At 70.0% G+C, this 54062-nt stretch carries 56 protein-coding genes and 2 pseudogenes (1 of these 58 running past the window's edge); 31 read left to right on the top strand and 27 right to left on the bottom strand.

The window, feature by feature from the left end:
- Window positions 1–764 carry the start of a helix-turn-helix transcriptional regulator gene (locus QTI17_RS22690; RefSeq protein WP_286535784.1) on the bottom strand. Its footprint begins 2776 nt before the window's first position, so the window shows 764 of its 3540 coding nt (coding positions 1–764); the start codon lies at window positions 762–764; its stop codon lies off the left edge, out of view.
- 201 nt (window positions 765–965) lie between these two features.
- On the opposite strand from QTI17_RS22690, the gene QTI17_RS22685 reads away from it, so the two are divergent.
- Window positions 966–1406 carry a hypothetical protein gene (locus QTI17_RS22685; protein WP_286535782.1) on the top strand — a complete coding sequence of 147 codons (441 nt, stop codon included), beginning with the start codon at window positions 966–968 and terminating at the stop codon, window positions 1404–1406.
- Between the two features lies 1 nt (window position 1407).
- Here QTI17_RS22685 and QTI17_RS22680 read toward each other — a convergent pair whose 3' ends face one another.
- Window positions 1408–1857, bottom strand: coding sequence for a PaaI family thioesterase (locus tag QTI17_RS22680; protein WP_286535781.1), 450 nt, complete (start codon window positions 1855–1857; stop codon window positions 1408–1410).
- A gap of 87 nt (window positions 1858–1944) precedes the next feature.
- Between QTI17_RS22680 and QTI17_RS22675 the strand changes: the two genes are divergently transcribed.
- Window positions 1945–2535 (top strand): TetR/AcrR family transcriptional regulator, encoded by a 591-nt coding sequence (locus QTI17_RS22675; RefSeq protein WP_286535780.1) that lies wholly within the window; start codon window positions 1945–1947, stop codon window positions 2533–2535.
- Here QTI17_RS22675 and QTI17_RS22670 read toward each other — a convergent pair.
- Window positions 2516–3364, bottom strand: a complete 849-nt coding sequence (locus tag QTI17_RS22670) for a class I SAM-dependent methyltransferase (protein WP_286535779.1) — start codon at window positions 3362–3364, stop codon at window positions 2516–2518. The genes QTI17_RS22675 and QTI17_RS22670 overlap by 20 nt on opposite strands.
- A gap of 87 nt (window positions 3365–3451) precedes the next feature.
- On the opposite strand from QTI17_RS22670, the gene QTI17_RS22665 reads away from it, so the two are divergent.
- The gene (locus tag QTI17_RS22665; protein WP_286535778.1) at window positions 3452–4822 is read left to right on the top strand and encodes a HipA domain-containing protein; all 1371 of its coding nucleotides are present in this window, start codon (window positions 3452–3454) and stop codon (window positions 4820–4822) included.
- Window positions 4823–4959: 137 nt separating this feature from the next.
- A complete protein-coding gene (locus QTI17_RS22660) occupies window positions 4960–5805 on the top strand; it encodes a hypothetical protein (RefSeq protein ID WP_286535777.1) in 846 nt (281 codons plus the stop codon).
- 42 nt (window positions 5806–5847) lie between these two features.
- Here QTI17_RS22660 and QTI17_RS22655 read toward each other — a convergent pair.
- The 4 genes and pseudogenes from QTI17_RS22655 to QTI17_RS22640 all read right to left on the bottom strand — a co-directional run.
- A pseudogene (locus QTI17_RS22655) lies at window positions 5848–6321 on the bottom strand (thioredoxin family protein); the annotation flags it as partial.
- Window positions 6322–6480: 159 nt separating this feature from the next.
- Complete coding sequence (locus tag QTI17_RS22650) at window positions 6481–6702, bottom strand: pentapeptide MXKDX repeat protein (protein ID WP_286535776.1); 222 nt, start codon at window positions 6700–6702, stop codon at window positions 6481–6483.
- A gap of 97 nt (window positions 6703–6799) precedes the next feature.
- Window positions 6800–7591 (bottom strand): molybdopterin-dependent oxidoreductase, encoded by a 792-nt coding sequence (locus tag QTI17_RS22645; RefSeq protein ID WP_286535774.1) that lies wholly within the window; start codon window positions 7589–7591, stop codon window positions 6800–6802.
- The gene (locus QTI17_RS22640; RefSeq protein WP_286535773.1) at window positions 7588–8196 is read right to left on the bottom strand and encodes a cytochrome b/b6 domain-containing protein; all 609 of its coding nucleotides are present in this window, start codon (window positions 8194–8196) and stop codon (window positions 7588–7590) included. The genes QTI17_RS22645 and QTI17_RS22640 overlap by 4 nt, the downstream gene beginning before the upstream one ends.
- A gap of 96 nt (window positions 8197–8292) precedes the next feature.
- Between QTI17_RS22640 and QTI17_RS22635 the strand changes: the two genes are divergently transcribed.
- The 9 genes from QTI17_RS22635 to QTI17_RS22595 all read left to right on the top strand — a co-directional run bounded on the left by QTI17_RS22635 (window position 8293) and on the right by QTI17_RS22595 (window position 15702).
- On the top strand, window positions 8293–9018 hold the full coding sequence (locus tag QTI17_RS22635) for a response regulator transcription factor (protein ID WP_286535772.1): 726 nt from the start codon (window positions 8293–8295) through the stop codon (window positions 9016–9018).
- Entirely contained in the window at window positions 9015–10484 is a 1470-nt protein-coding gene (locus QTI17_RS22630) for a sensor histidine kinase (protein ID WP_286535771.1), read from the top strand. The genes QTI17_RS22635 and QTI17_RS22630 overlap by 4 nt, the downstream gene beginning before the upstream one ends.
- A 25-nt stretch (window positions 10485–10509) precedes the next feature.
- Window positions 10510–10953: a DUF1810 domain-containing protein gene (locus QTI17_RS22625; protein ID WP_286535770.1), complete on the top strand. Its 444-nt coding sequence runs from the start codon at window positions 10510–10512 to the stop codon at window positions 10951–10953.
- Between the two features lie 25 nt (window positions 10954–10978).
- The gene (locus QTI17_RS22620) at window positions 10979–11380 is read left to right on the top strand and encodes a hypothetical protein (RefSeq protein WP_286535769.1); all 402 of its coding nucleotides are present in this window, start codon (window positions 10979–10981) and stop codon (window positions 11378–11380) included.
- A 118-nt stretch (window positions 11381–11498) separates the two neighbouring features.
- Window positions 11499–11759: a hypothetical protein gene (locus QTI17_RS22615; protein WP_286535768.1), complete on the top strand. Its 261-nt coding sequence runs from the start codon at window positions 11499–11501 to the stop codon at window positions 11757–11759.
- Window positions 11756–13135, top strand: a complete 1380-nt coding sequence (locus tag QTI17_RS22610; protein ID WP_286535767.1) for a TolC family protein — start codon at window positions 11756–11758, stop codon at window positions 13133–13135. The genes QTI17_RS22615 and QTI17_RS22610 overlap by 4 nt, the downstream gene beginning before the upstream one ends.
- A 5-nt stretch (window positions 13136–13140) precedes the next feature.
- Window positions 13141–14556: a multicopper oxidase family protein gene (locus tag QTI17_RS22605; protein ID WP_286535766.1), complete on the top strand. Its 1416-nt coding sequence runs from the start codon at window positions 13141–13143 to the stop codon at window positions 14554–14556.
- Between the two features lie 30 nt (window positions 14557–14586).
- Window positions 14587–14901, top strand: coding sequence for a copper-binding protein (locus QTI17_RS22600; protein WP_286535765.1), 315 nt, complete (start codon window positions 14587–14589; stop codon window positions 14899–14901).
- 21 nt (window positions 14902–14922) lie between these two features.
- Window positions 14923–15702, top strand: a complete 780-nt coding sequence (locus QTI17_RS22595; RefSeq protein ID WP_286535763.1) for an exodeoxyribonuclease III — start codon at window positions 14923–14925, stop codon at window positions 15700–15702.
- A gap of 66 nt (window positions 15703–15768) precedes the next feature.
- On the opposite strand, the gene QTI17_RS22590 is transcribed toward QTI17_RS22595, so the two are convergent.
- Window positions 15769–16707 (bottom strand): hypothetical protein, encoded by a 939-nt coding sequence (locus QTI17_RS22590; protein WP_286535762.1) that lies wholly within the window; start codon window positions 16705–16707, stop codon window positions 15769–15771.
- Between the two features lie 104 nt (window positions 16708–16811).
- Between QTI17_RS22590 and trxC the strand changes: the two genes are divergently transcribed.
- Both trxC and QTI17_RS22580 read left to right on the top strand, forming a co-directional pair.
- Window positions 16812–17249, top strand: a complete 438-nt coding sequence (trxC, locus tag QTI17_RS22585; protein ID WP_286535761.1) for a thioredoxin TrxC — start codon at window positions 16812–16814, stop codon at window positions 17247–17249.
- 111 nt (window positions 17250–17360) lie between these two features.
- Window positions 17361–17918, top strand: a complete 558-nt coding sequence (locus QTI17_RS22580; RefSeq protein WP_286535760.1) for a hypothetical protein — start codon at window positions 17361–17363, stop codon at window positions 17916–17918.
- On the opposite strand, the gene QTI17_RS22575 is transcribed toward QTI17_RS22580, so the two are convergent.
- The 5 genes from QTI17_RS22575 to QTI17_RS22555 form a co-directional block, all read right to left on the bottom strand.
- Window positions 17840–18268 carry a hypothetical protein gene (locus QTI17_RS22575; protein ID WP_286535758.1) on the bottom strand — a complete coding sequence of 143 codons (429 nt, stop codon included), beginning with the start codon at window positions 18266–18268 and terminating at the stop codon, window positions 17840–17842. The genes QTI17_RS22580 and QTI17_RS22575 overlap by 79 nt on opposite strands.
- A 61-nt stretch (window positions 18269–18329) precedes the next feature.
- Window positions 18330–19439 carry a potassium channel family protein gene (locus QTI17_RS22570; protein ID WP_286535757.1) on the bottom strand — a complete coding sequence of 370 codons (1110 nt, stop codon included), beginning with the start codon at window positions 19437–19439 and terminating at the stop codon, window positions 18330–18332.
- Complete coding sequence (locus QTI17_RS22565) at window positions 19430–21163, bottom strand: SulP family inorganic anion transporter (protein WP_286535756.1); 1734 nt, start codon at window positions 21161–21163, stop codon at window positions 19430–19432. The genes QTI17_RS22570 and QTI17_RS22565 overlap by 10 nt, the downstream gene beginning before the upstream one ends.
- 69 nt (window positions 21164–21232) lie before the next feature.
- Window positions 21233–21604: a glutaredoxin domain-containing protein gene (locus QTI17_RS22560; protein WP_286535755.1), complete on the bottom strand. Its 372-nt coding sequence runs from the start codon at window positions 21602–21604 to the stop codon at window positions 21233–21235.
- A gap of 44 nt (window positions 21605–21648) precedes the next feature.
- On the bottom strand, window positions 21649–22497 hold the full coding sequence (locus QTI17_RS22555; protein ID WP_286535754.1) for an IclR family transcriptional regulator: 849 nt from the start codon (window positions 22495–22497) through the stop codon (window positions 21649–21651).
- Window positions 22498–22596: 99 nt separating this feature from the next.
- Between QTI17_RS22555 and QTI17_RS22550 the strand changes: the two genes are divergently transcribed.
- Together QTI17_RS22550 and QTI17_RS22545 are read left to right on the top strand one after the other, a co-directional pair.
- Window positions 22597–23565 carry a Bug family tripartite tricarboxylate transporter substrate binding protein gene (locus QTI17_RS22550; protein ID WP_286535752.1) on the top strand — a complete coding sequence of 323 codons (969 nt, stop codon included), beginning with the start codon at window positions 22597–22599 and terminating at the stop codon, window positions 23563–23565.
- Window positions 23566–23576: 11 nt separating this feature from the next.
- Window positions 23577–25925 carry a cytochrome P450/oxidoreductase gene (locus tag QTI17_RS22545; protein WP_286535751.1) on the top strand — a complete coding sequence of 783 codons (2349 nt, stop codon included), beginning with the start codon at window positions 23577–23579 and terminating at the stop codon, window positions 25923–25925.
- A gap of 14 nt (window positions 25926–25939) precedes the next feature.
- Here QTI17_RS22545 and QTI17_RS22540 read toward each other — a convergent pair whose 3' ends face one another.
- On the bottom strand, window positions 25940–26467 hold the full coding sequence (locus QTI17_RS22540; RefSeq protein WP_286535750.1) for a cupredoxin domain-containing protein: 528 nt from the start codon (window positions 26465–26467) through the stop codon (window positions 25940–25942).
- Window positions 26468–26624: 157 nt separating this feature from the next.
- Window positions 26625–27017 (bottom strand): COG4315 family predicted lipoprotein, encoded by a 393-nt coding sequence (locus QTI17_RS22535; protein ID WP_286535749.1) that lies wholly within the window; start codon window positions 27015–27017, stop codon window positions 26625–26627.
- Window positions 27018–27315: 298 nt separating this feature from the next.
- Between QTI17_RS22535 and QTI17_RS22530 the strand changes: the two genes are divergently transcribed.
- Window positions 27316–29025, top strand: a complete 1710-nt coding sequence (locus QTI17_RS22530; protein ID WP_286535748.1) for a uracil-xanthine permease family protein — start codon at window positions 27316–27318, stop codon at window positions 29023–29025.
- Window positions 29026–29070: 45 nt separating this feature from the next.
- Here QTI17_RS22530 and QTI17_RS22525 read toward each other — a convergent pair whose 3' ends face one another.
- Both QTI17_RS22525 and QTI17_RS22520 read right to left on the bottom strand, forming a co-directional pair.
- A complete protein-coding gene (locus QTI17_RS22525) occupies window positions 29071–30219 on the bottom strand; it encodes a Kelch repeat-containing protein (protein ID WP_286535746.1) in 1149 nt (382 codons plus the stop codon).
- A 26-nt stretch (window positions 30220–30245) separates the two neighbouring features.
- The gene (locus QTI17_RS22520) at window positions 30246–31220 is read right to left on the bottom strand and encodes a Bug family tripartite tricarboxylate transporter substrate binding protein (protein WP_286535744.1); all 975 of its coding nucleotides are present in this window, start codon (window positions 31218–31220) and stop codon (window positions 30246–30248) included.
- Window positions 31221–31424: 204 nt separating this feature from the next.
- On the opposite strand from QTI17_RS22520, the gene QTI17_RS22515 reads away from it, so the two are divergent.
- From QTI17_RS22515 to QTI17_RS22485, 7 genes are all read left to right on the top strand, one after another.
- Entirely contained in the window at window positions 31425–32177 is a 753-nt protein-coding gene (locus tag QTI17_RS22515) for an IclR family transcriptional regulator (protein WP_286535743.1), read from the top strand.
- A gap of 81 nt (window positions 32178–32258) precedes the next feature.
- The gene (locus tag QTI17_RS22510; protein WP_286535742.1) at window positions 32259–33029 is read left to right on the top strand and encodes a GNAT family N-acetyltransferase; all 771 of its coding nucleotides are present in this window, start codon (window positions 32259–32261) and stop codon (window positions 33027–33029) included.
- Between the two features lie 132 nt (window positions 33030–33161).
- On the top strand, window positions 33162–33815 hold the full coding sequence (locus QTI17_RS22505; RefSeq protein WP_286535740.1) for a hydrolase: 654 nt from the start codon (window positions 33162–33164) through the stop codon (window positions 33813–33815).
- A 16-nt stretch (window positions 33816–33831) separates the two neighbouring features.
- Complete coding sequence (locus QTI17_RS22500) at window positions 33832–34125, top strand: XapX domain-containing protein (RefSeq protein WP_286535738.1); 294 nt, start codon at window positions 33832–33834, stop codon at window positions 34123–34125.
- 104 nt (window positions 34126–34229) lie between these two features.
- Window positions 34230–36119, top strand: coding sequence for an amidohydrolase (locus QTI17_RS22495; RefSeq protein ID WP_286536111.1), 1890 nt, complete (start codon window positions 34230–34232; stop codon window positions 36117–36119).
- On the top strand, window positions 36119–36517 hold the full coding sequence (locus QTI17_RS22490) for a DoxX family protein (RefSeq protein ID WP_286535737.1): 399 nt from the start codon (window positions 36119–36121) through the stop codon (window positions 36515–36517). The genes QTI17_RS22495 and QTI17_RS22490 overlap by 1 nt, the downstream gene beginning before the upstream one ends.
- The gene (locus QTI17_RS22485) at window positions 36507–38162 is read left to right on the top strand and encodes an MFS transporter (protein ID WP_286535736.1); all 1656 of its coding nucleotides are present in this window, start codon (window positions 36507–36509) and stop codon (window positions 38160–38162) included. The genes QTI17_RS22490 and QTI17_RS22485 overlap by 11 nt, the downstream gene beginning before the upstream one ends.
- A 13-nt stretch (window positions 38163–38175) precedes the next feature.
- Here QTI17_RS22485 and QTI17_RS22480 read toward each other — a convergent pair whose 3' ends face one another.
- Entirely contained in the window at window positions 38176–38439 is a 264-nt protein-coding gene (locus QTI17_RS22480) for a hypothetical protein (RefSeq protein ID WP_286535735.1), read from the bottom strand.
- A 107-nt stretch (window positions 38440–38546) separates the two neighbouring features.
- Window positions 38547–39500 (bottom strand): GlxA family transcriptional regulator, encoded by a 954-nt coding sequence (locus QTI17_RS22475; RefSeq protein WP_286535734.1) that lies wholly within the window; start codon window positions 39498–39500, stop codon window positions 38547–38549.
- A 107-nt stretch (window positions 39501–39607) separates the two neighbouring features.
- Here QTI17_RS22475 and QTI17_RS22470 point away from each other — a divergent pair, with 107 nt between their 5' ends.
- Window positions 39608–40603, top strand: coding sequence for an SLAC1 anion channel family protein (locus QTI17_RS22470; RefSeq protein ID WP_286535733.1), 996 nt, complete (start codon window positions 39608–39610; stop codon window positions 40601–40603).
- A gap of 138 nt (window positions 40604–40741) precedes the next feature.
- Window positions 40742–41470: an oxygen-binding di-iron domain-containing protein gene (locus QTI17_RS22465; protein ID WP_286535732.1), complete on the top strand. Its 729-nt coding sequence runs from the start codon at window positions 40742–40744 to the stop codon at window positions 41468–41470.
- Window positions 41471–41483: 13 nt separating this feature from the next.
- On the opposite strand, the gene QTI17_RS22460 is transcribed toward QTI17_RS22465, so the two are convergent.
- Window positions 41484–42515 carry an RNA methyltransferase gene (locus QTI17_RS22460; RefSeq protein ID WP_286535731.1) on the bottom strand — a complete coding sequence of 344 codons (1032 nt, stop codon included), beginning with the start codon at window positions 42513–42515 and terminating at the stop codon, window positions 41484–41486.
- A gap of 86 nt (window positions 42516–42601) precedes the next feature.
- Between QTI17_RS22460 and QTI17_RS22455 the strand changes: the two genes are divergently transcribed.
- Window positions 42602–42970 (top strand): hypothetical protein, encoded by a 369-nt coding sequence (locus QTI17_RS22455; RefSeq protein WP_286527306.1) that lies wholly within the window; start codon window positions 42602–42604, stop codon window positions 42968–42970.
- A gap of 23 nt (window positions 42971–42993) precedes the next feature.
- On the opposite strand, the gene QTI17_RS22450 is transcribed toward QTI17_RS22455, so the two are convergent.
- The gene (locus QTI17_RS22450; protein ID WP_286535730.1) at window positions 42994–43281 is read right to left on the bottom strand and encodes an acylphosphatase; all 288 of its coding nucleotides are present in this window, start codon (window positions 43279–43281) and stop codon (window positions 42994–42996) included.
- A 25-nt stretch (window positions 43282–43306) separates the two neighbouring features.
- On the bottom strand, window positions 43307–44026 hold the full coding sequence (locus tag QTI17_RS22445) for a pirin family protein (RefSeq protein ID WP_286535729.1): 720 nt from the start codon (window positions 44024–44026) through the stop codon (window positions 43307–43309).
- 139 nt (window positions 44027–44165) lie between these two features.
- Between QTI17_RS22445 and QTI17_RS22440 the strand changes: the two genes are divergently transcribed.
- Entirely contained in the window at window positions 44166–45074 is a 909-nt protein-coding gene (locus QTI17_RS22440) for a LysR family transcriptional regulator (protein WP_286535727.1), read from the top strand.
- A 12-nt stretch (window positions 45075–45086) separates the two neighbouring features.
- On the opposite strand, the gene QTI17_RS22435 is transcribed toward QTI17_RS22440, so the two are convergent.
- Genes QTI17_RS22435 through QTI17_RS22425 form a run of 3 tightly spaced genes read right to left on the bottom strand, consistent with a single transcriptional unit; the run spans window position 45087 to window position 48063 of the window.
- Window positions 45087–45992, bottom strand: coding sequence for an AraC family transcriptional regulator (locus QTI17_RS22435; RefSeq protein WP_286535726.1), 906 nt, complete (start codon window positions 45990–45992; stop codon window positions 45087–45089).
- A complete protein-coding gene (locus QTI17_RS22430; protein WP_286535724.1) occupies window positions 45992–47080 on the bottom strand; it encodes a maleylacetate reductase in 1089 nt (362 codons plus the stop codon). Before QTI17_RS22430 ends, QTI17_RS22435 begins: the two co-directional genes overlap by 1 nt.
- Entirely contained in the window at window positions 47077–48063 is a 987-nt protein-coding gene (locus QTI17_RS22425) for a tripartite tricarboxylate transporter substrate binding protein (protein ID WP_286535723.1), read from the bottom strand. Before QTI17_RS22425 ends, QTI17_RS22430 begins: the two co-directional genes overlap by 4 nt.
- A gap of 110 nt (window positions 48064–48173) precedes the next feature.
- Here QTI17_RS22425 and QTI17_RS22420 point away from each other — a divergent pair, with 110 nt between their 5' ends.
- Window positions 48174–49106, top strand: coding sequence for a LysR family transcriptional regulator (locus QTI17_RS22420; protein ID WP_286535720.1), 933 nt, complete (start codon window positions 48174–48176; stop codon window positions 49104–49106).
- A gap of 19 nt (window positions 49107–49125) precedes the next feature.
- On the opposite strand, the gene QTI17_RS22415 is transcribed toward QTI17_RS22420, so the two are convergent.
- Complete coding sequence (locus QTI17_RS22415) at window positions 49126–51261, bottom strand: putative bifunctional diguanylate cyclase/phosphodiesterase (protein ID WP_286535719.1); 2136 nt, start codon at window positions 51259–51261, stop codon at window positions 49126–49128.
- Between the two features lie 141 nt (window positions 51262–51402).
- On the opposite strand from QTI17_RS22415, the gene QTI17_RS35070 reads away from it, so the two are divergent.
- On the top strand, window positions 51403–52593 hold the full coding sequence (locus tag QTI17_RS35070; RefSeq protein ID WP_353506723.1) for a lipocalin-like domain-containing protein: 1191 nt from the start codon (window positions 51403–51405) through the stop codon (window positions 52591–52593).
- A gap of 18 nt (window positions 52594–52611) precedes the next feature.
- Here QTI17_RS35070 and QTI17_RS22410 read toward each other — a convergent pair.
- Window positions 52612–53925: pseudogene (locus QTI17_RS22410) on the bottom strand (aspartate aminotransferase family protein); the annotation flags it as partial.
- Window positions 53926–54062 lie beyond the last annotated feature (137 nt).

Below are 54062 nucleotides of genomic sequence, written 5' to 3'. Positions count from 1 at the left end.
CGGCCCCAGAGCACCAGCGTGCCGCTGTCCTGGGCGTGCAGGGCCAGTTGCTGGGTCAGGCTGGTCTTGCCCATGCCGCTGGAGCCGGCCAGCAGGACGATCCGGCCGAAACCCTTGCGAGCGCCCTGGAGCGCGCTCTTGAGCTGCGCCAGCTCGGCTCTTCGGCCCACGAACACCCCGGACGGCCGCGGGCTGGCGCGGGGCGGGGGAGCGGCCGCCGGCGCCTCCGTGTCGCGGCCCGGACGGACCACGAAGGCATGGATCGGGCGCGCGATGTTCTTGAGCGGCTGCTCGCCCTTGTCGGCGAAGCTCGCATCGACCCGGCTGCCGACGGCACCGCGCACCGCATCCGAGACGACGATGCCGCCGGGTTCGGCCAGCGCCTGGAGCCGGGCGGCGACGTTGACGCCGTCACCGTAGACCGTGCCGTCCTGCTTCTCGATGACGTCGCCCAGGTGGACGCCGATGCGAAACGGCATCCGTGGCTGGGAAGCGGTGTCGGTGGCGGCCTGCGCGAGGTCCTGCTGGATCGCGATCGCCGCGCCGACCGCGCCGGTGGCGGTTTCGAAGACGGCCAGGATGGAGTCGCCCGCCATGTCGATGACGCGGCCGTGGTTCGATTCGATCCGGGCCCTGAACAACTCGCGCGCGGCGTCGAGCGCCGCCAGCGTGGCGTGCTCGTCGCCGGCCATCAGTCGCGAAAACCCGGCGGCATCGGCGCAGAGGATGGCGATGAGTCGCTGCCTGACCGAGGAATCGTCCATGGCTGTGCGGCCTTCGTCGTTGCAAACGGAACTGCGGTATTGAAGCACGTCGACCGGCCTTGCGGCGGGGATTCCCCGGCCCGGTCCTTGTGAGAAGATTTCCTGCCTCGCCATTGCCCTACACGGCCCGCATCCCCAGGCTCACAGTCCGGGCCGCCGCGGGCATCGACAGTACAGGGAACGCAACAAAGGAGCGACGCCATGGAAACAGACAACGTCAAGACACCCGCCCAACTCGCGGACGAAGCGCGCCAGGTCGGCCGCGATGCGGTCGAGGCGGCGCAGGGCTACGCCGCCGAGGCCCGGCGGGTCGGTGCCGACGCGATGCAGTCGATCCGGCCGAGCATCGAGGACGCGAAGGCCACAGGCCGCGAGGGCCTCGACACCATGCGGGGCATCGCGGGCGATGCGCGGGACATCGCGGGCGATGCGGCCGCCACCGGCCGTGCCTATGCCAAGGATGCGGTCAACGCCGCCGGCAAGAAGCTCCACGACGCCCAAGGGCGCATGCAGCGCGCCCGGGATGCGTGCACGCAGTTCATTGCCGACGAGCCCGTGAAGGCGTCGCTGATCGCGGCCGCGTCCGGGGCGGTGCTGACCACGTTGCTGATGTCGGCGCTGCGCGGCCGGCGCCGCTACTAGGCTATTGCGCCGCCACCGGCACCAGGATCGCGTCGCCGGTCGCCACCAGCTTGCGCGCGGCACCGGGTGCCTCTTCGGCGAACAGCTCGGCAGAGGTGAACATCTGCGTGCGCCCGGCCTTGACGACCCGCGCCCGGGCCACGAATCGCTGGCCGACCGCGGGCCGCAGGCAGTTCACCGAGAAGTGTGAGGCCAGCACGCGGCCGGCCAGGGTGCTGGCGGCGAAGCCGCAGGCGGTGTCGATCAACGCGCCGATCAGCCCCGCATGCAGAAAGCCGCTGTATTGGCCGGCCTCCTCGCGCCAGGGCATCTGCAATTCGACGTCGCCGGGGCTGGCGCTGAGCACCTCGAAGCCGGCCCAGCGGTTGAATTTCGCGCTGGCGTTCACGGCCTGGATGGCGGCGAGCAGCGCCGGCCCGGCGGCCGGTGGGGGGATCGTGGCATCGGTCATCTGCGTACCTCTTCAATGCAGTGATTTGATGTAGACCAGTCTATATAATTCTGCATTCGAATCCAGACACCTCAGGGACACACGCGCATGGCTCAGGCGCCCAGACACCGGCAAGCGATCGTCGAGACGGCGGCCCGCCTGTTTCGCCAGCAGGGCTTCGCGGCGACCGGCTTGAACCAGATCGTCGAGGAGAGCGCGGCACCCAAGGGGTCGATCTACCACTACTTTCCCGAAGGCAAGGAGGCCATCGGCGCTGCCGCGGTGGCCTGGGCCGGTGAACGCGTGGTGCACACGCTGGCCGGCCTGGCCAGCGAGAGCGACGGGCCCGGCGAACTGCTGCGCCGCTATGCGGCCCTGCTCGGTGGCTGGATGGCCGAATCGAACTTCAGCGACGGTTGCCCGATCGCGACGACCCTGCTGGAGACCGCGCCGCGCTCGGCTGCGATCCGCGACGCGGGTGCGGTGGCGCTGGCGGCCTGGGCGCGGGTGTTCAGCGATGCGCTGCAAGCCCGGGGCGCCGAGCCGCTGCGCGCGGCCCGACTGGCGGCGCTGGCGGTCGCCTCGATCGAGGGGGCGCTGCTGCAGGCCCGCGTGGCCGAGAGCCGGCAACCGCTGGTCGACGCGGCCGAGGAACTGGCGCTGGCCTTCGAGGCCGCGATCAGGGCTTCACGAACTTGAGCACGAAGTCGTCCTTCGGCTGCGGCGGCTCCGGCGTGTTGCGATCGCGCGGGTCGTTCGGATTGCGCAGGAAGAAGCCTTCATCGGCGAACCTGAAGCCGGCCTGTTCGACCTCGGCACGCAGGAACGATTCCTCGATCCGGTGCAGCGTGCCGGATTCGGAAATGCCGGTGCCGGGTCGGCCGGCATGGTCGGCCAGCACGTAGAGACCGCCGGGCTTCAGCGCCGCGAAGACGGCGCGATTCAGCTGAGCGCGGTCGGCACCCAGGTGGCCGAGGTCGTGGTAGTTGAACATCAGCGTGACGAGGTCGAGGCTGCCCGGCGCGACCTCGGGCGGCACCGGCTGCTCGAACGGCTGGACCACCGCCACGATGTGTCCGCTGCGCAGCCGTTCGGCGCGGCCCGCCAGGCCCGTCGATGGCGGTCGCGGCGCGGCGGCGGCAGCCATCGGCGGCGCGCCGCCTTCGGGCTGGGCCGGCGCCGGGCCGGTCCGGCGCGGCGGGGTCTGCCCATAGACACGCCCCGACGGGCCGGCCGCGCGGGCCAGCAGTTCGGTCGTGTAGCCGCCGGCGGCGCTGATGTCCAGCGCTTGCATGCCCGGCTTGACGCCGATGAACATCAGCATCTCCTGGGGCTTGCGGCGCTGGTCGTTGGTGCGATCGGCTTCGCTGCGCTCCGGGTCGGCCACCAGGGCGGCGACCTGGTCGCGGGTCAAGGTCGGGGCGCGGGTTGCGCAGCCAGCCAGGGTCACGGCGAGCGCGATGGCAGCCGCGGCAGCCAGTGGCCGAACAATGCCCGGAGGGCGGGGCAGGGGCAGGTGGAACGCCATGTCAATGACTCCTCGCAACGCGCGAAACATGCAGTCTGCCACTGCTTCGCCGCGCTAGAATCCCGGTGAAATTCATTGAACTATTCATTGAACAATTCATCGGCATCCAAAGTGCAGGGCGAAGCCGAGCGGGTTGCCCTGCTGCGCAGCGCACTTTCCCAGGGACCGCGGTCATCGGTGGAGCTGCTGGCGATGCTTCAGGCCAGTCAACCGACCTTCTCTCGAACTATTCAGAAGCTGGGGCCCGAGGTCATCCGTTTCCGCGAGCCGGGGGTGCGGACGCCGCGCTACGGCCTGCTTCGCGCGGAGCCGGTCGCCTCGCCGCAACCGATGTTCCGGGTCGATGCGGAGGGCCGGGTCGCCGAGATCGGCTCGGTCAGCTTCTTGCGCGGGGGCGGCACGTGGGTGGACGCGCCTGGCGGGACGAGTTCATTCCATGAGGGTCTTGCCCCGGCGATGGCGTTCGCCGCGCCGTCGGGCTATCCGGGTGCCCGCCTGGCAAAAGCCGTGGCGGCTGCGTTGGGGGTGCCACCCTCGCTGCGGGACTGGTCGGACGATCATCGCGCCAGCTTCCTGTGCCGGCTCGGTGCGGACGTCGGCGGGGCGCTGATCTGGGGCGCCGATTCCTTTGCCTTGCACATGGCGTCGCGCCGGGCCGCGGCCGTGCCGGCGCCGGACATTCAGCGTGTGTATCGCGACCTGGCGACCGGGACCGCACAGACCGGTGCAGGCAGCAGTGCCGGAGGGGAGCAGCCGAAGTTCACCTGCGAGACGGAGGCGCGCGGCCACCTGATCGTGAAGTTCGCGCGCCGTGCGAGCCGCTCGGCCGAGCTGCTCGTTCTGGAGGAACTGGCGCTGCGGTCCTTGTCGAAGGCGGGGATCGCGGCGGCCCGCGCCCACTACCTGGAACTGGATGACTACGGCTACCTGGAAGTCGAGCGTTTCGACCGAGTGGGCCGTTTCGGCCGGCGCGGGTTGATCTCCGCAGGGGCGGTCGACGACGAACTGTTCGGGATGAGGGACAACTGGCCGGCCTTCGCACAGCGATGCGAAGAGGCCCGGATCCTCGATGCCGACGCCGTGCGTTGCGTCCTCGTCCTCGCCGCCTTCTCGGAACTCATCGGCAACGGCGACCGTCACTTCGAAAACTTGTCGCTGCTGACCGATGACCACGATCGGCCGAACGCGCTCGCGCCGGCCTACGACATGCTGCCGATGGTCTATGCGCCGGTGGGCGGCGGCATCGAGCCGGAGCTCCGCCGCGTCGCCCCTTCGTTCCTCGGCTTGGGCGCGAGGACCGACGTCTGGCAGCCGGCGTTCGAGGCCGCCCGCAGCTTCTGGGCCGCGGCGGCCGCCGATCCCAGGCTGTCCGCGCCGATGCGCGCCATCAGCGGCGCCAACGGCATGCATGTGGCCGAGGTGGTCGCCCCGTTGCTGCCCGCCGCGCCGACGCGCTGAACGTCTTTGCGCAGGGTCTTGCGCAATGCCGCCTGGCCTCTATGATCTAGTGGCGCGAAATAGATACTTTTAGATACATCTAAAGTTCGCTTTCCGACCGACTCCCTCCGACAGGCTTCCAGAGGAATGCAAGTCCGATGAGATCCCGCCTGCGATCCTGCACAGCGTCGGCCCTGCTCGGGGCCTGCGCCGCCCAAGCGCTGCCGGGCTGCGCGCTGGTCGTGCGCGGCACGCAGCAGGACATCCAGGTCGACGCGGTGTCCGCCGATGGCAAGGCGCTCGACGGCGTCGAGTGCCGCGCCGGCGACGCCGTGGCGGCGGCACCGGCGGGCATCTCCGCGCCGCGGCTCACGGTCAGGCGCTCGGGTGACGACCTCTCGGTTCGCTGCCTGTCGCAAGGCCGCGTGGTGGCGTCCGCCAAGGTGATCTCGCGTTCCGACATGGGGCTCATCAGCCTGGCCGTGGGTGGCGTGCTCAGCGCGACCATCGACCATCTGTCCGGCGCGGCCTTCGCGTACCCGGGCTGGATCACGCTGGTGGCCGGCGAGGAGCGCAGCTACGACCGCCGGGACAGTGCCGATGGGCCTTCGGGCGGCATCTTCGTCAGCCGGCTCGGTGCTGGTGCGCCTGGTGCGTCCGGTGCCGTGGCCCTGACGGTCGCTCCCGTCATGCAGGGCCCCAACTACTACCGCGCCAACTACAGCGTCACGGCCAGCCAGTTGCTGCGCCCCGGTGCCCGCCGCACCGGCCGCGATACCTACAACGCCGAGAAGCTCGCGCTGGCGATGCAATGCAGCGCGACGCCGCGCGCGGTGCTGATCGAGCGTGGGGCGGGCTTCGAGGTCCATCGGGTGCCGTGCACGGCCAGGGTCGAACTGTCGGTGCGCTGCGAGTTCGGCAACTGCCGGGTGCAGCCCGCCGACTTGCCGCCGGCCGGCGCGATCGCCGGCCTGTCGCCGGATCAACACCTGCCAGGTCCCTGACGCCAGGCGGTCGAAGACCTGCCGGGTGGCGTCCGTCGGATGTCAGCCCGGCTTGCGGTCCCTGGCCGCCTCGTCGAGCAGTTGCCTGATCACCTGTTCCGACTTCGCGTACTCGCCTTCGCCGAAGTGGTGGAAGCGCACGCGCCCCTGCGCGTCGACGAAGTACAGCGCCGGCCAGTAGGTGTTGCCGAACGCCCGCCAGATCGCGAAGTCGTTGTCGATCGCCACCGGGAACTCGATGTCCAGGTCGGCGACGGCCTTCTTCACGTTCGCGATGTTCTTCTCGTAGGCGAACTCGGGCGCATGCACGCTGAGCACCACCAGGCCCTGGTCCTTGTATTTGCGATGCCATTCGCGCACGTGCGGCAATGCGTTGCGGCAGTTGATGCAGCCGAAGGTCCAGAAGTCGACCAGCACCACCTTGCCGCGCAGCCCTTCGGCGCTCAGCGGCGGCGAGTTGAGCCAGTCGACGGCGCCGGCGAGCCGCGGCAGCGTCCCCTCGACCGGCAGTTCGAGCCGCGCCGCGCTGCCGCGCTCCTGCGTCGGCGCGTCGGCAGCGGCGAGCGTCGGTGCGACGCCGGCGAGCAGCGACAAGCCGCCGATGGCGAGAACGCGGCCGACGCGCGAAAAGAGAAAGAGCAGCATGGCAAGGCCTCTGCGACGGCGCGGTGGCGGCTACTTCTTCATCTCGTCCTTGCCCATCGCGTCCTTGGCCATCGAATCCTTGGCCATCGTGTCCTTCTTCATGCCGCCCTTGGCCATGGCGTCCTTGGACATGCTGTCCTTGGCCATCGAATCCTTGGCCATGTCGTCCTTCTTCATCTCGTCGGCGGCGAAGGCCGAGACCGAGCCGATGGCCAGGCAGGTGGCGAGCAGTGTGGCGGAAAGCGTGTTCATGTCAGTGGTCCTTCAAGAGAGTCGTTTGCGAAAAAAAGGCCAGGTTCGGAATGAACACGGCCGCGCGTTCCAGCAGCGCCGGGTCGCCTGAGGCGACTCAGCTGCCGCCGAACCAGTTGTAGCCCTGGTCTTCCCAGTAGCCGCCAGGGTAGGTGTTGGTGACGAAGATGGCCTGGATGTGCTTCGGGTTCTTGTAGCCCAGCTTGGTCGGCATCCGCAGCTTCATCGGGAAGCCGTACTTCGGCGGCAGCGGCTGGCCGTCGTAGCTCAGCGTCAGCAGCGTCTGCGGATGCAGGGCGGTCGGCATGTCGATGCTGGTGTAGTAGTCGTCGGCGCACTTGAAGCCGACGTACCTGGCGCCGGTGTCGGCGCCGACCCGGTGCAGGAAGTCCGCGAAGCGCACGCCGCCCCACTTGCCGATCGCGCTCCAGCCCTCGACGCAGATGTGGCGCGTGACCTGGTCCTCCTGCGGCATCGCGCGCAGCTCGGCCAGCGTCCAGCGCCGCCGATCGGCCACCAGGCCCGTCACCTCGAGCGTGAAGCCTTCTTCCGCGACCGTGCGGACTTCGTCCTCGCCGTAGTAGGCGTTGAAGGGGAAGGGCCGCGTGATCATCGACTCGGGGTAGGTCGGTGCCAGCCGCGACGGATCGAAGATCAGCCCCTGCACCCTGTCGTTGAAGCGCGAGACCGCGCCGAGCGCGGCTTCGACGCTGTCGTTGTCGCTGATGCTGCAGCCGGTCAGAAGCGACAGGCCGCCGAGCGTGAGCGAGCGCTGCAGGAAGGCGCGGCGCGCCGGCTGCGCGACGCGGCGGCCGATCAGCACGCGCGCCTCGGCCAGGGCCGCCTCGGCGTCGATGGTGTCCAGGGCAGGGCGCTTGAAGAGCTTCATGATTCGACTCCGGAACGGCTGCCGAGCATGGCGAGCAGAGAGCGGGGCACCAGCGCGACCATCACCAGGTGCACGGCGACGAAGGCCACCAGCGCCGCCATCGCGAAGAAGTGGATGCGGCGGGCAAATTCGTAGCCGCCGAGCAGATCGCGCAGCAGGCCGAACTGCACCGACTTCCACAGCACCAGCCCGGACAGCACCAGCAGCACGATGTCGAAGATCACGAACAGGTAGGCGAAGCGCTGCACGCTGTTGTAGTGGCGCGGGTCGGCGTGCGAGAGCCGGCCGCGCAGCGCCGCCAGCGCGTCGTGCCAGATGCCGGAGATCGACAGCGGGAAGAACTTGCGCCACAGGCGGCCGCTCGCCAGGTTCAGCGCCAGGTAGACCAGGCCGTTGGCGGCCAGCAGCCACATGGCGGCGAAGTGCCATTGCAGCGCACCGCCGAGCCAGCCGCCGAGCGTCAGCGCGGCGGGGAACTCGAACGGGAACAACGGCGAGGCATCGTAGATCCGCCAGCCGCTGGCCACCATCACCAGCACCGCCAGGGCGTTGAGCCAGTGCGTGATGCGCAGCCACAGCGGATGGATCGGGGTGTCGCGGTTCATGAGGCCGGATTGTTGGGCGCACCCGGTGGCCGTTTCATCACGAAAAGTTCAATTAATCGTGATAACTCGGGCCCCGCGGAAGCGGGAGAATGAGCCATGGATACCGCCAAGCGCGTTCTGATCGTCGAGGACGATGCCCACATCGCAGAGTTGCTGCGCATGCACCTCCACGACGAGGGCTACGCGGTCACGCACGCCGCCGACGGTCACGCCGGCCTGCGCGAACTGGAGCGCGGCAGCTGGGATGCGCTGGTGCTCGACCTGATGCTGCCGGGCATCGACGGCCTGGAAATCTGCCGCCGCGCCCGCGCCATGACGCGCTATACCCCGATCATCATCACCAGCGCGCGCTCGAGCGAGGTCCACCGCATCCTGGGCCTGGAGCTGGGCGCCGACGACTACCTGGCCAAGCCCTTCTCGGTGCTCGAGCTGGTGGCCCGCGTGCGGGCCCTGCTGCGGCGCACCGAGGCCATGGCGCGCAACGCCCGCATCGAATCCGGCCGGCTGGCGCTGGCCGGGATGGGCATCGACCCGATCGCGCGCGAGGTCGAGGTCGACGGCAAACCGATCGAGCTCACGCCGCGCGAATTCGACCTGCTCTATTTCCTTGCCCGCCATCCCGGGCGCGTGTTCTCGCGGCTCGACCTGCTGAACCAGGTGTGGGGCTACCAGCACGACGGCTACGAGCACACGGTCAACACCCACATCAACCGCCTGCGCATGAAGGTCGAGCCCGACCCGGCCGCGCCGCGCCGCATCCTGACCGTCTGGGGGCGCGGCTACAAGCTGGCGGCGGGCGACCTCGAGGAGGCCACAGGATGAGGCTGCGCGGCACGCTCTCGCAGCGCCTGTCGCTGGTGTTCGCCGTGCTGCTGCTGGCCTGCTGCGGGGCTTCGGCCTGGCTTCAGCTGCAGGCCAGCGGACGCCACGAGCAGGAGGTGACGCAGCGCCTGTCGGCTGGCCTGGCGGCCCACATCGCCGCCAGCAACCCGATCCTCGGTGAAAGCGGCGCGCTCGATCGTGCCGAGGTGCACGCGCTGTTCGACAAGCTCATGGCGGTCAACCCCAGTGTCGAGGTCTACCTGCTGGCGCCCGACGGGCGCATCGAGGCCCAGGCGGCGCCGCCGGGCCACCTCAAGCTGGACCGGGTCGACCTGGCGCCGATCCACCGGCTGCTGGGCGGCGCCGACCTGCCGGTGCTGGGCGACGATCCGCGCGCCCAGGGCGTGCGCAAGGTCTTCAGCGCGGCGCCGCTCAAGATCGACGGCCGTGATGCCGGCTACGTGTACGTGGTGCTGTCGGGCGAGGAGCGCGAGGCGCTGGTGGCCAACGTGGCGGCGGGCAGCGTGCTGCGCACCATGCTGTGGTCGATCGCGCTGGTGGCCCTGCTGGGCCTGCTGGCGGGGCTGGCGGCGTTCCACCTCATCACGCGGCCGCTGCGACGGCTGACTTCGGCGGTGCGGCAGTTCGACAGCGAAGGGTCGGCCGCGCTGGAGAGCGGCGTGCCCACGCTGGGCGATGCGGGGCAGGGCGGGGGCGACGAGATCGCGACGCTGCGCGACGCCTTCGCCCAGATGACCCGCCGCATCGCCGGCCAGTGGCGCGAGCTGCGCACGCAGGACCAGCAGCGGCGCGAGCTGTTCGCCAACATCTCGCACGATCTGCGCACGCCGCTGACCTCGCTGCACGGCTACCTCGAGACGCTGCTCATGAAGTCCGACACGCTGGCGCCGGCCGAGCGCCGGCACTACCTCGAGATCGCGCTCGGGCAGAGCCGCAAGGTGGGGCGGCTGGCGCAGGAGCTGTTCGAGCTGGCGCGGCTCGAATACGGCGTCGTCAAGCCCGAGAAGGAGCGCTTCGCGCTGGCCGACCTGGTGCAGGACGTGTTCCAGAAGTTCGAGCTGGCGGCCGAGGCGCGGCGGCAGCGGCTGGTGGCCGACATTCCGCCGGGCCTGCCGGTGGTGACGGCCGACCTGGGGCTGATCGAGCGGGTGCTGACCAACCTGCTCGACAACGCGATCCGCCACACGCCGGAAGGCGGCGAGATCGCCGTGGTCCTGCGCGCCGACGGCGAGGGGGTCGCGGTCGAGGTCAGCGACACCGGCCCGGGCATCCCGGGCGAGCTGCGCCAGAGCCTGTTCACGCGGCCGCTGTTCTCGTCGTCGACCGGTCGCAGCGGCGGGCTCGGGCTGGTCATCGTGCAGCGCATCCTGCAGCTGCACGGCAGCGACATCCGGCTGCAGCAGCGGGCCGAGAAGGGCGCCGTGTTCTGCTTCGCGCTGCGCTGAGGCGGGCCGGTTTCAGGAACGACCCATGCGACCGCCGCTTGACCCCGAAGGCCTGCAGCGCTTCGTCGAAGCCCAGGCGACGGTCTACGACGCCGTGTGCCGCGAGCTGAGGGCAGGGCGCAAGACCAGCCACTGGATGTGGTTCGTCTTTCCCCAGTTGCGCGTGCTGGGGCGCAGCGCCACCGCCCGCTTCTTCGGCCTGGCGGACCTGGCCGAGGCACAGGCCTACGCCGCGCATCCCGTGCTCGGCCCGCGCCTGGTCGAATGCAGCGAGCTCGTGCTCGCCGCCTCGGGCCGCAGCGCGCACGAGATATTCGGCACGCCGGACGATCTCAAGCTGTGTTCCTGCATGACGCTGTTCGAGGTGGCCGCGGCCGCGCCCGTTTTCGCGCGGGTGCTCGAGCGCCTGTATGCCGGCGAGCGGGACGCGCTCACGCTCGCGGAACTCGGGCGCGGCGAGCGCCCCTGAATTCCTTGCCTCTAGAATGCGCCGCATGCACCGGCTGCGCCTGTTCGTCCTCTGGATCGTGATGTTCGCCGTGCCCTTCCAGGGGTACGCGGCGGTCGCCATGGTCCTTTGCGGACCAGGGTCTGCGGGCGCCGTGGCCGCAGTGTCCGCCAAGGCCGCCGGCGCGCATGACCATGCCCGGCACCACGACGGCGACACGCACGAGGCAGTCTCGCATGCCGCCCATGGCAGCACCGACAAGTCCGCCGGCGCGCAGCCCGACGGCTTGCACAAGTGCGGCACCTGCGGTGCCTGCCATGCCTGCGCGCTGATCGCCAGCTTGCCATTGGCGGTCTTTCACGACCTCCCCGCCGCCGCCCTGGCGGAGCCGGCCATCGCGTGGACCGCGGTCGTCCCGCACGTTCTCGACAAACCTCCTCGCGCCTAGGGTGCGTTCGCGCGCCCGTGATCTTCACGGGTCCCGCGCGGACGCTCATGCATCGCCTGCGTCGCGCCCTTTCGAGGGCCGCTTCGACGCGTTCCGTTCATGACCTTGCGAGGACTCCATGCCCCATTCATCGCCGGCCCGTTGGCTGGCTGTTCCCTGGGCCGTCGCGGCGTTGTCCGCCACGGCTCAACCGCTGCCCGTGCCGGCCGACACCGCGCCGACCGCGAACCCGCCGATCCCGACCTACAAGTCCGCCTTCGAGGGCTATCGGCCCTTCGCTGACGAAAAGCCCATTCCCTGGAAGGAGGCCAACGAGACCGTCCGGCGCCGCGGCGGCGGAGCGGCGCCGGCGGCGCCGCCGCCGAAGGACTGGCCATGACGCCAGCGATTCGCTGCACGGCGATGGCCGTCGCGCCGTTCCTGCTCTCGGCTTGCGCGTCGGTCGGGATCGACGACGCGCTGCAGGACGCCAACACCCGGGCCCGGCCGTTTACCGAGGGCCGGCTGGAACTCGGCCGCACGCAGGATCAGCGCGAGCGCCGATCGGCGTTGACGCAGGCGCTGCTGTCCGGGCCGCTGTCGCAGAACGACGCCGTGCAGGTCGCCCTGGCCAACAGCCCCGCCGTGCAGGCGCTGATCGCCGAGCACTGGGCCGCCCTCGCGGCGGCCGACCAGAGCGGCCGGATGCCGAATCCCATCTTCAAGTTCGAGCGGCTGCGCATCGACAGCGAACTCGAGCTGGGGCGCCTGCTGTCCTTCGGTCTGGTCGACCTGATCCTGCTGCCGCAGCGGCTGGAGATCTCGCGCAGCCGGTCGAGCGAGGCCAGGATGCAACTCACGGGCGCCGTGGTCGAGCAGGTCACGCAGGTGCGGCAGGCCTGGGTCCGTGCGGTCGCCGCGCAGCAGGCGCTTCGCTATGCCGAACAGGTCCAGCGCTCGGCCCAGGCCAGTGCCGAGCTGGCGCGCCGGATGCAGCAGGTGGGCAATTTCAGCAAGCTGCAGCGCGCGCGCCAGCAGGTCTTCTATGCCGACGCGACCACCCAGCTGGCCGCCGCGATGCACGCCGCCACCGCGGCGCGCGAGGAACTGGTTCGTGCGCTGGGCCTGGACGACGCCCAGGCGGCCAGGCTGTCGCTGCCCGAGCGACTGCCCGACCTTCCGAAAGCGCCCCGCGATCCCGCGGATGTCGCCGCGACCGCGAACCAGCAGCGTCTCGACGTCCAGCTGGCACGCGCCCGGCTCGAGGTCGCGGCCAAGTCGCAGGGGATCAACCTGCTGTCGACCTTCACCGAGGCCGCCATCGGCGGCCGGCACGACACCGTGTTCGATGACGCCCAGGGCACGCAGAGCACGCGCCGCGGCTGGGAACTCGACATCCGGCTGCCCTTGTTCGACTGGGGCACGGCGCAGCGCGACGGGCTGGACGCGCAGTCGCTGGCAGCGGCCAACCGCTACGACGCCACGGTGCGCGGGGCGTCCTCGCAGCTGCGCGAGAGCTACTCCGGCTACCGCACGGCCTACGACATCGCCAAGCACTATCGCGACGAGGTCGTTCCGCTGCGCCGGGCGATCGCCGACGAGAACCTGCTTCGCTACAACGGGATGCTGATCGGCGTCTTCGAGCTGCTGGCCGAAGCGCGCGACCAGGTCGCGAGTGTGACCGGCGCCATCCAGGCCGAGCAGCAGTTCTGGCTCGCGGACGCCGCCCTGGCCGCCTCGGTCATCGGCAAGCCGACACCCCCTTCGATCCCGTGAACGACATGACCAACAGACGCAACTTCCTGAGCGGCGCCGGTGCCCTCACCGGCGCCGTCGCCGCCGCGAGCGTGAGCAAGGTGGCGATGGCCGCACTGCCCGAACCCGTGCTCCAGACGCGGCCCGACACCATGCCGCCGCTGGCGCCGGCGAGCGGACGCCCCTACGACCCGGTGGTCACGCTCAACGGCTGGACCCTGCCCTGGCGCATGAACAACGGCGTCAAGGAATTCCACCTGGTCGCCGAGCCCGTGGTGCGCGAGATGGCACCGGGCTTCAAGGCCAACCTGTGGGGCTACAACGGCCAGTCGCCCGGGCCCACCATCGAGGTCGTGGAGGGCGACCGGGTGCGGATCTTCGTCACCAACAAGCTGCCCGAGCACACCAGCGTGCATTGGCACGGCCAGCGCCTGCCCAACGGCATGGACGGCGTCACGGGCCTGACGCAGCCGCCGATCCGGCCGGGCAAGACCTTCGTCTACGAGTTCGTCGCCCGCCGCCCGGGCACCTTCATGTACCACCCGCATGCGGACGAGATGGTGCAGATGGCGATGGGGATGATGGGCTTCTGGGTCACCCACCCGAAGGCCGGGCATCCGCTGATCGACAAGGTCGACCGCGACTTCGTGTTTCTGCTCAACGCCTACGACATCGAGCCCGGCAGCGGTACTCCCAAGATCATGACGATGCTGGACTTCAATCTCTGGTCGTGGAACAGCCGGATCTTCCCGGGCATCGACTCGCTCAACGTCCGGCATGGCGACAGCGTGCGCATCCGGGTCGGCAATCTGACGATGACCAATCACCCGATCCACCTGCATGGCCACGAGTTCCAGGTCACGGGCACCGACGGCGGGCCGATCCCGAGGAGCGCCCGCCTGCACGAGGTGACGACCGACGTCGCGGTCGGCCAGATGCGCCAGATCGAGTTCCTGGCCGACGAGGAGGGCGACTGGGCCTTGCACTGCCACAAGAGCCATCACACGATGAACGCCATGGGCCACGACGTGCCGACCCTGATCGGCGTCGACCAGCAGGACATCGCTCGCCAGATCACGGACCTGGTGCCCGACTACATGGCGATGGGCGAGCGCGGCATGGCCGACATGGGCGCCATGGAGATGCCGATCCCCGACAACACCGCGCCCATGATGACCGGCCAGGGCCCCTTCGGTGCGGTCGAGATGGGCGGCATGTTCAGCGTCGTCAAGGTGCGCAAGGGCCAGAAGGCGGGCGACTACACGGACCCCGGCTGGTTCAGGCATCCCCGGGGCACCGTCGCCTACGAACTGGATGGCCCCGTGCCCGAGGCGCCGCGCGCGGGCGGCGCCGGCAAGGGCGCCATGCGGGCGCGGAAGCCGCCCGTCCGCGACATCGAGGTCCAGGTCCGCAAGCCCGGCGGCGGCCATGCGGGCCACTGACGACTTTCCATCTCCATGCCAAGGAATCCAATGACTCACGCACTCCGCAATCTCGCGCTCGCCGCGCTGTTGGCCCTGGCGGCCACCGGCGCCGGCGCAGCCGGCAGCCACGCCGACAACCCGGAGCTCTCCGACGGCGAGATCCGCAAGATCGATCCCGACAGCGCCAAGCTCACGATCAGGCATGGCCCGCTGAAGGACCTGGACATGCCCGGCATGACGATGGTGTTCCAGGTGAGGGACAGCGCGATGCTCGGCAAGGTCCAGGTCGGCGACAAGGTCCGGTTCCGGGCCGAGCGGATCGGCGGCAGACTCACCGTGACCGAGATCGAATCCGTGCACTGATTCAGGTCATGATGGCGGTCCATGAAGATCGCCACCTTCAATGTCAACGGCGTCAACGGCCGCCTGGCGGCGCTGCTCGATTGGCTGGCCGAGTCGAAGCCCGACGTGGCCTGCCTGCAGGAGCTGAAATCGCCGGACGCCAGGTTTCCGGCGGCGGCGATCCGTGCGGCCGGCTACGGCGTGGTCTTCCACGGCCAGCCGGCCTGGAACGGCGTCGCGATCCTGGCGCGCGGGCGCGAGCCGATCGAGACCGGCCGCGGCCTGCCCGGCATGGCCGACGACCCGCAAAGCCGCTACCTCGAGGCCGTGGTCGACGGCGTGCTGATCGGCTGCCTCTACCTGCCCAACGGCAATCCGCAGCCGGGCCCGAAGTTCGACTACAAGCTGGCCTGGTTCGATCGCCTCAATGCCCATGCCGAGGCGCTCTTCGGCTGCGGCCTGCCGGTGGTGCTGGCCGGCGACTACAACGTGGTGCCGACCGATGCCGACATCTACAACCCGGCCTCCTGGCGTGACGACGCGCTGCTGCAGCCCGAAAGCCGGGCGGCTTTCAAGGCGCTGCTCGACCAGGGCTGGACCGATGCGATCCGGGCGCTGCACCCGCAGGAACGCATCTACACCTTCTGGGACTACTGGCGCCAGCGCTGGCCGCGCAACGCGGGCCTGCGCATCGACCACCTGCTGCTGAACGAGGAAGCGGCGCCGCTGCTGCGGGCGGCCGGCGTGGACCGGGAGGTGCGCGGCCGGCCCGGTGCCAGCGACCACGCGCCGGCCTGGGTCGATCTCGCGCTGCCGCGCTGAAGGCGCCGGCGCCGTGGCGGAGTTGCGATGCTTCGCCGCGTCCGAATGGCGCCGATCGGCCGGAGATCAGCGGTAGCCGGTGTCGGTCGCGTTGTGGATGATCCAGACCAGGTTGCCGCCGGAGATGTTGCCCAGGTTGCCGCCGGCGAAGATCAGCCGGCCCTGGCCCTTGTAGGCGAGTTCGATCCGGGTGCGGTCGCCGCCGAAATAGAACGGAATGAAGGCCTTGCCGGTGACGTAGGCGCCCGAGTCGGTCGGCTGGCCCGCGATGTCGGTGACCTGCTTCAGGCTCATGCCGATCTGCAGCTGGGTGAACTTGGAGTTCGGCGCCGGGTTGCCGGTGATCTCGCCCTCGTAGTCGTTCATGCCCTTCACGGTGCGGCCGCTGCCGGCTTCGATCTTGCTCGAATCGATCACATTGCCCTGGGCGTCCATGCCGGGCTTGGCGCTGGCGCCGGCGCGGCCGGCGGGCGCGGCCGCAGGTGCAGCTGCAGCCGCCGCCGGCGCGGCGGCGGGCGCGGCCTTCGGTGCCGGTGCGGCCGCCACGGCCGGTGCCGGGCCGCAGCGATCGAGCTGCAGCAGGGCGCGCTTGGTGTCCGCCGACCAGTCGACGCCGACGATCCGGGACGACACCTGGCCGCCCGCGAAGGACTCGCCCTCGTCGCAACGGAAACGGACCGGATCGGCCGGCCGCACCGCGAAGTCGTCGCCGGCGCCCTTGACCTTGGCGATGCGCGCGCTCAGGTCCTTGCCGACCAGGGCCTTGTCGAGCTTGGCCTCGTCGCCGCGCGCGCCGCGAACCATCTTCAGCACCTGTTCGTAGGTGGTCTTGCCGGTGCTCGGCACCTCGGGCTTGGTCGGAGCGGGCGCCGGGGCGGCGGCGACGGGCTCGGGCTTGGCCGCGGCGGCGGGCTCGGCCTGGTTCTTGGACTGTCCGGCGCAACCGGCCAGGACGGAGAGGGCAGCCAGAACGGCCAGGGCGGTCGAAGAGGTTCTCAAGATCACGAAATAAGACTCCTGTAACTAAGTGTTCATTATTTCAGGTCTTGCAGCTGCCGGACCGTGCCCCCAGCTGCCTTCCATCCGCCCCGCCCACCGATGGAGATTCCATGACCGACAAGCTGCACATCGTCTGCCCGCACTGCCACACCACGAACCGCGTGCAGACGGCGCAGCTGGCCAGCGCGCCAGACTGCGGCCATTGCCACCAGCCGCTGTTCGCCGGCCGATCGACCGCCCTGGACGAGGCCGCCTTCGATCGCCACATCGCGCGCAACGAGATTCCGGTGCTGGTCGACTTCTGGGCCCCCTGGTGCGGCCCGTGCCGCCAGATGGCGCCGGGTTTCGAGCAGGCGGCGGCACGGCTGGAACCTCGGGTGCGGCTTGCCAAGGTCGATACGGAGGCGGTTCCGGCCCTGGGCGCGCGATTCGGCATCCGCAGCATTCCGACCTTGGCGCTGTTCAAGGGCGGGCGCGAGGTGGCACGCCAAGCCGGGGCCATGGGCGCGGCCGACATCGTTCGCTGGGCCGAGGCGCACAGCGGCTGAGCGGGCGGCCGGCCGCGGCCGCGAGTGCCGCCGGCGACAGCCCGGGGCCGTCCGAGCCTTGAAAGCCGGTTGGCGCCGAGTACAGTTCGGTCACGGCCACCGTTCTCATCCATGACTTTCCAGCGTTTGCACCTGACCGGCCCGGAGGGCCGTCCCTATGTCCTGGGCGAGCGCATCGAGGTGTATGACGGGCCGGCGCTGATCGGACGGGTCCAGTCGGTCACTCAGAGCCCGGCCGGCGATGAAGTTCGGCTCGAGAACTTCCTGACCACCGACTTCGCCGATTTCCGCGCCAAGGCGCTGCCGAAGCTGGTGCTGGCCGAGGTGGTCAGTTTCATCGCCGAGCGCTATCCGTCGATCCACGCCATCGGCATCGAGCTCAGCCGCGACATCGAGGGCTACGAAGGGCGGGAGGCGACGCTGGCCAGTGCCCGCGCCGAGATTCTGCAAAGCATCGGTACGAGCGGTGTGCGGATCCATCCCAAGCCGCATCCCGGACAGGCCGGCCATTTCGCGGTGACAGGCGTGTGGCGCTACGGCCAGGCCAGCGTCTCGGCACTTGCTTCCGTGCTGCAGGCCCAGCGCGCCGCCTATCGCGAGCGGACCGAGGCCGCGGCCAAGTCGGCGGCGCGGCCGACCTTGAGGCAGTTGCTGCGCAGGGATCGCTGAGCGCCACCCGCCAGGCGGCCGCGCAAATCGCAGTCTTCCATGGCGTCCACGAGGGTGTCGCGCAGGTCCTGGGCGTCGAGGTCCAGCAAGGCCTCGATGCAGGTGGCTTGCGCCGGCGAGCAGCGCGCGGGGGCCCAGTCGCGGAGGACCTGCGTCGCGCGGCTTCGGTCGCGGGCACCCAGCTTGTGCAGCGCGAGGATCCACTCGGCCTGCTCTTGCGTGAACGGCGCCGGGATGTCGAAGGCAGCGGCGGTGGAGACCGCCGGGGACGCTTCGACCCGGTGCGGCCGGCCAAGGATTCCGAAGCCGAAAAGGCTGTTGCGCGACGAGAGATTGGAAGTGATCTGCATGCCTTGATCGTAGGGAACGCGGCCGATCCGGGCCATGAGAGCAGTCTCAAAAAGCGCGTCCTCAATCCGGGCGCCCGCTGGTGAGTTGCAGGACCACCGCGTCGCGACTGAAGCGCTCGGCCGCCATCGCGGGGTTGATCCAGTCGGGCAGGGGAAGCAGCAGGTAGGCGGCCAGGCCCTGGAGCCGGGGCTCGTAGGTGGCTCGCAGGAGCCGGATGGCCCTGAGTGCGCCGTCATCGTCGTGCCACCGAGGAATGATCCGGCGGATCGTGGCCACGAGAACGCACATCGCCTCCGCGTCAAGCCGGCGCGGGGGCGTGCCGTGCGCCGGTGCCACCTGCAGCGATTCGCTGGCTTCGTCGAGGATGCGCCGCAGTGCCGCGAAGGTCGCGGTGGCCTGGTGGCGCTGCGCGTCGTCGGCGCCTGCGATCAGCAGGGTGCAGACGTCGAGCACCACGGCCAGCGAGCCGAGCCAGGAGTGGCCTTCGTGCTGGGAGCGGTAGAACGCGAGCATCGGATAGACGGCGTGGCTTTCGATCAGGTCGCTGGCCCAGATCTCCCAGTCCCTCAGCCAGCGCTCGAGTTCCTCCGTAGTGCCGTGCGCGTGCCATTCGAGCAGTGTCGCGGCGGTCGGGGGCGACCCCGCGCGGGCGGAGAACTCGATGAGTTGCAGGTCGCGGCGGGTGAAGTGCTGATAGAGCACCGGCAGGTAGCCGATGTTCAGCGCGATGAAGCCGAAGCCGGTGCCGGCCTCCAGGATGACCAGCAGGCGTGCCAGCGTATGTTGCGGCACGATGTCGCCGTAGCCGAGCGTGAAGAAGGCGTCGCCGCTGAGGATCACCTGGCTGGCCAGGGTGTCGAAGCGCGCGCCGGGCGCCAGGCCCTGCATCGCCCACTGCATCAGGCCGAAGCCGACCACCAGCGAACCGGCCCAGAGCACGAAAAGCATGACCATCGAGAACGGGCCATAGACGCCGAGGAAGTCCTCTCGCCGGCGGCCGGCGGGCCACCGGCCGGCGCACCAGGCCCAGGCATCCCAGGTGACCTTGAAGAAGTAGCTGTTCAGCCGGATCCGGCGGCGCACCGGGCGTGGCAGCAGCACCACTTCGAAAGCGTCGATCAGAGTCGCCATCACGAGCACGGCCCCGGCCAGGAAGGCGATCACCGGCATGGGGTGCCGTCGAACTCGTCGATGGCATCGGCGACCGAGGTCCTGCGTCCGAAGTAGCCCAGGCGCTCTTCCAGGCCTTCGGCCCGCAGGAGGTCGCGCACCGGCGCGTGCGCCGCGACCAGGCGCAGGCGGATGCCCGCCTGGGCCAGTTCCTGATGCAGCTTCGACAGCATCTTCGCCGCCGCCAGGTCGACCTGGGGCGAGGTCGACAGGTCGCAGATCACCAGCTTCGGCTTGTCCGGTGCCGACCGAACCATGTGGCGCACGGCTTCGTACACGTGATCGACGTTGAAATAGAGCATGCCGGAGTCGACGCGGAAGATCAGCACGCCAGGCGTCGCCGTGTTGTCGGGGTTGCGCTCGATGTCGGAGAACTTGCGCGTGCCCGGTATCCGTCCGAGGACCGCCACATGCGGCCGTGCGACCCGGCCGATCAGCAAGGTCAGCGAAGCCAGGACCGCGACGATCACGCCGTTGAGAATGCCCAGCAGCAGCACCGCGGCGAACGCGATCATGGAGACCGCGAACTCATAGCGGCTGACACGCCAGAGGCGCTTCATCTCGCCGATGTTGACGAGTCCCTTGACGGCCACGAGGACGATGGCGGCGAGCACGACATTGGGCAGGTTCTTCAGTCCGCCGGTCAGGAACAGCAGGCACAGGCCGATCGTGATCGATGCGAAGACCAGCGCCAGCGGCGTCTTGGCGCCGGCCTTGTCGTTGACCGACGACTGCGACAGACCACCGGCCACCGGATAGGCCTGGAACAGCGCCGCGCCGAGGTTGGCCGCGCCGAGGCCGAGGAATTCCTGGCGCGGGTCGATCTCGTAGTTGTGGGCGTCGGCCAGCGCGCGCGCGGCCGAGACGCTCTCCACATAGGACAGCAGCAGGCAGGCGAACGCGAGCGGCACCACGCCCTGCACGTCGCGCACCCGAAGGCCGGGCAATTTGAAGCTCGGCAGGCCCTCGGGCAGGGCGCCGACGACCTTGAAGCCGAGGTCGCCCAGCGAGGTGAGCGACAGCACGATGGTCGAGGCGACTACCACGAAGAGCGCCGCCGGCCGGCCCGGCAGGTACTTTTCGGCCAGCAGCAGGAAGACCAGCGCGACCAGGCCGAAGCTCAGCACGGCGAGGTTCGTGTCGGGGATCTGTCCGCCCAGGATGACCAGGCGCTCGAAGAAGTCCTCGCCGCCTCCCTTGACGCCGAAGAGCTTGGGCAGCTGGGTGAGCGCGATCGTGCATGCCGCCCCGGCCTTGAAGCCGAGCAGGATGGTCTCGCTGATGAAGTTGACCAGTGAACTGAGGCGCAGGAGCCATGCCACGACGCACATGGCCGCGATGAGCAGCGCAGTCAGCGCGGCGATGCCGGCCCACCGCTGCGGATCGCCTCCCGCCATGCCGGCGACGGTGACGCCGACGAGCATCGAGATCGCCGAAGTGGGGCCGATCGCCAGTTGGCGCGACGATCCCAGCAGCGCATAGAACAGGCCGCCGACCAGGTAGCAGTAGATGCCGTATTGCGGGGGCAGCCCGGCGAGCGATGCGTAGGCCAAGGACACCGGGATACCGTAGGCGGCCAGGGTCAGTCCCGCAATGGCGTCTTTCGCCAGCCACCTGGGTTCGTAGGTCCGCAGCCACCGGGCCGGCGGAAACGCCGCACGCCAGCCCTGCTCGGATGCATCGGTCGCCTGGAACCTGCCTGCCGGTTGCGCTTCCTGAGTCATGTGAAACCCCGCCAGGGTCAAGAGCAGATCGCAGTATCCGCCGGGTCGGCGGCGGCGGATTGATTTTCGTCAATCGGGCTGGAGCATCGCCTTCAGCTCGCCGCTGCCGATCAGCTGCTGCAGGTCGGCAGCGCCGCCGATCAGCACGCCCTTGACGAAGATCATCGGGAAGGTCGGCCAGCCGGTCCACATCTTGAGCGCGTTGCGATCGCGCCATCGGCTCAGGTAGCTGCCGTACTGGAGATAGCGGTGCGGCAGCTTCGCGTCATCGAGGAGCTTGCGCGCCTTGCGCGGGAACGGGTTCATCGCCATGCCGACCACCACGATGTCGCTGGCAGCGATCGCAGCCATGACCTCGCGCACGATGGCCTGCCGGTTTTCGGCCAGCCGGGTGCGGATGGCCGGATGGATGTGGGCTTCGTCTAGGACGGGACGGGGCATGGAGGGAGTTCTTCCAGGGTTGGCGAATGGCGACCGATTCTGCGTCATCCGGCCGCGGGCGGCGGCCCGACGCAGCCCAGCTTGAGGCTCGTGGCATGCGCCTCGCGGCACACGGCGATGGCGATCCTGCCGTCGACCGAGGGATCGAAGCCGCCGCTGGCGCCCAGCGCGGTGATCACCGCGCAGACGCGGCCGGTGAAGTCGAACACCGGCGCGGCCACCGCGCTGATGCCGCGCAGGTAGGTATCGCGCACGCTGGCGCAGCACGCGGCCCGGACTTCGCGCTGCAGCGTGCCGATCGGGTCGGGCGAAGGCAGCAGCGCGCGCATGTCGTCGGTGGCGGCGGCCAGTTCGCTCTCGGCCATCTGGCGCACGCTGGCTTCGTCGAGCAGGCCCAGGAAGACGCGCCCGGTGGCAGACCACAGCATCGACATCACAGAGCCGGCGCGCACGTTCACGGTGACCGGCAGGCCCGGTTCCTCGATCCGCATGATGGTCGGCCCGCGATTGCCCATGACGGCGACGAAGCAGGTGACCTCGAGGCTCTCGCGCAGCCGGATCAGCGCCGGTTCCGCATGCCGGATCGGTTCGGCCTGGCGCATCGCGGCCAGGCCGATGCGGATCAGCTCGGGCCCGAGGAAGTAGCGCTGGGTGGCCGGATCCTGGTCGACCAGGCCCTCCTGCATCAGGCTCACCAGGTAGCGGTGCACCTTGGCCGGGCTTTCGCCGACATGGGCCGCGAGGGCGGTCAGGCCGGCATTGCCGCCGATGTTGGCCAACCCCTTGAGCACCACCATCCCGGTCTGCGCAGACTGCACGCTCTGGCGCCGGTCGGGTAGGCGCGGCAAGGCCGCTTCGGCAGAAGGCAGGGACGGGGCGGGACTCTGTTTCATGGCGGGACGATCGTAACCACCGCGGTCGGGCTGGGAAAACCCGAAGTCGATGATTACGCATAGCGTATAACAATTACGCAATATTTTGGAGATCGCCGCATGAAGCATTTCCTCGCCGTGGCCCTGGCCGCGCTGTCGCTGGTGGCGACCCCGTCGATCGCCCAGCAGGCCTTCCCGACCAAGCCGATCCGCTGGCTGGTGCCGTATGCGGCAGGTGGCGGTTCGGACTTCCTGGCCCACACGATCGGCCAACGGCTGTCGACCCAGGTCGGCCAGCCGGTGCTGGTCGACAACAAGCCCGGCGGCAACACGGCGCTCGCGGCGGCCGAAACCGCGCGCGCCGCGGCCGACGGCTATACCGTGCTGTCGGCCGACAACGGCACCATGGTCTTCAACCCGGCGCTGTACAAGAGCCTCTCCTACAGCCCCGCCAAGGATCTCGCGCCGGTGACGCTGATGGGACGCTTCCCGATGATCCTGGTGGTCGGTCCGGCCAGCGACGCGACCAGCGCCCGGGACTTCATCGCCAAGGCCAAGGCCAAGCCCGGCGGCACCAATTTCGCGTCGGCGGGTGCCGGCAGCCCGCACCACCTGGCGATGGAACTGCTCAAGGTCGAAGCCGGCCTGTTCATGGTCCATGTGCCCTACCGGGGCGCCGCGCCCGCATTGGCCGACGTGGTCGGCGGACAGGTGCCGGCGATGATGGTCGACCTGGCGGCGGGTGCCGGCTTCATCAAGGGCGGAAAGGTCAGGCCGCTGGCAGTGGCGAACCCGACCCGGCTGCCGCAACTGCCCGACGTGCCGACCTTCGCCGAACTGGGCTTCAAGAATGTCGAGGCGGCCGCGCTGGTCGGCATGGTAGTGCCGGCGGCGACCCCGCCCGAGGTGATCGGCACGCTCAACAAGCAGGTGGTGGCCGCAATCCACGATCCGGCGGTCCACCAGCGGATGGTCGATTTCGGCGTCGAGCCGGTCGGCAACACGCCGGCCCAGTTCGCCGCGCTGCTGCAGAGCGAGACGGCGCGCTGGCAGAAGCTGATCCGCGACCTCAAGATCACGCTGGACTGAGGACCCGCCCGATGAGCACCCCGACTTCCGCCGGGCCCGCGACCGGCTGCCCCTTCGCATCGCCGCCGCTGTCGACGCACACCACGCCGACCGGCTGCCCGGTCAGCCAGCGCGCCGCCGATTTCGATCCGTTCGAGGACGCCTACCAGCAGGATCCGCCCGAGTCGCTGCGCTGGGCGCGCGAGCAGGAGCCGATCTTCTGGAGCCCGCGCCTGGGCTATTGGGTGGTCACGCGCTACGAGGACATCAAGGCGATCTTTCGCGACAACATCACCTTCAGCCCCTCGATCGCGCTCGAGAAGATCACGCCGACCGGCGAAGAGGCCAACGCGGTGCTGGCCTCCTACGGCTTCGCGCTGAACCGCACGCTGGTCAACGAGGACGAGCCGGCCCACATGCCGCGCCGGCGGCTGCTGATGGAGCCGTTCACGCCCGACGAATTGCGCCACCACGAGCCGCTGGTGCGCCGGCTGGCGCGCGAATACGTCGACCGCTTCATCGACGACGGCCGCGCCGACCTGGTCGACCAGATGCTCTGGGAGGTCCCGCTGACAGTGGCGCTGCACTTCCTCGGCGTGCCCGAAGAGGACATGGACACGCTGCGCAAGTACTCGATCGCCCACACGGTCAACACCTGGGGCCGGCCGAAGCCGGAAGAGCAGGTGGCGGTAGCGCATGCGGTCGGCAACTTCTGGCAGTTCGCCGGCCAGGTGCTCGACAAGATGCGACAGGACCCGTCGGGCCCGGGCTGGATGCGCTACGGCATCCGCAAGCAGGCCGACCATCCGGAGGTGGTGACCGACTCGTACCTGCATTCGATGATGATGGCCGGCATCGTGGCGGCCCACGAGACCACCGCCAACGCCACGGCCAATGCCATGAAGCTGCTGCTGCAGCACCCCGACACCTGGCGCGAGATCTGCGAGGACCCGAGCCTGATCCCCAATGCGGTCGAGGAATGCCTGCGCCACAACGGCTCGGTGGCGGCCTGGCGGCGGCTGGTCACGAAGGAGGTCGAGGTCGGCGGCACGCGGCTGCCCGCGGGCTCGAAGCTGTTGATCGTGACCTCGTCGGCCAATCACGACCCGCAGCAGTTCGCCGATGCCGACCTGTTCGACATCCGGCGCGACAACGCCAGCGAGCATCTCACCTTCGGCTACGGCTCGCATCAGTGCATGGGCAAGAACCTGGCGCGCATGGAGATGCAGATCTTCCTGGAAGAGTTCACGCGCCGGCTGCCACACCTGCGGCTCGCCGATCAGGTCTTCAGCTATGTGCCGAACACCTCGTTCCGGGGCCCGGAGCACCTGTGGGTCGAGTGGGATCCTTCGCTCAACCCGGAGCGAGCCCGCCCGAAGCTGCTGGAGGCACAGACGCCGGTGCGCATCGGCGAGCCGTCGCGCCACGCCGGGGCCCGCACGGTAATCGTCCACAGCGTGACGCCGGTGGCCGAAGGCATCGTAAGGCTGCGCCTGGTCGCACCCGACGGCAAGGCACTCCCGCGCTGGACGCCCGGTGCGCACATCGATGTCGAATGCGGCGACCCCGCGCTGTCGCGCCAGTACTCGCTGTGCGGCGACCCGGACGACACGCAGGCGCTGGAGGTCGCGGTGCTGCGCGAAGCCGAAGGTCGTGGCGGTTCGGCCTGGATCCACGGTCAGCTGCAGGCCGGCGACCGGCTGCGTATCCGCGGGCCGCGCAACCACTTCCGGCTCGACGAATCGGCGCGCCGGCTGATCCTGATCGCCGGCGGCATCGGCATCACGCCGGTGAGCGCCATGGCGCGCCGTGCCCGCGCGCTTGGGCTCGACTACGCGCTGCACTACAGCGGGCGCCGGCGCGGCACCATGGCCTTCGTCGACGAGCTGGCCGTACTGCACGGCGAGCGGCTCCATCTGCATGTCGGCGACGAGGGCGGGCGCTGCGATTTCGACGCCTTGCTGGCGCGGCCGGCGCCCGGGACCCAGGTCTATGCCTGCGGCCCGCAGCGCATGCTCGACGCGCTCGAGGCCTGCTGCGCCGGGTGGCCCGAGGACGCGCTGCGCGTCGAGCATTTCGAATCGAGCGTGGGCACGCTCGACCCGGCGCGCGAGCACGCGTTTGAGGTCGAGCTCAAGGATTCGGGCATCACGGTGAACGTCCGGGCCGACCAGACCGTGCTGGGCGCCCTGCGGGCCGCCAACGTCGACATCCCCAGCGACTGCGAAGAGGGCCTGTGCGGCACCTGCGAAGTGCGCGTGCTCGGCGGCGAGGTCGACCATCGCGACCTGGTGCTGACCCGTGCCGAACGCGAGGCGCAGTCGCGCATGATGGCCTGCTGCTCGCGGGCGCGCGGAGGGAGGCTGGTGCTGGAGCTCTGAGTGCCGTCCAGGTCTCAGATCCGCTTGCGCCGCGGAACCACGTTGAGCTGGAGCGTGGCCTTCGCGGGCCCGTCACCCAGCATGACCTGCAGCGGCGCGATGTCGATCAGCTGGTCCGCGTGCCACACCTTGATCGACGCGGCACCGTCAGGAGCATCGAGCATGGCGAGGCCGTCCGGGCCCGTCAGCGCCGCCCAGGGCGAATCGCTCACGTAGACATGGCCGCGCATCGAGTTGTGCAAGTGGCAGCCGAGCAGCACGGCGCCGGGCTTGTCGAAGATGGCGTCGGCGGTCTTGCCGGGTTTGCCTTCGGGCTTGCCCGAGATCATCAGCTCGAAGCTGCCTCCGGGACCGGCGTCGAACTGTGCGACACCGGCGGCGGAAGCGCGCACGTGGTGGTCCCACGGGTCGTTGTTGACGAAGTGCGCCTTCGCCCCGGGGGCCACCAGACTCACGGCCGGCACGAAGCGCATCTTCTCCTGGCTGATCGTCACTTCCTTGGGCAGCGGCCGAGATGGCGCGGCCTTCGAAGCGGTGATCACGACGACCACTGCATCGACGACGGGCTGTCCATCCTTGTCGAGGACGCCAACCTGCAGAGGGGTCGCCGCACAGAGCGTGCAAAGAAGCGCGCTGGCGAATGCGACGAATGAACCGCGCATGCCTGGCACGCGAAAGGGCGGAGGGTTGCGCATGTGATCAGAGCTGGCTCGTCTTGATGACGTGCCAGACCTTGTCGTAGCCGTCGCCGTAGACGTCACCGGGCTCCTGGTCCTCGGGCCAGGTGTACAGCGGTTGACCCTTGAATGCCCACTGCTTGGCGCCGTCGTCGCGGGTGATCACCGACAGGCCGCCGCTCGGCTTGGTGCCTTCGGCGGCCAAGACCGGTGGCCAGGTCACCGCACAGTTGCCATAGCAGGTCGAGCGGCCACTGTTCGGTGCGTCCTTGTCGTACGTGTAGAGCGTAAACCCCTTGTCGTTGACGAGCATGCCGTTGACAAGGTTCACGGTCGAGAACTCCTTGGTGGGCGCATGCGTTGCGCAACCGGCGAGCAGGGTCAGGGTGATGGCGAGACTGGCGGCAATACGCACGAAAGACTCCTTTGAAATCGCGAATGGGAGGCGGGACGGCTCACTACACAATTAGATACAGTTTCGCCCAGTGCACCCAGTGCAATAAGTCACGGCCTGAACGCTTTCGTTTTCGTGGAAACCCTTGATCGGGACTGCTCCAGGCGCGGGAGATTCCGCGCGCAGCAGGTCTGATGGGCGTCGCTGCGACAGCACCTCGCCCGCTATGATGCGGCGGCCCCCGGCAAACCCATGCCGCCGGCCGCGCGTCTCAACCATCGGCTTGACGGACACATCGAGCCACCAGGACTGGAAGCCGATGTCGCACAAGCCTGCCGGGCTCATCTACGGCGTCGACGACACGCCGCCGCTGGGTATCAACATCCTCAGCGGACTGCAGCATGTCGGGCTGATGTCGATCTACCTGGTCTACCCGGTGCTGATCGCGCAGGCAGCCGGCGCCTCGGCCGAGGTCGCGGCCTCGCTGGTCAGTGCCACCTTGATCACGCTGGCCGTCGCGACCTTGCTGCAGGTCATCACGATCGGCCCGATCGGCTCGGGCTTCCTGTGCCAACCGACCTCCAGCGTGGTCTACATCGTGCCTTCGCTGGTGGCGGCGCGCAGCGGCAACCTCGCCGCGGTCTTCGGCATGACCATGCTGGCCGGCCTGTTCGAGGTCGCGCTGGCGCGCGTGCTGCCGCGCCTGCGTCCGATCTTCACGCCCGAGATCACCGGCCTGGTGGTGCTGCTGACCGGCATCTCGGTGGGCGTGGTCGGCCTGCGCACCGCGCTCGGTGGGGGCCCATCGGTCGCTGAACCGGCCGAAGTCGACTTGCTGCTGGGCCTGGGCACGCTCGGCCTGATGGTGGCGCTGAACGTGTGGGGCCGGGGCGCGCTGCGGGTCTTCAGCGTGCTGATCGGGCTGGTGGCGGGCTGCGCGGCCGGCTCGCTGCTCGGGCGTTTCGATGCCGAGGAAGTCGCCCGCCTGTCCGCTGCGCCCGCGTTCGCGGCACCCCTGCTGGGCCACGTGGGCTGGTCCTTCGATGCCGGCCTGCTGCTGCCGTTCCTGATCGGAGCGGTGGCCGCGGTGCTGAAGGTGATCGGCAACGTGACGACCTCGCAGAAGGCCACTCGGGTGGGCTGGGTACGCGCCGACATGCGCTCCATCAGCCGCGGCGTGCTGGCCGACGGGCTCGGCGCGGTCGTCGCCGGCGCGATCGGCGCACCGGGCATCAATTCATCGAGCAGCGCGGTCGGCCTGGCGACCGCCACCGGCGTAGCCAGCCGGCGCGTCGGCTGGTCGGTGGCCGCCATCCTGCTGGTCTTCGCCTTCGTGCCGAAGCTGGGCATGCTCTTCAACCTCGTTCCGCGGTCGGTGCTCGGCGCGGCGCTGGTGTTCTCGTCGACCTTCATCGTCACCAACGGCCTGGTCATCATGACCTCGCGCCTGCTCGACGCGCGCAAGACGCTGGTGATCGGGCTGGCGATCGTGTTCGGCCTGGCGGTGGAGATCTTCCCGGGCCTGCTGGTGGTGCTGCCACCGGCGCTGCGGCCATCGTTCGGCAATTCGCTGGTGTTCGGCACGCTGGTCGGGCTCGGCCTGAATCTATTGTTCCGCATCGGGCTTCGGCGCAGCGTCTCGATGAGCGTCGCGCCCGAAGCGATCGACCCCGAGGCGCTGGAGGAGTTCCTCGACGGCCAGGGCGCGGCCTGGGGCGCGCGCTCCGACGTGATCGAGCGGGCCAAGTTCAATCTCGTGCAATCGATCGAGACGCTGGCGGGGAGCGGCGTCGCCTCGGGGCCGCTGCACATCGAGGCATCGTTCGACGAGTTCAACCTGGACCTGAGGGTGTCGTATGTCGGCGAGCAGCTCGAACTGCCGGAACAGCGGCCCTCGATCGAGGAGATCATAGAGTCCGACCATGGCGAGCGCCGGCTGGCCGGCTTCCTCTTGCGGCGCTTCGCCGACCGCGTGACCTCAAGGCGCGCGGGCGAGCGGGCGACGGTGGGGTTTCACTTCGATCACTAGGGCGCGCTCGCCCTCGGCGGCGGGCGGAGGCTCGAGGGCCCCGGCTCAGCCCGGCGTGAACGCCTCGTGCACGGCGGACTGCACCGCCCCGCCCAGCACGGCGCCGCCGCCCGCGACGTAGATCCGGTCGCCGATCGCGGCCGCGCCGACCGCGTGCCGGGGTGTAGTCATCGGCGCGTGCCGCTGCCAGCCGTCGGTGGCGGGGTCGTAGCTTTCCATCTGGCCGAACACGGTGGCCTGGCGCGGCACGCCGCCGGCCAGGATGCCGCCTTCGCCGCCCATGGCGTAGAAGCGTCCGCGCAGGACCACCAGTCCGTGGCCCGATCGGGCCGTGGGAAGCGGGGCGCGCAGCTCCCAGGTGTCGCGCGCCGGCAGGTAGACATGGTGCAGGTCGGTGTTGTACTCAAAGGTGTTGAAGCGCCCGCCGACCACGTGGATCAGCCCCGCGTGGGCGACGCAGCCCACATGGTCGCGCGCGCCCGGCAGCGGCTTGCGCTGGCTCCAGGCGTCGGCCTGCGGATCGTAGACCTCGTGCCAGCCGACGCTGGCGCGCTCGCTCGCGGGTTCCGAGGCGCCGCCGACCAGGTGCAGCTTGCTGTCCAGCATGACGGCCGCCGCGGCGCCGCGTGGCCGCCGCAGCGGCGCGATCTCACGCCAGCGATCGGTCGCCAGTTCGTAGGCGTAGGCATGGGTGTCCGACAGGCGGTTCTGCTCGACGAAGCCGCCGAGCGCATAGACGAATCGCTCGTCCGAGGCCACCGCGACGTGGTTGGCGCCGCGCGGCAACGGCGCTCCCTGCAGCCAGCGGTCGACCGCCGGGTCGTAGATGTGGTGGTAGGCACGGTTGACCGCGCCTTCGCCGTAGCCCCCGACGACGTGCATGCGCCCCGCGGTCGCCGTGGCCCACGCCATCTCGCTGCGCGGCAGCGGCAGCGCGGCCCGCGCCGCCCATTGCCCGGCCGGGCCGGCGGGCGCGGGGCTGTCGGTCTTGCGCTGCGATTCCTGGTCGGGCGTGAGGTGGTGCGGCACGCCGCCCTGCAGCCGGGCATACGGCTCGGTCGATGAAGGCGCGGCGGGGAGGGCGGGTGCGCCCGCCTGCGCGGCATGGACCGCAGCGGGCATGCGGCCTGGCGAAGCGGCGCAGCCCGCGAGGGTTGCGCCGGCGGCGGAGAGCAGGAACTGGCGGCGTCGCATGCGCCCAGCTTAGCGCGCCCCGGCGTTCAATCCAGCTTGATGTTGGCCTCGCGGATCACCTTGCCCCACATCGCGCGGTCGGCCTCGATGAAGGCGCTGAACTCGGCCGGCGTGTTGCAGCGCAGCGCACCGCCGTACTCGGTCCATCGCTTCGCCAGCTCCGGCGACTGGCAGGCCTTCTGCATGGCGGCGCTGAGCTTGTCGAGGATCGGCTTGGGCGTGCCGGCCGGCGCCAGGATGCCCTGCCAGGCGATCGGCGCGTAGTCGGGCAGGCCGGCCTCGGCGAAGGTCGGCACGTCCGGGAAGCTCGGGTGGCGCTGCTTGCCGGTGACGGCGAGCAGCTTGAGCTTGCCGGCGCGGATGTTGCTGGCCGCCGCCGGCAGGCCGTCGAACATGGCCTGCACCTGGCCTGCCATCAGGTCGGTGTAGGGGCTGTTGCTGTTGTAGGGCACCAGGTTGGTCTTGACACCCGCGGCGTTGTTGAACCACACGCCCGACAGGTGCGAGTAGCTGCCGATGCCGGCCGTCGCGACGGTCACGGAATCGGGCCTGGCCTTGAGCTCGGCGATGAGCGCGCGGGCGTCCTTGGCCGGCAGGTTCGGGTTGGCGATGAGGCCGGTGTTGAGCACGCCCAGCAGGCTCACCGGGGCGAAGTCCTTCTCGGCGTTGTAGGGCAGCCTGGCATAGAGATGCGGCACGACCGACAGCGAACTGGTGGTGCCGATGTAGAGCGAATAGCCATCCGCCGGCGCCTTGGCGGCGACTTCGGTGCCGATGATGTTCGAGGCCCCGGGGCGGTTCTCGACGAAGAAGGACTGGCCCAGGATCTTCGTCAGCTCGGCCGCGATCTCGCGCGCATTGGCATCGGGCCCGCTGCCGGCCGGGAAGGGCGCGATGATCCGCACCGGCTTGGTGGGGTAGTCCTGCGCGTGGGCCGCGAGTGCGGCGACGGCGGCCGTGCCGGCGAGCAGGCGGCGGCTCCAGGTCTTCAAATCGATCATCCAATGTCTCCTTGTGATAGCGGCGCGTCTGCACCACGGCACGATGGTACATAAAATCATTAAATTGTCAAAATACGATAATAAGAACTGTAAATTTCTTCGGAGGCCGGCGGATCGGCCGGGTCGGATCGATATATCGTCGGAGCCGCGCGCGCACTTGGCGGTCGCGCCAAGAACCAACGAATGAATGAACGAAGGACTCCGGTGGCGGAAAAATCAACATCCAGCCTGGGACGCATGCTCGATGTGCTCGACCTGTTCGACGACAACCGCCTGACGCGGACCGCGGAGGACATCGCGACCGAGTTGGAGGTGTCGCTGCCGACCGGCTACCGCTATGTGCGGATGCTGGTCGAAGCCGGCCTGCTGCAGCGGGTCGAGAACTCCCACTACACCCTCGGGCCGCGCATCATCCTGCTCGACCACTACATCCGCAAGGCCGACCCGGTGCTGCGCGAAGGCATTCCGGTGATGCGCGAACTGGTCCAGCAGACCGGCTTCGACTGTGTCAGCTCGGGCCTGTTCGGCACCCAGCTGCTCGACACCCACCGGGAAGCCGGCAGCACGCCCGCCGCGCTGGCCTACGGCCGCGGCCGGCCGCGGCCGCTGTTCCAGGGCGCGGCGCCCAAGGTCATCGTCGCCAGCTTCGCGCCGGCGCCCCTGCACAAGCTCTTCGATGCCCGGCATGCGGAAATCGTGCGCTGCGGGCTGCCCTCGGAGTGGAGCGATTTCAGGCGCTACTACGCGGCGATCCGCAAGGCCGGCCACTATCTCTCCGTGGGCGAACTCGAACCGCAGCTGGCGGCGCTGGCGGCGCCGATCGAGAAGTCCGAGGGCGGCGTCTGGGGTGCGATCTCGCTGGTGCTCGACACCGCCCGGCTGGCCATCGTCGACACCGACCGGCTGGCGCACCTCGTCAAGGACGCCGCCCGGCGCATCGGCGACCGCCTGGCCTGAGCACGGGGCAACCGCCGGTCGATGGCCAACGGGGCTCGTGCTTCAATCGCGCCAACGCGGATCACGCCGCTGGAGACCTCGATGCCCGTGCGCAGCCCGCCCCGCTTGTTGGAACCGACCACCGTCCGCGCCCTCGAAGAACGCAGCTTCAATGCCTGGCCGGCGCGCCACACCGTCTCCTTCGACGGCTGGCTGTTCCGGCTGTCGGGCGGCTATACGAAGCGGGCCAACTCGGTCAATTGCGCACAGCCCGGTGCCTCTTTCGAAGGGGTCCGCCGCGCCGCCGAGGCCTTCTATGGGCGGCACGGCCTGCCGGCCGTGTTTCGCCTTTCGCCGCTGGCGCCGCCCGAGGCGGACCAGGAACTCGCGCAGGCGGGTTATGTCTTGTTCGACCCGAGCCAGGTCGCCTGCGCGTCGCTGGCCGGCGCGGCACCGCAGCCTGGGGTGCGCATCGACACAGTGCCATCACCGGCCTGGCTGGAAGGCATCGCCGCGGCCAACGGCGTGGCGCCGCCGCAGGACCAAATGCACCATGGCATGGTGCGCGCCATCGCCTGGCCGGCCGCCTTCGCCACCCTCCATGACGAGGGCGAAGCGATCGGCTTCGGGCTCGCCGTGCTGGAGCGCGGCGCGGTGGGTCTCTACGACATCGTGGTGAGCCCGGGCCGGCGCAGCCGCGGCCATGGTCGTGCGCTGACGCAGGCGCTGATGCACTGGGGCCGCAAAGCGGGCGCGACATCCGCGTACCTGCAGGTAAGGGAGCAGAACCAGGCGGCGCGCCGCCTGTACGCCGCGCTGGGCTTCGAAGATCGCTATCGCTACCACTACCGGGTGCCGGGCGAAGTGGCCTGACTCGGGGTGCTGGTGCGCGAGTCGCGACCGCACGATTCGAAAAAGCGGCGCCGCATTGTTCAAGCCAGGGAAGCCGGCGTGCCTTAGTCTCGGGGGCCGCAGACCTGCTCCCCCTCCACTAAGGACACCGCCATGCCCATCACCGCCAAGGCCGCCCCCGGCGCCAAGCTGCTCACCCCCACCGACCACACCCTGGTCATGATCGACTTCCAGTCGCAGATGGCGTTCGCGACGCACTCGATCGAGGCCGTCACGCTGCGCAACAACGCGGCGCTGGTGGCGCATGCGGCGGCCGGCTTCGGCGCCTCGACCATCCTCACGACCGTGGCCGAGAAGAGCTTCTCGGGCCCGATGTTCGACGAGATCAAGGCCGCCTTCCCGGGTCAGGCGATGCTCGACCGCACCTCGATGAACACCTGGGAGGACGCCGCCGTCATCAAGCGGGTCAACGAGATCGGCAAGTCGCGCATCGTGCTGTGCGGGCTCTGGACCGGCGTCTGCATCGTCGGGCCGGCCCTGTCCGCGCTCGACCAGGGCTTCGAGGTGTATGTCATCGCCGACGCCTGCGGCGACGTCTCGGCCGAGGCCCACGACCGTGCCATGGACCGCATGGTGCAGGCCGGCGCCCAGCCCATGACCTCGCTGCAGTACCTGCTGGAGCTGCAGCGCGACTGGGCCCGCACCGACACCTACGAGATGACCACCGGCATCGCCAAGAAGTTCGGCGGCGCCTACGGGCTCGGGATCATCTACGCCCAGTCGATGTTCGGCGCCCACGAAGGCTGAGCGGGCGGGCCGGGCCATGAAGGCTTACCTCGTCTCGCTGGCGCTCGGCATCCTGGTCGGCGTGATCTATGCGCTGTTCAGCGTGCGCTCGCCGGCGCCGCCGATCATCGCGCTGGTGGGCCTGCTCGGCATCCTGGCCGGCGAGCAGCTGCCGCCGCTGGTCAAGCGCCTGCTCGAGCCGTCCCACGCCGCCGGCTCGTGGCTGCAGCACCAGGTCAAGCCCCACATGTTCGGGGAGCTGCCTCAATGCGCGAAGACCGTGGACGTCGCCGCGGCCGACTCGGCGGCGGCGCACCGCGACACCCCATGACGGCCGAATTCGATCCTCGACGCCGCCGGCTGTTCCTCGGCACGCTCGGCGCAGCGCTCGGCGCTCAGGCGACGGCCCAGCAACTCTCTCCCAGGAAATCCGACATGCTCGACACCGGTGCCCCCGAGCTCATCCTGCACAACGGCCGCTTCACGACATTGGCGCGCAGCAACCCGACGGCCAGCGCGGTCGCGATCCGCGACGGCCGCTTCACCCATGTGGGCCGCAGCGAGGACATCCTGCCGCTGGCCGCCGCCGGCACCCGGGTCGTCGACCTCCGCGGCCGCCCGGTGCTGCCCGGGCTGATCGACAACCACCTGCACATCATCCGCGGCGGCCTCAACTACAACCTCGAGCTGCGCTGGGACGGCGTGCGCAGCCTGGCCGACGCCATGGCCATGCTCAAGCGCCAGGTGGCGATCACGCCGGCGCCGCAATGGGTGCGGGTGGTGGGCGGCTTCACCGAGCACCAGTTCGCCGAGAAGCGGCTGCCGACCATCGCCGAGCTCAACGCCGTGGCGCCCGACACCCCGGTGTTCCTGCTGCACCTGTACGACCGGGCGCTGCTCAATGGCGCCGCGCTGCGGGCCGTCGGCTACACCAAGGAAACGCCGGCACCGCCCGGCGGCGAGATCGTGCGCGACAGCGCCGGCAACCCGACCGGGCTGCTGCTGGCCAAGCCGAACGCGAGCATCCTCTATGCGACCTTGGCCAAGGGGCCGAAGCTGCCGTTCGACTACCAGCTCAATTCGACCCGGCACTTCATGCGCGAGCTGAACCGGCTCGGCGTCACCGGCGCGATCGACGCCGGCGGCGGCTTCCAGAACTTCCCCGAGGACTACCAGGTGATCCAGCAGCTGGCCGACGCCGGCCAGCTCACGATCCGGCTGGCCTACAACCTGTTCACGCAGAAGCCCAAGCAGGAGAAGCAGGACTTCCTCAACTGGACCGCGACCTCGAAATACAAGCAGGGCGACGACTACTTCCGCCACAACGGCGCCGGCGAGATGCTGGTGTTCTCGGCCGCCGACTTCGAGGACTTCCGCCAGCCGCGCCCCGACATGGCGCCGGAGATGGAGGGCGAGCTGGAGGAGGTGGTGCGGGTGCTGGTGCAGAACAAGTGGCCCTGGCGGCTGCACGCGACCTACGACGAGACCATCGAGCGCGCGCTCGACGTCTTCGAGAAGGTGAATCGCGACACGCCGCTGGCCGGGCTGAACTGGTTCTTCGACCACTGCGAGACGATCTCCGAGAAGTCGATCGACCGCATCGCGGCGCTCGGCGGCGGCATCGCGGTGCAGCATCGCATGGCCTACCAGGGCGAGTATTTCGTCGAGCGCTACGGCGCCGCCGCGGCCGAGGCGACGCCGCCCGTGAAGCGGATGCTCGAGAAGGGCGTCAAGGTCTCGGCCGGCACCGACGCCACCCGCGTCGCCTCGTACAACCCGTGGGTGTCGCTGTCGTGGCTGGTCACCGGCAAGACCGTCGGCGGCCTGCGGATCACGCCCCAGCGCAACTCCCTGGACCGCGAAGCGGCGCTGCGCATGTGGACCGAGAACGTGACCTGGTTCTCCAACGAAGTGGGCAAGAAGGGCCGCATCGAGGTCGGGCAGCTGGCCGACCTGGTGGTGCCCGACCGCGACTTCTTCGCCTGCCCCGAATCCGAGATCGCCGACACCACGGCCTTGCTCACGATGGTCGGCGGCAAGGTGGTCTGGGGCGCCGGCGAGTTCGCCGGGCAGGACGAGGGCACGCCGCCGCCGGCCATGCCCGACTGGTCGCCGGTGCGCAGCTTCGGCGGCTACGCGGGCTGGGGCGACAAGGAGGGCCGGCCGCTGCAGGCGACCGTGCGCCGCCTGGCGGCCGAGTGCGCCTGCGCCAACGACTGCAACCTGCACGGCCACCGGCACGCGACCGCGTGGTCGAGCCGGCTGCCGGTGGCCGATCTCAAGAGCTTCTGGGGCGCTTTGGGTTGCGCCTGCTGGGCGGTGTGATGCGCCGGATCTTCACCCATCCGGCCGTGCACTGGCTGGCACTGCTGTTCCTGTGCGCCGCCTATCTGCAGGGCGGCTTCAACAAGGCGACGGATTTCGCGTCGGCCGTCGCCGAGATGAACCATTTCGGCCTGTCGCCGGCCGGGCCGCTGGCGGCGGCCGTGATCGTCTTCGAGTTCGGCGCCGCGCTGATGATCCTGACGGGCTTCCACCGCTGGCTCGGCGCCCTGGGCCTGGCCGGCTTCACGCTGATGGCCACCTTCGTCGCCAACCGCTTCTGGGAGCTCGCGATGCCCGAGCGCTTCATGGTCGCCAATGCCTTCTTCGAGCACTGGGGACTGGTCGGCGGCTTCCTGCTGGTCGCCTGGCACGACCTGAGCGAGCGCCATGAGCGCTGAACCAGCGCCGGCAGTGCCGGCAGCGTCCGGCAGCTTCGCGCCGCTGCGCCAGCCGGTCTTCGCGGTCCTGTGGGCCGCCACCGTGCTCGGCAATGTCGGCAGCTTCATGCGCGACGTCGCCAGCGCCTGGATGGTCACCGAGCTGTCGGCCAGCCCGACCGCCGTGGCGCTGGTCCAGACCGCGGCGACCTTGCCGATCTTCCTGCTCGCGATCCCGGCCGGCGTGCTGTCGGACATCCTCGACCGGCGCCGCTTCCTGATCTTCATCCAGCTGATGCTGGCGGCGGTCAGCGGCACGCTGCTGCTGCTCGCGAGCACCAAGTCGCTGACCGTCGAGTACCTGATCGCGCTGACCTTCGTCGGCGGCATCGGCGCCGCGCTGATGGGGCCGACCTGGCAGTCGATCGTGCCCGAGCTGGTGCCGCGCGCCGACCTCAAGAACGCGGTGGCGCTGAACTCGCTCGGCATCAACATCGCGCGCGCCATCGGGCCGGCGGCCGGCGGCCTGCTGCTGGCGAGCTTCGGCGCCGCCGCGGCCTACGGCGCCGACGTGCTGAGCTATGTGTTCGTGATTGCCGCGCTGCTGTGGTGGAAGCGTCCAGCGACGCCCGACACCGGCCTGTCGGAGCAGTTCTTCGGCGCCTTCCGGGCCGGCCTGCGCTATGCCCGCGCCAGCCGCGAGCTGCACGTGGTGCTGCTGCGTGCGGCGGTGTTCTTCCTGTTTGCGAGTTCGGTCTGGGCGCTGCTGCCGCTGGTGGCGCGCCGGATGCTCGGCGGCACGGCGGGCTTCTACGGCCTGATGCTGGGCGCCGTGGGCGTCGGGGCGATCCTCGGCGCCTTGCTGCTGCCGCGGCTGCGCGCCAAGCTCGACGCCGATGGCCTGGTGCTGCTGGCCTCGCTGCTGTCGGCGGGGGTGATGGGGGTGCTCGCCGGCGCGCCGCCGCAATGGGCGGCGGTGTTGCTCATGCTGGTGCTGGGCGGCGGCTGGATCATCGCGCTCACCACGCTCAACGGCGTCGCCCAGGGCGTGCTGCCGAACTGGGTGCGCGGCCGCGGCCTGGCGATCTACCTGACCGTCTTCAACGGCGCCATGGCCGCGGGCAGCCTCGGCTGGGGCCTGGTGGCGCAGAAGATGGGCGTGCCGGCCACCTTGCTGGTCGGCGCGGCGGGCCTGACGGTGGTGGCCTTCGTCTTCCATCGCGTGCGGCTGCCGACCGGCGAAGCCGACCTGCAGGCCTCCAACCACTGGCCCGAACCCTTGCTCGACGCGCCGGTCGCGAACGACCGCGGGCCGGTCATGGTGCAGATCGAATACCGCATCCGCAAGGAAGACCGGCCGGCCTTCCTGCAGGCCCTGAAGGCGATGTCGATGGAGCGCCGCCGCGACGGCGCCTACGCCTGGGGCATCACCGAGCACACCCGCGAGCCCGAGCGCCTGATGGAGTGGTTCCTGGTCGAGTCGTGGGCCGAGCACCTGCGCCAGCACCAGCGGGTGTCGAAAGCCGACGCCGACCTGCAGCACGAGGCGGTGCGCTTCCACATCGGGCCGGAGGCGCCGGTGGTGCATCACTTCCTGGCGCTGGAACTGGACGCCGGCCACGACGACCACGACGGCCGCGCTGCTGCACCGGCCGCGGCGGCGTAGCGCCAATCGACCGTCAGGCCGTGTCCGCCGGGGCGGGTGTCGCTGGTGCCGCGAGCGGCTCCATGACACGAACGCGGCGCACGACGAGCTCGTCGATCTCCAGCTGCCGGATGCGAGCCCGGCCGACGAAGAGCCGGCCGACGGACAAGGCGCCGATGGCCAGGGCACCGAAGGCCAGGGCGCCGACAGCGATCGAGCCCAAGGCGGTGGTGCCGATGGCCTGCGCGCCCGTCGCGGCGGCCGGGACGGTCCGGGCGCGCGCGAACTTGCGCTTCATTGCAAGCCGCCTTCCGACAACGGCGCTGGGGGGCATCGAATCCATGGCAACTCCTGGAGCAAGCGTGGGCCGACCCGCATTCTGACGTGCGCGCACGGCGGCGGCCATCAGGTCGCGAAGCGCCGCCGGTATTCCACCAGGCTCACACCCAGGCGCCGGCCGAAGGCGCGCCTGAAGCCGTCGACATTGGCATAGCCGACAGCATCCGCGAGCCGCTTGGCGGGCAGGTCCGACGCTTCGGCCAGGCGGCGGGCAGCGTCGATGCGCGCGTTCTCGACGAACTCCGCGGGCGTGGTCCCGGCCTCGCTGCGGAAGGTCCGCGCGAAGCTTCTTTCGCTCATGCCGGCGTGGCGGGCCAGGGCGGGCACGGACAGGTCGTCCTTCAGATTCGCCAGCACATGCGCCTGCACCTCGCGCACGCTGGAGCGCTCGGCCGTCTGCGCCGCCAGGTGGGCGCTGAACTGGCTCTGGCCACCGGGGCGCTTGAGGAACATCACCAGCTCGCGCGCCACGCGCAGCGCGAGTTCGCGGCCGTGGTCCTCCTCCACCATCGCCAGGGCCAGGTCCATGCCGGCCGTCACGCCGGCGGAAGTGAAGAGCTTGCCGTCCTTCACATAGATGGCGTCGGGCTCGACGCTGGCCAGCGGGCAGGCCACCGCGAGCCGGGCCGTGGCGTTCCAGTGGGTCGCCACCCGCTTGCCATCGAGCAGCCCGGCGGCCGCCAGCACGAAGGCTCCGCTGCAGACCGAGCCATAGCGCCGCACGGTACGGGACTGGCGGCGCAGCCAGTCGTACAACGCCGGGTCGCCGGCCATGTCCTCGATGTCGGGGCTGCCCGCGACCAGCAAGGTGTCGATGCGCCCGCGCTGGGTCGCCACGGTCGCGTCGACGGCCAGGCGCAGGCCGTTGCTGCTCCTGAGCAGGCCGGCGCCGGTGCCGATCACCTGCACCCGGTAGGCGGCGGGCCGCCCGAGCTGGCGCGCGGCCTCGGCGAACACGTCCGCCGGCCCGGCCACGTCGAGCAGCTGGACCCGGGGAAAAGCGAGGATGGCGATGCGCATGGCCGAGAAAGCTCACAGATTGGCAGGAAAGGCCCGCAGCGGGGCATGGAGCACGGCGGAGTTTGGCAGAAACTAACTGCACCTGCAAATTCTGCCAAAGGAGCCCCATGCAAGCCCCATCGATGGACCCGTCCCGCCCGATCGTCGAACCGTCCGGAAAGTCATCGGTACGGAACCTGCCCGTCAACCTGTTCGCCTCGGTCATGGGCCTCTCGGGGCTGGCCCTGGCCTGGCGACTGGCGCACGACCGGTTCGGCGCGCCGGCCTTCGTCGGCGAAGCCATCGGCGCGTTCGCGCTGGGCGTCTTCGTGCTCGTCGCGCTCGGCTACCTGACGAAACTCGCGCAGCATCCGCAGGCCGTGCGGGCGGAGTTCCAGCACCCGGTGGCGGGCAATTTCTTCGGCACCATCGCGATCTCGGTGCTGTTGCTGTCGGCAGTCGTCGAGCCCTACAGCGCGGCGGCGGCGCGGGCGACCTGGACCATCGGCGTGCTGGCGGCCTTCGCGCTCAGCTTCGTCGCCGTGTCGCGCCTGCTCAAGGGCCAGGTCGACGCCTCGCACGCGATGCCGGCCTGGCTGATCCCGGGCGTTGCGACGCTGGACATCGCCGTCACCGGCGGCCACATGCCCATGGCCTGGGCCTCCGAGATCAACCTGTTCGCGGGCGCTGTCGGCGCCGTGCTGGCGCTGGTGCTGTTCGCGATGATCGTCAGCCGGCTGGTGCATCGCGACCCGCTGGTGCCGGCCATGACGCCGTCGCTGATGATCCTGGTGGCGCCCTTCGCGGTCGGCTTCCTGGCCTACGTCAACATCATCGGCGGCATCGACCGGTTCGCCGCGCTGCTCTTCTACTTCGCGCTGTTCATGTTCGCGGTGGTGGCGCCCAAGGTGTTCCGCCGCGGCATCGGGTTTTCTGCGGCCTGGTGGGCGATCGGCTTCCCGATGGCCGCGCTGGCCAACGCGGCCCTGAAGTACGCGGACTTCCGCGCCAGCGGGCCGCACGGGGTGCTCGCCGCGGTACTGCTGGGCTTGCTGAGCGTCGCCTTGGCGGTTCTCACGGTGCGCACCGTGCGCAGCGCGCTCGACGGTGCGCTGTTCAGCTGAGCCCGCCCCGAACAAGAACCTCGAATCGAACCCGGCCTTGTTCCACTTGCATGACGGCCGGCATGGGGCGCAGCATAGGGCCGCGACGCTGCGCGGCATGGTGACACAACCTGCCGTCTTTCACCCAAGGAGCCCCGCATGATCACCAACGCCACCGCCGGCACCAACGTGCAGGAAATCGCCACCGGCATCTACCGCATCAACACCCCCGTGCCGCTGCCCGATGGCCAGCGCTTCAGCTTCAACCAGTACCTGCTGGTGGACGACCAACCGCTGCTGTTCCACACCGGTCCGCGCCAGCTGTTCCCGCTGGTGAGCGAGGCGATCGGGCGCGTGATGCCGATCGAGCGGCTGCGCTACCTGGCGCTGTCGCACGTGGAGGCCGACGAATGCGGCGCGATGAACCTGCTGCTGGCCGCCGCGCCGCACGCCGTCCCGCTGTGCGGGCAGGTCGCGGCCATGGTCTCGATGGGCGACCTGGCCGACCGGCCGCCGCGTGCGCTGGCCGATGGCGAAGAACTGGCGCTGGGTGCCCACACGGTGCGCTGGTTCGACATGCCCCATGTGCCGCACGGCTGGGAATGCGGGCTGATGATGGACACCCGCACCCGGACCCTTTTCTGCGGCGACCTGTTCACGCAGTCGGGGCCGAGCGAGCAGGCCTTGACCGAGGCCGACATCCTCGGCCCCAGCGAAGCCTTCCGCCAGCAGATGGACTATTTCGCCCACGCGCCGCAGACGGCGGCGCTGCTGGCCGGCCTGGCCGCGCACGCGCCGCAGGTGCTGGCCTGCATGCACGGCAGCGCCTGGCGGGGCGACGGCGGCGCGCTGCTGCGCCAGTTGGCGGAGGCGGTCGCGCCGCATTGAGCCGAAGACGGACCTACGGCACTCTTCGCACCAACGCTTGCACCGGCACCTGGGCCGCGCGCGCCCGCAGCTGGCCGCAGCCGCCATCGACATCCTGGCCGGCCGAGTAGCGCAGCTTGGTGAGGATGCCGCGCTCGTGCAGCGTGCGGGCGATCTGCTTGCAGCGCTCCCACGTCGGACGACCGAAGGGCACGCCGTCGACCGCGTTGAAAGGGATCAGGTTCAGCACGCCGTACTTGCCGGCGAGCAGGCGGACGATGCCTTCCAGCTCGTCCTCCCCGTCGTTGACGCCTTCCAGCAGCGTCCATTGGTACTGGATCGGGTAGCCGGTCGCGCGGGCATAGCGCTCGCCGGCGGCGACCAGTTCCTCGGGCGCGAGGTTCGGCGCCCGCGGCAGGAGCTTGCGGCGCAGCGCGGCCTTGGTCGTGTGCAATGAAAGGGCCAGCGCCGGCCTCACGCGTTCCTGCTGCAGCCGCTCGAACACGCGGGGATCGCCGACGGTGGAGAACACCAGGTTCTTGTGGCCGATGTCACCGGCAGTGCCGAGCAGGTCGATCGCCTCGATCACGTTGTCCAGGTTGTGGGCCGGCTCGCCCATGCCCATGAACACCACCTTGCGGACCGGGCGCCGCGCGCGCGCCAGGGCGACCTGGGCGACGATCTCGGCGCTCCCGACCTGGCGCAGCAAGCCGTCGCGGCCGGTCATGCAGAACTGGCAGCCGATGGCACACCCGACCTGCGACGAGACGCACAGGCCGTCCCGCGGCAGCAGCACGCTCTCGACGGTCTGGCCGTCGGCCAGCGCGACCAGCAGCCGTTCGGAACCATCGGCGCCGGGATGGACCGCGTGGATGCGCGCCAGTCCCGCCAGCTCGGCTTCGATGGCCGGCAGGGCGGCCAGCAGCGACGACGGAAAGAAAGTGTCCGGCCGGCGCCGGCCGCTGTCCCTGGGCAATGCATGGGACCACAGCCGCAGGATCCGGTGTTCGTGGAGGGGGCCGGCGCCGGCGTCCCGCATTCGCCGTTGGAGTTCGTGGATTCGCATGCGCTGCCCGGAAGAAATTGACAGATTGTGCAATGGGTTCGCGCGATCCCTTCCCGCCCCGGCTCGAAGCTCATAGACTCGCCGCCATGCATATTGACAAGCAGGAACTTCTCACACGGCCGCGCAAGCTGCCGGCGTTCTCGGTAGAGCTTCGCGCCCCGGTGGGCTTCGAATTCAAGATCGGCCAACGCTTCATGCTGGGCCTGCCGGACATCGACAAGCACCTGGAGGCGCCGGGCGAAGACGTGCCCCTCAAGCCGATGGACGGCGTCGAAGTTCGTGCCGTCACCGCGGCGACCCAGCGCAAGGTGCTGCTTCGGGCGCACTACAGCGGCGCCACCGTCAACGTGCTGGTCGTCGCGGTCGCGCCGGCGCCGACCTATTCGGGCAATCGCGACGCGGTCTGGAAAGAAGCCGCCGCCACGGCCCGCATCGTGTTCGGCGAGGCGGCGTAGCCGGCCGTCGACGACTCAGGGCGTCACACGGTAGCCCGCTGCTCGAAACCCTCGGGCGCCCCGGCCGGATCGCGCGGCGCCAGGACCTCCACCCGATCGACGCGCGCCTCCGGCGGACCGCGGTGCGCCCACCGCACCAGCGCCTCCACCGCCGCGGCATCGCCGACGGCCAGGGCCTCCACCGTGCCGTCGCGGCGATTGCGCACCCAGCCGCGCACCCCCAGCGCCTCGGCCGCCTGGGCCATCGACCAGCGGTAGCCCACGCCCTGCACGGTGCCGTGGATGACAAGATGCTTCTGGACCGGTGACATCCCCGCACTGTAGTGCGATGCCCGCCTACATCGAAGGCCGTTCGCGCGGCCGCAGGTCGAACACCAGCACTTCGGCCTGGTCGCCCTTCGCGAACCGGAGGGTGCGCTCGTCGCGGATCCGGGCGCCGTCGCCCTGGCCGAGGCGCTCGCCGTTGACCTCGACGCTGCCGCGCGCCACATGCACGTAGGCGTAGCGGTCGGGGGCGAGCTGCAAGGCGGCGCTCTCGGCGCCATCGAAGAGCCCGGCGTACACGCGGGCGTCCTGGTGCACCGACAGCGAGCCTTGCGCGCTCTCGGGCGAGACGATCAGGCGCAGCTTGCCGCGCTTCTCGGCGGCGCCGAAGTGCACCTGCTGGTAGCGCGGCACCGCGCCGCGGACCGAGGGCACGAGCCAGATCTGCAGGAAGTGCACCGGCTCGCTTTTCGAATGGTTGAACTCGCTGTGGCGCACGCCGGTGCCGGCACTCATCAGCTGCACGTCGCCGGGGCGGATGACCGAGCCCGTGCCCATCGAGTCGCGATGCTCCAGCGCACCGTCCAGCACGTACGACATGATCTCCATGTCCCGGTGCGGGTGGGTGCCGAAACCCTGTTCGGGCGCTACCCGGTCGTCGTTGATCACCAGCAGGTCGGAGAAGCCCTGCTGCTTCGGGTCATGGTAGTGGCCGAAAGAGAAGGTGTGGCGCGACTTGAGCCAGCCGTGGTCGGCGAGGCCGCGTTGGTCTGCCTTGCGGAGTTCGATCATGGGCGTTCCTTTCGGGGTTTTCGTTCGATGAAATTCACGATTCAGTGCGCCTAGTATCTCGCCAGGATATGGCCATATGCTGACAATTTTCGGCTTCAATGATCGATAATTTCGATCATTCAAAGCGAAGGAACCCCCCGTGCTGAAGCTCAGCCTCGAAGCCATCGAACTGGTGGATGCGATCGCCCGCCACGGCTCGTTCGCCGCGGCGTCCGAGCGCCTGCACAAGGTGCCCTCGACCATCTCGTACGCCATCGGGCGCCTCGAGGAGCAGCTGGGCATCGCTCTCTTCGTGCGACAGGGTCCGCGCGTCAGCCTCACGGCCGCGGGCCACGAGATGCTGCGCGAAGGGCGCTGGCTGGTGGCGGCCGCCGCCGACCTGGAATCGCGCATGCGCCAGATCGCCACCGGATTCGAGGCCGAACTGCGGCTGGTGCACGACTCGCTCATCCCGACCTCGGCGTTCAGCCACGACATCCGGGCCTTCGAGGACCTCAACTGCGGCACCCGCCTGCGGATCGCCTGCGAGACGCTGACCGGCACCTGGGAGGCGCTGCGCGACGGCCGCGCGGACCTGATCGTCGCTGCCGGCGACGGGCCCGGGGGCGGCGGCTACAAGGCGGTGTCGGTGGGCAGCCTCGACTTCGCCTTCTGCGTCGCACCCACCCATCCGCTGGCGATGCTGCAGCGGCCGCTGACCCGCGCCGACCTGCTCGACCACACGGCGGTGGTGGTCGGCGACGGCGCCCGCTCGATGTCCGACCGGACCATCGGCCTGCTGGCCGGGCAGCGGCGCATCACCGTGCCATCGATGGCGGCCAAGATCGCTCTCCAGGCCGAGGGACTGGGCCACGGCTTCCTGCCGCGCGCCTGCGTGCGGGCGGCGCTGGCGCGCGGCGATCTGGTCGAGCTGTCGCTCGAAGAGGCGCGGCCCGAAGAAGGCTTCTGGCTGGCCTGGAAGACCGGCACCGCCGTGGGGGAGGCGCTCAAGTGGTGGCGGGCCCGCCTGCAGCGGCCGCTGCTGCCGGACATCCTGCCGGCGGCCTGAGAACCTGTTCGGTCAGTGGCGGCGCATCCGCCGCCATTGCGCGGGCGAACTGCCCACGCGGGCGCCGAAGACGCGCGTCAGGTGGCTCTGGTCGGCGAAGCCGCAGGCGATCGCGATCTCCGACAGCGAGGCGGTCGACGCCTGCAGCATCTGCCGCGCCGCCTCGATCCGGCGCTCGATCAGCCAGGCATGCGGCGAGTGCCCGGTGGTCGCCTTGAAGGCCTTGCTGAAGTGGCCGCGCGACAGCGCGCACTCTGCCGCGACTTCCGCCAGCGAGACTTGGCGCGTGAGGTTTCCGGACAGCAGTTCCTTGGCGCGCCGCTCCTGCCAGGGCGCCAGGCCGGCCACGGTCGCCGGCCGCCTGCGGGCGCCGCCGTAGGTGCTGGCGAGGTGCGCGCACAGCGCCAGCGCCATGTGGTCGAGGAACAGCCTGCAGGCCTCGGCCGGCCGCTCCAGCGCCGGCAGCAGCGCCGCCGCGATGCCGGCCAGCACCGGGTCGGTCACGCCCGGGGTGCATTCCAGCGCGGCGATCGCGAGGCCGCCGCTTTCGCGCGCGAAGTCGTCCATCGCGGCGCGCGGCAGGCGAAACAGCACCGAATGGAAGGGACTGCACACGTAGGCCGACGGCCGCTCGGCGAGGTCGGAGATATGGACCGCGCCGCGCTCCAGCAGGCCGAGATGGGTCTGGGCATTGCCCTGGAAGAAGCGCCGGCTGCCGGCCCGTGCCAGTTCCACGCTGACGACGAAGGCGTCCTCGGCCGGCAGCGGGTCCAGCACGAACAGATGCGGCTGCGCGTGGTGCATGCTGGCCATGTCGAGCGACAGGCCGGGCGAGCGCGAGGCCGGCACGTCGTCGAGCCCGTACTGCTGCGCGAGCTGGCGCGCGAACGGGGTGGGCGCGGCGCCGGGCGAGGCCATCAAATCCGCGGCGCCACGCCGTCGAAGGCATCCTGCAGCAGTTGCCGCAGGGCCTGTGCCTCGACCGGGCGCGGGTTGGCGTAGGCGTTCTGCAGCGCCAGCTCGCAGGCGCGGTCGAGGTCCTGCTCGCGCATGCCGATCTGCTTCAGCCCGACCGGTGCGCCGTTGGCCAGCGCCAGCGCATGGACCGCCTGCGGCGCGCTGGCGGCGTTCAGCGCCGCGGCGATGCGCTGCATCGCGCCGGCCGCGGCCGTAGCGTTGTAGGCCAGCACGTGCGGCAGCACGATGGTGTGGGTTTCGGCATGCGGCAGGTTGAAGCTGCCACCCAGCGTATGGCAGAGCTTGTGGTGCAGCGCCATGCCGACACTGCCCAGCACGGTGCCGCACAGCCAAGCGCCGTACAGCGCGTCGCGGCGGGCCTGGGTGTCGGCCGGATTGGCATGGATGCCGGGCAGGGCGCGGCCGAGCGCGGCGATGCCCTCGACCGCCATCAGGTCGCAGACCGGGTTGCCGTCCACCGCGTAGAGCCCTTCGGCCGCGTGCGCGATGGCGTTGATCCCGCTGACCACCGACAGGCCGACCGGCAGCCCCAGCGTCAAGGCCGGGTCGTAGATGACGGTGCGCGGCAGCACGCGCGGATCCTTGCCGGTGCGCTTGAGCCCGTTCTCGGTCAGGCCGAAGATCGGTGTCATCTCGGAGCCCGCGTAGGTGGTCGGGATGGCCAGGATCGGCAGCCCCGATTCGAGCGCGATGGCCTTGCCCAGTCCGACGGTGGAGCCGCCGCCGATCGCCACCGCGGCGTCGGCGCCGAGGCGCGCGGCCGCCTCGCGCGCGGCGCGTGCGCTTTCGATCGGCACGTGCATCACGGCACCGTCGAAGATGCCCGCCGCGCTGGCGCCGAGCAGGTCGGCCACGCGCTCGGCCTGGGCGCGCTGGGGCGGCGTGCACAGCACCAGCGCCTTGCGTGCGCCCATCCGGGCGAGTTCGTCGGCGACCTGCGCCAGGCAGCCATGGCCGAACAGGACGCGCTGTGCGCGGTTTTCGAAGCTGAAGGACTGGAGACGGCCAGCACCCGCATCGGTGGTCATTCGGCGACTATCTTACGAGCCTGGATCAGGCGGCCCCAGCGTTCGCTTTCGCTCTTGATCAGCTGGTTCATCGCGTCGCGGCCGCCGGCCACCACTTCGAAGCCGCCGTCCGCGAGCCGCTTCGCGACTTCCGGCTCGCGCAGGGTGGCGGTCATGTCGGCGGACAGCTTGTCGAGCACCGGTGCGGGCGTTTTCGCGGGGGCCACCATCCCGACCCAGGAATAGACCTCGAAGCCCTTGTAGGTCTCGGCCATCGCCGGCACCTCGGGCAGTGCCGGGTTGCGCTTCGGCGAGGTCACGGCGAGCGCCCGCAGCTTGCCGCTCTGCACCTGCTGCAGCACCAGCGGCAGGCTGGCGATCATCGAATCGACATGGCCGCCCATGAGGTCGGTCAGGGCCGGGCCGCCGCCCTTGAAGGGCACGTGCAGCCCCTGGCTGCCCGCGGTTTCGTGGAACAGTTCGGCCGCCAGATGGTTCGAGCTGCCGGCGCCGACCGAGGCGTACGACACCGCGCCCTTCGCCTTGGCCGCCGCCACGTAGTCCTGCAGCGTCTTGTAGGGCGAGGCGGCCGGCACCACCAGCACCATCGGCGAGCGGGCCACGTAGCTGACGCCGCTGAAGTCGCGCAAGGTCGCGTAGGGCAGCTTCGGGTAGATGTGCTGTTCGGTCGCGTAGGAGTCGAACACCAGTGCGACCGTGTAGCCGTCGGGCGCGCTCTTGGCCAGCGCCGCCATGCCGATGGTGCCGCCGGCACCGCCCCGGTTGTCGATCAGCACCTGCTGGCCGAGCCGGGCCCGCAGCGGCTCCTGGACCTGCCGCGCCACCTTGTCGACCGTGCCGCCGGCCGCGAAAGGCACGATCACCGTGACCAGCCGGGAGGGAAAAGTCTCGGCCCGTGCCGGGCCGGCCAGGGCCAGCGCCAGGCCGACCAGCAGGCCGACGGAAATGAGGGAGCGGCGGGGCGTTGTCTCGGGTCGGGTCATGCAGCGGGTCCTTTTGATGATGGCGCCCGTCGATGCTATTCTTTGCGCTTCGTCATGGGAATCCGGCATGAAGGCCAAATGCCTTTGCGCCAGCCGCACAAATCGCACCAATGGAATCCATCCGCTTTGCCGAAAGCCTCTCCATGTTCGTCGACGTGGCGCAGGCGAAGAGCTTCTCGGCCGTGGCCCGGCGCAAGGGCCTGGTCGCGTCCTCGGTGGCGCGCCAGATCGACGCCCTCGAGCAGGACCTGAACGTACCCCTGTTCACGCGCTCGACCCGGGCCCTGGTGATGACCGAGGCCGGTTCGCTGCTGTTCGAGCGGGCGGTGAAGATCCTGCACGACATGACCGATGCGCGCAGCGAGGTCGTCTCGCTCGACGGCAGCGTGCAGGGGCTGCTGCGGGTGAGCTGCGTGCCGGCCTTCGGCCGCCGCCACGTGGCGCCGCACCTGGGCTCGCTGTTCGAGAAGCATCCGGCGCTCAACGTCGAGCTGGAACTCACCGAGCGGGTGGTCGATCCGGTGCTGGAGCGCTTCGACATAGTGATCCGCATCGGCGACCAGCCCGACAGCAGCCTGATCTGCCAGCGCATCGGCAGCCAGCGCTACATCATGGGCGCCTCGCCCGCCTACCTCCAGCGCCACGGGCGTCCGCGGACTTTCGAAGAACTGTCCGGGCACCGGCTGATCGACCGCCAGCACAGCACCAGTGCGCGCGGCTGGCGCGAGCTCGACGGCTTCGACTGGCGCCGCCCGCCGCAGTTCGCGCTGGAAAGCAACGACTGCGACGCCCGCCGCATGTGTGCCGCCCAGGGCCTGGGCATCGCCCTGATGCCGAACTGGGCCATCGGCGAGGACCTGGCCGCGGGCCGCATCGTCGAGCTCGACCTCGAAGGCACGCCGCGCCAGGAGCCGAGCGGCATCTTCCTGGTGCGGGCCGCGCCGCGTGCCAGCGTCAAGGTCCGGGCCTTCACCGAGCACCTGCTCGAGAGCATCGGCCGCTCGGCCAGCTGGGTCAGCGACGCGGCGACGGCGGGGGAGTGACGCCGCGCGCGTCCGGCGGCTACGGCGCCGGCGCCAGTCCCGCCGCCTCGTCCAGTGACCACCCCAGCACCGCATTGGCCCGCATCGGCCGCGCGTAGAAGAAGCCCTGGAGCTCGTCGCAGCCCATCCGCAGCAGCACGTCGCGCTGTCCCTGGGTCTCGACGCCTTCCGCCACCACCGTGAGCCGCAGCGCGTGCGCCAGCTTGATGACCGCCTCGACGACGGCGCGCGCATCCTCCTTGGACTCGATGTCCTTGACGAAGCTGCGGTCGATCTTGAGCTGCCGCGCCGGCAGGTCGCGCAATTGGCTGAGGCTCGAGTAGCCGGTGCCGAAATCGTCGATCGACAGGTGGACGCCGATGCGCGCCAGGCCTTCGAAGGTCCGGGTCGTGACTTCGCGCTCCTGGATCGCGACCGTCTCGGTGATCTCGCAGATCAGCTGCGAGCCGAGCAGGCCGTAGCGCCTGAGCGCTTCCTCGACCGAATCGACCAGCGAGGTTTCGCGCAGCTGGTGCACCGACAGGTTCACCGCCACGCGCATGTGGCGGCCCTCGGCGCTCCAGGCCGCGACCTGCCGGCAGGCCTCGTTGATGACCCAGTGGCCGAGCCGCACGATCAGGCCGAAGCGCTCGGCCAGCGGAATGAAGGTGTCGGGGCCGACGATGCCCAGCCGCGGGTGGTTCCATCGCACCAGGGCCTCGAGGCCGCTCATGCGATGGCGCCGGCCGTGGATCTTCGGCTGGTAGTAGAGCTCGAACTGGTTGTCTTCCAGCGCCTGGCGCAGGTCGCTCTGCAGCTGCAGGTGGTCGGCCGTGTCGATGGCCATGTGCGGCTCGAAGAAGGCCAGGCTGGAGCCGCCCGTGCGCTTGGCCGCGTACATCGCGGCGTCGGCGTGGGCGACCAGCTTCTCGGGGTCGCCGCGAAGGGAGTGCGTCGCGATCCCGATCGAGCACGAGATGCGCAGCTTCCGATCGGCCAGCTCGAAGGGTTGGGCGAAGGCGCGCAGGATCCGGTTGGCCATCTGGACGCAGTCCTCGATGGCGTCCAGGCCTTCGAGCAGGAGCAGGAACTCGTCGCCGCCGACCCGGGCCACCGTGTCGCCCGCGCGGGCCTCGGTGATCAGCCGCTGCGCGGTGGCGATCAGGATCTGGTCCCCGGCGCCGTGGCCGAAGGTGTCGTTGACCGGCTTGAAGCCGTCGAGGTCGACGAACATCACGGCCAGATGTTCGACCACCGTCTTCTGGTTGACGCGTTCGAGGCGGTGCACGGCCTGGCGCAGCCGGTCTTCGAACAGCTTGCGGTTCGGCAGTCCCGTGAGCGGGTCGGACAGGGCGCGCTGGAGCAGTTCGTCGTTGGCAGTCTGCAGCCGCGCGTTCGACTCCTGGAGCGACTGGGACAGCAGGCGCGCGACCCGCTGCAGCCTGGCCTCGAGCATGGACGCGAGCAGCGTGCCCAGCAGCAGCACCAGGGTCGCGATGGCGACCGCGGCGCCCAGGCTTCGCCCGCCCAGCGCGTCGGCGCTCAGGCAGACCGAATCGGCCGGAAAGCCGGCCGCGGCCATGGCGGTGTAGTGCATGCCGCAGATCGCGGCACCCATCAAGGTGGCGGACAGCAACTGCATCGCGAAGCGCCGCCGCGCATGCACGCGCTGCAGCAGCCGGAAGATCAGCAGGGCGGCGGCCGAGGCGGCCACGGCGATCGCCGCCGAGGCCGCGACCAGGCGCCAGTCCCAGACGATGCCGGGCTGCAAGTCCAGGGCCGCCATGCCGATGTAGTGCATGGCGCAGATGCCGGCGCCCATCGCGACCGATGCCAGCGCGATCGAGCGGCGGCTGTACCTGCCGTGGCTCGCCACGCCGAGCGCGATCACCGAAGCGCCGACCGCGGCGAGCCAGGAGACGAAGGTCAGCAGGGTGGTGAAGCCGATGTCCATCGGCAGCATGAGGGCCAGCATGCCGACGAAATGCATCGACCAGACCCCGGTGCCCATGACCAGCGCACCGGCGATCCACCACATTCGGTTGACGCCGCCCTCGGGGGTGCGGACCTTCAGCGACAGGTCGAGCGTCACGTAGGACGCCAGGACCGCCACCGCCACCGAAGCGAGGACGACCCACGGATCGTGCTCCGCGGCAAGAAAGCTGAGATCGTTCATGGAGGCGCGCCGGAAATGAATCCCCGTCTATCGGCAATTCGCGGCAAAAGTTGAGGGCGCGCGGCAATTTTTGTCGGTTGGTGACAAATGCAACTGATACGCTTGCTCACCCCCTGACTTCGCGACCCAGGAAATCCCGCCATGAACGCCGACGATCTCCCCAGAAGTTCCCGACGCTCCGGTTCGGGCCGCTGGCGCAGCGGCCGTTCGCGGCGGGCGCGCAGGAAGGGCCTGTTGATCTTCTTCGCCACCCTGGTGGTGGTGGCCGCGGTGGTCGGCGCTGGCCTGTACCATCTCCTGGCCTCCGAGCCGGCGCCGCTGGCGGCATCGGGCGCGGCCGCCGCCGCCGGGCCCGGACAGCCGGTCGAACGCACCGCCGCCCTGGCACCCCTGAACCTCCCGGCCGACGACCGGGCGCACGGCTCGGGCATGGAGTGGTGGTACTACAGCGGCATCCTCAACGCCACGTCGGGCGAGCGATATGCCTTTCATGTCGCGGTCTTCGTGGCCAACGGGCTGATCAAGCACACGGTCTTGCATGCCGCGCTGACCGATCTTCAATCCGGCCGGCGCTTCACCAGCCAGAGCCGCACCGGCGGCATGCCCTCGAACGCCGTCGAGAAGGGCTTCGATTTCAGGCCGGAGGGCTGGCAGGTCTCCGGCTCGGGTCCGGCCCACGTGGTGCGCGCGGCCCTCGACGGGGCATGGCTCACGCTCGACCTCAAGGACAGCCACCCGGTGGTCGCCCACCGCGCCGCCGATTCCCGCACGCCGGGCCTGCTCGATTTCGGCCAGAGCGGCATCAGCTACTACTACTCGCGCCCGCGCATGGAGGCGCAGGGCGAGGTTTCGATCGCCGGCAAGCAGGTGCCGGTGCGCGGCGAGGTCTGGTTCGATCACCAGTGGGGTGAGTTCGATGTCCTGACCCTGGGCTGGAACTGGTTCGCGCTCCACTTGGCGGACGGCTCCGACGTCATGCTCTATGCACTGTTCGACATGGAAGGCCGGAACGTCCTGACCGCCGGCACGGTCTCGGATGGCAACGGGGCGGCGGTGCCGCTGAAGGCCGGCGAGACCGTGTTGACGCCCGCCGGCACCTGGACCAGTCCGCGGACCCGGATCAGCTATGTCGTCGAATGGGACCTGAAGCTGCCTTCGGGGGTCTACCACCTCAAACCGCACCTCGCCGACGCGGAGTTCGATGCCGCCCAGACCACCGCCAATGTCTACTGGGAAGGTCCGGTCAAGGTCACCGGTGGCGCGGGCGGCGAGGGCTTCATGGAACTGAGCGGCTACGACCGGGTCGACCCGGCCAAACTGGCGCGCAAATGAGGTCCTCAAGGCGTCGTGCGCCGCTGGCAGCAGCGCCGCGAAACGCGCCAGGAAGTCCCCCACGGCCTGCTCCAGGCGCGCGATCGCGTCGTCCTCGAGCGGTAGCGACAGCACGATGAAGCCACGTGGCGAGGCATAGATGCCTTGCGCGAGCAGGTGGAAGAAGAGCAGCTGGCGCAGGCGCGCGTCGACCGCTGCCAGGTCTTCCGGCCGCCGGATCTCGCCCGCCGCGAAGTGGGCGTTCATCACCGAACCGATGCCGGTGAACTGGAGCGCCACGCCGGCTGCTGCGCAGCGGCCATTGAGCCGATCGCGCAGCGCCGCGCCGCGCGCCGCCAGGGCCGCGGCGGCTTCGGGCGGAAAGAGCCGGGTCAGGCCTGCATGGCCTGCGGCCATGGTCACCACGTTGTTGTTGAAGGTGCCCGAATGGGCGAGCGGCCCGCTGCGCGGATCGAACAGCGCCATGATGTCGGCGCGCCCGCCAAAGGCGCCGAAGGGCATGCCGCCGCCGATGTACTTGCCCAGCGTGGTCAGGTCCGGCCGGAGGCCGTGCTGCGCCGCCAGCCCGTGCGGCGCCAGCCGCGAGGTCATCACCTCGTCGACGATCATCAGGGCGCCGGCGTCGGTGGCCAGCGTTCGCAAGGCTTGCAGGAAGGCGGGCCGGCCCGGGATGCAGCCGCTGGCGCCGAGCATGGGCTCGACCAGCACCGCGGCGATGGCCGGCCCCTCGCGCGCAAAGGCGGCGCGCGCGGCAGCTTCGTCGTTGTAGGGCAGCACCAGGAAATCGAAGGGCACGGTGGTCGGCGCCGGCTGCGCACCGAAGCCCAGCACGCCGCCGTGGTAGCCGCCCGAGAAGACCACGATCCGCCGCCGCCCGGTGAAATGCAGCGCTGCGGTGATGGCCATCAGGTTGGCCTCGGTGCCGGAGTTCGTGAAGCGCACCCGTTCGATCTGCGCAAAGCGCTCGCAGATCAGCTGCGCGAGCCGGCCTTCGCGCAGGTTGTGGCCGGTGAGGTTGATGCCGCCTTCCATGGCCTCGATCACGGCCGCGCGGATCTCCGGGGCCGAGTGGCCGTAGACACCGGCCGTGTACTCGGCGATGAAGTCGTCGTAGCGGTGGCCGTCCAGGTCCCACAGCACGGCGCCTTCGCCGCGCGCCATCGTGAGGGGGAAGGGCGCGTAGAACAGCACCGAGCGGCTGTTGGCGCCGGGCAGGTAGCGCGCATGGATGTCGAAGCACTCGCGGCTGGCGGGGTTGGACGCGGAGAACGCGTCCAGCATTTGCGCCAGCGCCTGGTCGAGCGCTTGGGATGTGGGCGAGGAAGTCGTCATGGCTCTTTCTTGTGTCTCCGTGCATTCATCCTAGTTGCTCCATCGCGCGGTGCGCGACCCACGGCCCATGAAACGCTGTGTAATTGCGTGCGGCGTCCGGCACAGAGGTCGGTTTGTACTTGGTGCCTCGAACCCGA

This window comes from Variovorax sp. J31P179 (genome assembly GCF_030316985.1).
GTDB classification, from domain to species: Bacteria; Pseudomonadota; Gammaproteobacteria; order Burkholderiales; family Burkholderiaceae_C; genus Variovorax; species Variovorax ginsengisoli_B.
The sequence above is the reverse complement of the archived record's forward strand: the minus strand, read 5'-3'. Positions and strand labels throughout refer to the sequence as shown.

What these genes read in the sequence shown, in the direction of transcription:
- QTI17_RS22560 (WP_286535755.1), bottom strand. Translation starts at nt 21,604, where the DNA reads ATGCCCCGTCCCGTCCTAGACGAAGCCCACATCCATCCGGCCATCCGC.
- QTI17_RS22660 (WP_286535777.1), top strand. Translation starts at nt 4,960, where the DNA reads ATGAGATCCCGCCTGCGATCCTGCACAGCGTCGGCCCTGCTCGGGGCC.
- QTI17_RS22565 (WP_286535756.1), bottom strand. Translation starts at nt 21,163, where the DNA reads ATGACTCAGGAAGCGCAACCGGCAGGCAGGTTCCAGGCGACCGATGCA.
- QTI17_RS22480 (WP_286535735.1), bottom strand. Translation starts at nt 38,439, where the DNA reads ATGAAGCGCAAGTTCGCGCGCGCCCGGACCGTCCCGGCCGCCGCGACG.
- QTI17_RS22635 (WP_286535772.1), top strand. Translation starts at nt 8,293, where the DNA reads ATGGATACCGCCAAGCGCGTTCTGATCGTCGAGGACGATGCCCACATC.
- QTI17_RS22475 (WP_286535734.1), bottom strand. Translation starts at nt 39,500, where the DNA reads ATGCGCATCGCCATCCTCGCTTTTCCCCGGGTCCAGCTGCTCGACGTG.
- QTI17_RS22570 (WP_286535757.1), bottom strand. Translation starts at nt 19,439, where the DNA reads ATGCCGGTGATCGCCTTCCTGGCCGGGGCCGTGCTCGTGATGGCGACT.
- QTI17_RS22615 (WP_286535768.1), top strand. Translation starts at nt 11,499, where the DNA reads ATGCCCCATTCATCGCCGGCCCGTTGGCTGGCTGTTCCCTGGGCCGTC.
- QTI17_RS22575 (WP_286535758.1), bottom strand. Translation starts at nt 18,268, where the DNA reads ATGCAGATCACTTCCAATCTCTCGTCGCGCAACAGCCTTTTCGGCTTC.
- QTI17_RS22520 (WP_286535744.1), bottom strand. Translation starts at nt 31,220, where the DNA reads ATGATCGATTTGAAGACCTGGAGCCGCCGCCTGCTCGCCGGCACGGCC.
- QTI17_RS22640 (WP_286535773.1), bottom strand. Translation starts at nt 8,196, where the DNA reads ATGAACCGCGACACCCCGATCCATCCGCTGTGGCTGCGCATCACGCAC.
- QTI17_RS22490 (WP_286535737.1), top strand. Translation starts at nt 36,119, where the DNA reads ATGCGCCGGATCTTCACCCATCCGGCCGTGCACTGGCTGGCACTGCTG.
- QTI17_RS22450 (WP_286535730.1), bottom strand. Translation starts at nt 43,281, where the DNA reads ATGTCACCGGTCCAGAAGCATCTTGTCATCCACGGCACCGTGCAGGGC.
- QTI17_RS22465 (WP_286535732.1), top strand. Translation starts at nt 40,742, where the DNA reads ATGATCACCAACGCCACCGCCGGCACCAACGTGCAGGAAATCGCCACC.
- QTI17_RS22505 (WP_286535740.1), top strand. Translation starts at nt 33,162, where the DNA reads ATGCCCATCACCGCCAAGGCCGCCCCCGGCGCCAAGCTGCTCACCCCC.
- QTI17_RS22610 (WP_286535767.1), top strand. Translation starts at nt 11,756, where the DNA reads ATGACGCCAGCGATTCGCTGCACGGCGATGGCCGTCGCGCCGTTCCTG.
- QTI17_RS22525 (WP_286535746.1), bottom strand. Translation starts at nt 30,219, where the DNA reads ATGCGACGCCGCCAGTTCCTGCTCTCCGCCGCCGGCGCAACCCTCGCG.
- QTI17_RS22555 (WP_286535754.1), bottom strand. Translation starts at nt 22,497, where the DNA reads ATGAAACAGAGTCCCGCCCCGTCCCTGCCTTCTGCCGAAGCGGCCTTG.
- QTI17_RS22620 (WP_286535769.1), top strand. Translation starts at nt 10,979, where the DNA reads ATGCACCGGCTGCGCCTGTTCGTCCTCTGGATCGTGATGTTCGCCGTG.
- QTI17_RS22595 (WP_286535763.1), top strand. Translation starts at nt 14,923, where the DNA reads ATGAAGATCGCCACCTTCAATGTCAACGGCGTCAACGGCCGCCTGGCG.
- QTI17_RS22550 (WP_286535752.1), top strand. Translation starts at nt 22,597, where the DNA reads ATGAAGCATTTCCTCGCCGTGGCCCTGGCCGCGCTGTCGCTGGTGGCG.
- QTI17_RS22625 (WP_286535770.1), top strand. Translation starts at nt 10,510, where the DNA reads ATGCGACCGCCGCTTGACCCCGAAGGCCTGCAGCGCTTCGTCGAAGCC.
- QTI17_RS22600 (WP_286535765.1), top strand. Translation starts at nt 14,587, where the DNA reads ATGACTCACGCACTCCGCAATCTCGCGCTCGCCGCGCTGTTGGCCCTG.
- QTI17_RS22630 (WP_286535771.1), top strand. Translation starts at nt 9,015, where the DNA reads ATGAGGCTGCGCGGCACGCTCTCGCAGCGCCTGTCGCTGGTGTTCGCC.
- QTI17_RS22645 (WP_286535774.1), bottom strand. Translation starts at nt 7,591, where the DNA reads ATGAAGCTCTTCAAGCGCCCTGCCCTGGACACCATCGACGCCGAGGCG.
- QTI17_RS22580 (WP_286535760.1), top strand. Translation starts at nt 17,361, where the DNA reads ATGACTTTCCAGCGTTTGCACCTGACCGGCCCGGAGGGCCGTCCCTAT.
- QTI17_RS22670 (WP_286535779.1), bottom strand. Translation starts at nt 3,364, where the DNA reads ATGGCGTTCCACCTGCCCCTGCCCCGCCCTCCGGGCATTGTTCGGCCA.
- QTI17_RS22485 (WP_286535736.1), top strand. Translation starts at nt 36,507, where the DNA reads ATGAGCGCTGAACCAGCGCCGGCAGTGCCGGCAGCGTCCGGCAGCTTC.
- QTI17_RS22425 (WP_286535723.1), bottom strand. Translation starts at nt 48,063, where the DNA reads ATGACCCGACCCGAGACAACGCCCCGCCGCTCCCTCATTTCCGTCGGC.
- QTI17_RS22545 (WP_286535751.1), top strand. Translation starts at nt 23,577, where the DNA reads ATGAGCACCCCGACTTCCGCCGGGCCCGCGACCGGCTGCCCCTTCGCA.
- QTI17_RS22675 (WP_286535780.1), top strand. Translation starts at nt 1,945, where the DNA reads ATGGCTCAGGCGCCCAGACACCGGCAAGCGATCGTCGAGACGGCGGCC.
- QTI17_RS22470 (WP_286535733.1), top strand. Translation starts at nt 39,608, where the DNA reads ATGCAAGCCCCATCGATGGACCCGTCCCGCCCGATCGTCGAACCGTCC.
- QTI17_RS22495 (WP_286536111.1), top strand. Translation starts at nt 34,230, where the DNA reads ATGCTCGACACCGGTGCCCCCGAGCTCATCCTGCACAACGGCCGCTTC.
- QTI17_RS22455 (WP_286527306.1), top strand. Translation starts at nt 42,602, where the DNA reads ATGCATATTGACAAGCAGGAACTTCTCACACGGCCGCGCAAGCTGCCG.
- QTI17_RS22530 (WP_286535748.1), top strand. Translation starts at nt 27,316, where the DNA reads ATGTCGCACAAGCCTGCCGGGCTCATCTACGGCGTCGACGACACGCCG.
- QTI17_RS22445 (WP_286535729.1), bottom strand. Translation starts at nt 44,026, where the DNA reads ATGATCGAACTCCGCAAGGCAGACCAACGCGGCCTCGCCGACCACGGC.
- QTI17_RS22430 (WP_286535724.1), bottom strand. Translation starts at nt 47,080, where the DNA reads ATGACCACCGATGCGGGTGCTGGCCGTCTCCAGTCCTTCAGCTTCGAA.
- trxC (WP_286535761.1), top strand. Translation starts at nt 16,812, where the DNA reads ATGACCGACAAGCTGCACATCGTCTGCCCGCACTGCCACACCACGAAC.
- QTI17_RS22420 (WP_286535720.1), top strand. Translation starts at nt 48,174, where the DNA reads ATGGAATCCATCCGCTTTGCCGAAAGCCTCTCCATGTTCGTCGACGTG.
- QTI17_RS22460 (WP_286535731.1), bottom strand. Translation starts at nt 42,515, where the DNA reads ATGCGAATCCACGAACTCCAACGGCGAATGCGGGACGCCGGCGCCGGC.
- QTI17_RS22605 (WP_286535766.1), top strand. Translation starts at nt 13,141, where the DNA reads ATGACCAACAGACGCAACTTCCTGAGCGGCGCCGGTGCCCTCACCGGC.
- QTI17_RS22510 (WP_286535742.1), top strand. Translation starts at nt 32,259, where the DNA reads ATGCCCGTGCGCAGCCCGCCCCGCTTGTTGGAACCGACCACCGTCCGC.
- QTI17_RS35070 (WP_353506723.1), top strand. Translation starts at nt 51,403, where the DNA reads ATGAACGCCGACGATCTCCCCAGAAGTTCCCGACGCTCCGGTTCGGGC.
- QTI17_RS22500 (WP_286535738.1), top strand. Translation starts at nt 33,832, where the DNA reads ATGAAGGCTTACCTCGTCTCGCTGGCGCTCGGCATCCTGGTCGGCGTG.
- QTI17_RS22685 (WP_286535782.1), top strand. Translation starts at nt 966, where the DNA reads ATGGAAACAGACAACGTCAAGACACCCGCCCAACTCGCGGACGAAGCG.
- QTI17_RS22435 (WP_286535726.1), bottom strand. Translation starts at nt 45,992, where the DNA reads ATGGCCTCGCCCGGCGCCGCGCCCACCCCGTTCGCGCGCCAGCTCGCG.
- QTI17_RS22415 (WP_286535719.1), bottom strand. Translation starts at nt 51,261, where the DNA reads ATGAACGATCTCAGCTTTCTTGCCGCGGAGCACGATCCGTGGGTCGTC.
- QTI17_RS22650 (WP_286535776.1), bottom strand. Translation starts at nt 6,702, where the DNA reads ATGAACACGCTTTCCGCCACACTGCTCGCCACCTGCCTGGCCATCGGC.
- QTI17_RS22680 (WP_286535781.1), bottom strand. Translation starts at nt 1,857, where the DNA reads ATGACCGATGCCACGATCCCCCCACCGGCCGCCGGGCCGGCGCTGCTC.